The sequence below is a fragment of the uncultured Metabacillus sp. genome (assembly GCF_947503125.1).
In the GTDB taxonomy this organism is placed as follows: Bacteria; Bacillota; Bacilli; order Bacillales; family Bacillaceae; genus Metabacillus.
The window spans coordinates 1-57,671 of the sequence record NZ_CANNCR010000015.1 but is presented as its reverse complement, the minus strand read 5'-3'; the positions used below and the strand labels follow the sequence as shown (position 1 = coordinate 57,671).

Here is a 57,671-nt window from a genome sequence, read left to right as displayed (position 1 = left end):
TAAAAAATTCATTTCTTGACATTTCGTTTTCATAAACAAGATTCATATCCTGACGTAATTTTCTGTATACAAGGCGCATAAGTGCTTCCATTTCATACATTTTATCTTGACGACTTTTCAAGCTTATTTCCTCCGAACCTACAAAATATTCTTTTTTTTAGACTAAGGAATGATTTTAGATGTGTCAAGTTGTATTTACGTTTTACAAAGTTGATTTCCTTCATTTATACGGGTAGTTTTACGAACTCACCGTGAACATCTGATAAATCGCACTATAATCTAATCAAACAGTTTACTTCCATCCGTTTTATATCTTGCTATATAATAAGGACAATGAGTAAAAGAAGGGGGCATTTCACAATGATGAATAGTGATAAGCTTGAACTTGCAACATTTGCAGGGGGATGCTTTTGGTGTATGGTGCAGCCCTTTGATGAGCTGCCAGGGATTGTAAGTGTGATATCCGGTTATACAGGCGGTGATAAAGAAAATCCTACTTATGAGGAAGTTTGCTCTAATACAACTGGTCATCTTGAGGCTGTCCAAATTACCTTTCAGCCTGATCTCTTCCCATACGAAAAACTATTACAATTATTCTGGCAGCAAATTGACCCTACAGATGCGGGCGGTCAATTTTTTGATCGCGGAGAATCGTACAAAACAGCGATTTTTTATCATTCTCCAGAACAGAAAAAGTTGGCTGAGGAATCAAAACAGGAATTAGAAGCAAGCGGGCGTTTTTCAAAGCCGGTTGTAACGAAAATACTTAAAGCAAAGCCGTTTTATCCGGCAGAAGATTATCATCAAGATTTTTATAAAAAAAATACAATAAGGTATAAGCAATACCGAACAGGCTCTGGAAGAGACAAATTCATTGAGCAGCATTGGAAAGGCAAAGATCAGAAGAAATTAAGAGAATCTTTAACACCAATGCAATATGAGGTAACTCAAAATAATGGTACTGAGCCCCCTTTCCATAATGAGTTTTGGAATCATAAAGGGGAAGGGATCTATGTTGACATTGTCTCAGGAAAGCCGTTATTCAGCTCAAAGGATAAATATGACTCAGGCTGTGGGTGGCCAAGCTTTACAAAACCAATTCAAGAATTCGAAGTAGTTGAAAAACTTGATACCTCACATGGGATGGTTCGAACAGAAGTTAGAAGTAAAACAGCAGATTCTCATTTAGGACATGTGTTTAATGATGGACCAGGACCTAATGGGCTCCGTTACTGCATTAATTCAGCAGCATTAAAGTTTATACCGAAGGAAGATCTAGAAAAAGAGGGATATGGAAAATATGTTTCTTTATTTCAGGTAGAGAGGTAAGAAGGACTCTTTATTGATAGATAAAAAAAGAGCTTAAAATGATGGGAGATGATAAGATGGCGGTTTTGGGTTTTGAACATGTCGGTATTCAAGTTGCTAATATAGAAAAATCAATTCAATTTTATCAGGAAGTCGTTGGGCTTGAGTTAATCGATCGATTTATGCATACTGATGGCGATAAGGATCTTGCATTTTTAGGAGTAAATGGAGAAATTATTGTTGAATTTATTGAAGGGTATAATCCTGATCTTCCGGACGAAGGTAAGGTTCATCATGTCGCATTTAGAGTTGATCATATTGAGGATGAACAAAAAAGACTTGATAGTGCAGGGGTTGAATGGATTAATAAAGAAATTACCACTCTTCCAAACGGCGCAAAATACATCTTTTTTAGAGGACCTGATCAAGAATGGATCGAGTTTTTTGAGAAGTAAAAACGAAAAAGTTGTCTTAATAGGGTTGTTTCTATACTTACAGAAGCAGCCCTTTTTAATTTACTTAAAATGGGCGAATGCACATACCATACAACCCACCCATGACATAAAGTAATGTGAATTCTAATTTAGGTATATGAGGAGTGAAAGAAATGCATTGCTACTATGATCATGGATATCCTTACGGACAATATGGGTATGGAAATAGCTTTGTTTTAATCGTAGTTCTTTTCATCTTATTAATTATCGTTGGTGCGGCATACGTATAAAAAGTCAAAAGTTGAAGAGCTCCATATGTGAGCTCTTTATTTGTCATAAATGTTAACCGAAATAATAAATAAGTTGACAAAGGATCTTTTCTTCCATTACCATAATTTTAATACAATAATGGGGGAATGTAGATGAATTGGGAAAAATTAGCTGAAGAAGTCATTGAAGGAAAAAGAATAAATGAAATGGAGGCAATGGCAATCCTGCAATGTTCTGACGATGATTTATTACTGCTGTTAAACGGAGCTTTTAAAATTAGAAAATACTTTTATGGAAAAAAAGTTAAGCTAAACATGATCATGAATACAAAATCAGGGTTATGTCCAGAAAATTGCGGATATTGCTCACAATCTGTTGTGTCAACAGCGCCAATTGAAAAATATAGAATGCTAGATAAAGAGACAATATTAAAAGGTGCCCAACAGGCCCACCACCTAAATGTGGGAACATATTGTATTGTTGCAAGCGGAAGAGGTCCGTCAAATAAGGAAGTGGATCATGTGGCAGATGCAGTAAAGGAAATTAAAGCAAAATATGGGCTAAAAGTATGTGCTTGCTTAGGAATCTTACAACCCGACCAAGCAAACAGGCTAAAGGAGGCAGGGGTTGACAGATATAATCATAATATAAACACCTCACGAAGCCATCATTCTGCAATTACAACAAGCCATACATATGATGATCGAATAAATACGATTGAAACAGTCAAAATGAGCGGGATATCCCCATGTTCTGGTGTTATTATCGGAATGCGTGAATCTCTAAATGATGTCGTGAATATGGCATATCTTTTAAGAGAATTAGATGCAGACTCTATACCAGTAAACTTTTTGCATGCCATTGATGGGACCCCTTTAGAGGGTACAAATGAATTAAACCCAAGATATTGTTTAAAAGTTTTGGCCTTATTCCGCTATGTCAATCCAACAAAAGAAATTAGAATTTCAGGTGGTCGAGAGGTGAATCTAAGGTCATTACAGCCCCTCGGATTATATGCGGCTAATTCAATATTTGTAGGTGATTACTTAACAACAAAAGGACAGGAAAGTACCGATGACCATAAAATGCTTGAAGATTTAGGGTTTGAAATAGATTTTCTCGTACATAGTAAGTAAAATGACAGGCTTTAAGGTTTCATTCCATTCCTTAACAAGCTATAATAGAAAAATCTTATTGCTGGGGGAATGAGTAATGAAATCTTTTTATCATTATTTAATGAAATATCGACATCCTAAGCCAAAGGACGAGCTTTCAAAATTTGCGAATGAAGCATATCAAGACCACAGTTTTCCAAAAAATTCTGAAAGCTATGATGAGGTAAGTTCATACTTAGAAATGAATGGACACTATCTAACAAGTATGTCGATATTTGATGAAGCGTGGGAGCGTTATCAAAATGAGATTCTAAAACAACTTTAGTACATAAAATAATTTGGTCTAAAGCAATTATATAGCCCTTTGTATACTCAAAGCTGGTTCATCTAGTCAATAATGACATCTAGATAAACCAGCGTTTTTTAGGGGAATAAATGACACTCCCTTACTGAGTGGAAGCTGTTTCATTCTAAATGCAGCCCATGACGAAATATGAAAAACAGCATATACTATCATATCTTTCATAATCACGACAAAGGAGAGATGGATAGTGAAAAATACAAACAGGCCAAAATTTAATATTGGGGATATTGTCGTGATTATTATGTATGGAACGGTTGGGACAATTACAAAGCTTCATAAGGTTGACCAGCATTTTGTTTATGAAGTAAATCACAGTGACATCTTATTCTTTGAAAATGCTCTGCAATTATTTTCGGACTATGATGGGACAGTGATTGAAACGGAGCAGATTAGAATAGAAATTCTCTATCAAATTGGGGATATTGTCATTGTAAAAGGTTATGGAAGTACATTATTCCGAATCGTTGGCATTCGAACAGAGGTATGGAGATATGCCGACGATGGATGGGAAGAATTAACATATGAATTAACTAGAATCTCAGATGGTGCATGGCTGGAAGCAACAGAAGATGAGATGAGCTTAATGGTAGGTAACCAAGAAGCAGAATCATTCATTCAGCAACTTCATCTTAATAATACAATTGGAGAGAAAGGCCCTTTTTCCGTTATGATGATAAATCAACATAAAAAAGGTGAAAAGGAAGCTTCAAAAGAGCTGCAGAAACGAAACAAACTGATTGATGAATTATTGGATATTTACAATGATTATAAGGCTTTATATGAACTGTTCAATGATCCAGAATATAAAGAAATGATGGATTATATCTTGAAAAGGCTACGTAACTATTGAAAAAAAGGAGATGGAGTTTAAAACAAAGATATTAATAAAAGATAAAAAAAGTAAGGTATACAGAAAAATAGAATCCCTGAAAATAATCCTTTAATCATTAATTGCAATAGCTTTTCATATCCCGGTCCATCTATAAATTGAAGGATTTTATTAGCAGATTTTTCTTCTTTCCTGATTATTTCTTTTTGATTCATTGCGTTTAACATTTCGTCACCCCACGTAAAGTAATGTAAGAGCTTGTCCATCTAAAACTATTTATATGTTCAAGTTATTTCTTTATTCCTCTATTTAACACTTGAGGTTCTCATTTTTGTTCAGGTAATGTAAAACTTTCCTATTGATTCAGTCGCAGGCATTTGTTTAGTAAACAGTTAGTTTGAAAACGACTTTAACCCTTAAGGATGACTGGTCTAACATGACCCTTTAGGTGAAAATTTTTATTTTAAAGACATATGTCCTTTTCAGTGGACATAAACAATAAGAGGGGGGCGATATTGTGAAGGAAATTGAAGTGGTAATTGATACAGAGGAGATTGCTGAGTTCTTTTACAATGAGCTCACAAAAAGAGGGTATGTTCCAGGAGAAGATGAACTGGAAGAATTAGCAGATATTACATTCGATTACCTTCTAAAAAAATGCATTATTGATGAGGATTTAGATTTTGAGATGGAAGATTAATAATTGCTGACATTTGGGGCTGAACATTAAAAAAAGATTGCAACCGTCAGCCACAACCAGAAGTAATTTTTACTATTTACTTGAGATACTAGTTATCTCTTTTTTTTTTTCGGGGAATTGAATGGGTGTCAGTTTTCCTAATGCTGCTAACATGTGAAGATCATGTTTTACTTCTTTTGTAAGATCTCCATTCTCAACAATCATGCCTCTTTCAAAACCTTTAATCAGAGTGATGTCAGTAAACCAATCAAGATGATGAGAAAAATGATGTGAGACATTATCCCATGCGTCAACTAGTGAGGGACTATAAATTATCCGATTATCCTGGAGTTGTTTCGAAAAAAAATGCGGCCAATAGTCGCTTCTAGAAGCAGTATGGCTAACATGGTTCGCAAAATGCACGATGGAATCAAAACAAAGTTTTGAGAACAAAATGGAATAGAGTTGTTTCCCAATCTTAATTCGTTCTTGTACTGAAGAAAAATCACGGACCTCAATGCCGGCTAATGAATAATTTCTTAAAAAGGGATAACGTTTATATGGAAAAATAACATGGGTTAATCCCAGTTTTTCTTGCATAACATATGTGAATGTCTTAAAAATTTCTTTTGTTATTGTAAAATTGATCAAATGTTTTTCTACATATTGCTGTTCATTTGTGATTAACGCTAAAGTTAATAATTGTGAATTAGATGATAAAAGGAAATGTTCCCATACTGGAATCATAAATTTTGTTATACGTAACGCTGGCAGCAAGTGAAAGAGAGAGGTGTTCTCCCTTTTACTTATTTCATAAAGTAGCAGCTGAGGATAAGCATCTTGAAAAATTAAGGCATTTGCCCGTTCTAAAAAATGGAATAATTTTTCCTTTTCTTTATCAGCTAATAAGCGACCAATTAATGAGCTCTTTAAGTCAGTCATATTATATCCTCCATTACGGGAAACCATATGTGCAAGCAAGGCCCAATGAATTTCTTTATGTCTGTTAAAGAATTGGAGATATGCTTTTGTACGAGTTATATTATTAACATTATGTTTCTTCGTCTCTCTTTGAATGTACCATATTAATTTCCGCTCGTTTTGGTTTGTTATGATTGGTGAAGGATGTGTTAAAGTTTCATACAGATCATTGTAAAGCTTATGACGTACATCCTCTGAAATAGAGGAGGCTTCATTCGTTTTTTTTTTGTTGCAAGTTAAATAGTTTTGCCATTCCATACATATGATTCATCCTTTTGTAAAGAGGAATTAATAATTTTATCATCACTTTAGGTTATAATGGATGTATTATTGTATGAAAAAGTGAAACCTTTGTTCTTTTATGTCGTATATATTTTTATAAAATATGAAAAGAGGGATTATGTATGTTAAAAAAAATCATTAAATCAATTGTCTCCTCCAATAAGCATTCTCATCACCGCCATTATAGTTCAAGCGATTTTAAACGTCGTAAGAGCGGTTACCATCCATCAAAATATGGTCATCAGTATTATAAGAAAAAGCATAAATCAAGTGGTTTCTTTAGCTCATATAGCAGTTAATGAAGAAAATTTATTCAAAATTAATTGAATTATGTGAAACTCCTTTTAAGGCAGCTGACAGGATTGGCGGTAAATACACAATTATCGATATGTTAGGGAAAGGCAGTTATGGGTTTACGTATCTAGTTAAAGATGATCTTGGTTCAACCTATGTCTTAAAACAATTACGTAGATATAAAACGCTCGAGGCAGCAGGCCGTGAAGCATTTAGACGTGAGGCAAATATATTAATGAACCTAAACCACTCTGCTTTTCCGGCCTTTTCCGAACAATTTGAGGAAAATCAAAAACAATTTATCGTGATGGAATATAAAAAAGGAAAAACGTTCGAGGAACTTATTTTTCAAGAAAATCGATTTTATTCAGAATCAGCTGCTTTAAAAGAGCTGTACGAAATATTAAAATTAGTCAAATATATCCATGAGAACGGCTATGTTCATCGGGATTTAAGAATCCCAAACATATTAAAAAATGAAGAAGAGTACTATATCATCGATTTTGGTCTTGCCAGAAAAATTGATGAGAAAACTAATGACAATAAAGAAAATTTAAACCATCTAGAAAAGCGATTATTTCGAGAAGTTGCCTTTAAAAGTGACTTCTATGCTTTAGGACATTTTTTATTGTTTTTGCTTTACTCCTCTTATGTACCAACATCTAAGAAACAGCAAAGCTGGGAAGAAGAATTGCAAATTTCATATTCAACAAAAAAAATATTGCGGAAAATGCTGCAATTAGATGAACCATATCAAGATATTTCATCGCTTTTAAAAGATGTTACACCATGTATTTAATGGGAGGAAAAGAGATATGTCACTTTTTAACAAAATTTTAGCCAGTGTAGGTATAGGGTCGGCAAAAGTCGATACTAAACTTGCTCAATCATCTATTAAAGCTGGTGAAGAGGTTGATGGCATTGTTGAAATTAAAGGAGGAAACATTGAGCAAAAGGTTGATGAAGTCTATTTAACAATAAATACGACTTATGAAAAAGAAGATGATGACAAAGTTGTTCATAAACAGGCTGTCATCTCAACTATTAAGCTTAACGAGCCTTTTGTCATCATGCCTGGTGAAACCAAAACGATTCCGTTTAAATTAGAAGTTCCGCTTGATACTCCGATTAGTGCCGGTGCTTCAAAAGTATGGGTGCAAACCGGGGTGGATATAAAAGGTTCAGTCGATCCAAGTGACCGTGATATGTTAGAAATTTTGCCGCATGACATGATGGATGAAGCATTAAAGGTGTTTTCAGAGCTTGGATTTACATTAAGGAAAGTAAAAAATGAGGAAGCTTCTTATAAAATTCGTAAAAGGCTGCCCTTTATCCAAGAATTTGAGTTCATTCCTAACTCAGGTCAATATTATGAGAAATTTGATGAAGTTGAGTTGATCTTCTTTCCACTTAACGAAGAAAAACTTGAAATTATTATCGAGGTTGATCGCCGTTCAAAAGGTTTGGCAGGTTTATTCTCAGAAGCATTAGACATGGATGAATCGATCATTCGTTTTTCACTAAATAAACATGAAATGCCGACACTAAAAGCTACATTTATAGATATTTTAAAGAAGCATGGTTAATAGTAAAAGAGAAAATACAATTTATTTTAAAGGGAGCGGGATGAAAGATGTTTAAAAAAATTGCTGCTGATGCATTAGGATTATCAGATATAGGTACGATCATACACCCATCTGATTATGATAAAACAGATGCTGATGATTATGTGATGCACGAAGATAATGAAAAGATTTATTTTTTAATCAAAACGAAATCTGATGAATATTGTTTTACAAACCTTGCCATCATTCACGTAGATGGAACCAGTGCAGCTTCATCAAAGAGAACACTTAAGCGTTATCCTTATTCTCAACACAAGATTTCTGGAGTCCTCCTTGAAACAGCTGGAAAAATTGACATGGATGTAGAAATAAAATTCTTAATAGGCAACGAAAGAATGGACATTGATGTGCGTAAAGATCAAATTGAGCAATTGAAGGATCTTTACAAAGCATTACTGCGTATTTCAGAAATCTCCTATGAAAATGAGATTATGCTGACAATGGCATCACAAAGCTTAGACAAAGCAGTAGCTGTTCTGCAAAACTCAAGAACGGACGATAACAGTCTTGCTGATACATATAAGGGATTAACAGAATTTGGCTTTAATTGGCTTTCGACAGCCCGCGAACAATACCATGAGAAGGATTTTGGGGAAGTATTTGAAAAATATATTAATAACTAAAATTGAATAATAATAGTAAGAACTGGAGGGGTATGATCCTTCAGTTTTTTTGTGTAAAAATAATTTAAAAATACCTATTTACCTTGACGTTACGTAAAGGTGTATAGTGAAGTTGTCAGGAGGTGAAAGGATGGAATACACAGTGCAAAAACTAGCAAGATTAGCAGGCTGCAGTACAAGGACACTCCGTTATTATGATGAAATTGGGATTCTTAAGCCGGCAAGAATCAACTCATCAGGGTATCGCTTGTACGGAAGATCAGAGGTTGATCAATTGCAGCAGATTCTTTTTTATCGAGAATTAGGGGTAAGCTTAGACACAATTAAACAAATAGTATCTTCTCCTTCCTTTGATCGGTCAAAAGCACTAAAAGAACATCGCCAACAGCTTCTGGCAAAACAGGAACAAATCGAAAGGCTGATTGCTAATGTTGATAAAACATTAGCTGAAGCAGAAGGGAGAATTATGATGTCTGATAATGAAAAATTTGAGGGATTTAAACAAAAACTGATAGAAGAAAATGAAGAAAAATACGGAGAAGAAATTCGTGCCAAATATGGGGATGAACAGGTTGATAAAAGTAACCAGAAATTTAAAAACATGACAAAAGAGCAGTATGCCGAGGCTGAGCAGCTTGGTGAAGAGGTGCTTAAAATCCTAAACGAAGCTTTCCACACAGGTGATCCTGCAGGCGAGCTTGCGCAAAAGGCGGCAGACCTCCATCGAAAATGGTTAACTTTCTATTGGGGGGAGTACTCAAAAGAAGCTCATGCAGGTCTTGCACAAATGTATGTAGATGATGAGAGATTTACCGCATACTATGATAAAAAACAACCTGGCTCAGCTGAATTCTTAAGAGATGCTATCTTGATCTACAAAGGGATGAAAAACTAAATTTACTCGAGCAAAAAACGATTGGTTTTTATAAAGCCAGTCGTTTTTTTAAATTTTTAGAAAGATGACTGACGACTATAAATGATATACAATGATTTGTAAGTGCTAGTCCTAACTTGGACACGTCAGTTCTTGCTACTTTTATGATGAAGGGGGAACGAACATGAGAAAATGGTTCCTTTTAACACTTCTGTTGTTTATAGCGTGTGCTGCTGCTTATCCCCTCAAAATGATAACGGGTTTAGATGAAAATGTAACACTGATCTTTGAAAAAATACGGCTTCCCTTTATGACCGATTTCTTTTTAATTATTTCAGAAATTGGCTCGATAAAATTTTATTTGCCCGTATCTGCAGCTTTAGCGGCTTTTTTTATTCTGAAGCGAAAGGTATTAGATGCCCTTTTTCTATTAGCTTTGTTGTTTAGTGTTAGATTTTTAAATTACCATTTAAAGGAAATTTTCAGCAGGGAGCGACCAAACTTCAATGCTGTTTATGAAGCATCACATTTTAGCTTTCCGAGCGGACATTCTATGAATTCTGCGGCTATATACAGCTTTATTTGTTATTTACTGATCACACGTTTCATTCACAAAAAAAATCAAAAGCAAGCGATAATAATCTCCACCATGCTCTTAATTGCTTTAATCGGTATTAGCAGAATTTACTTAGGTGTTCATTTTCTGACAGATGTTATTGCAGGATTTAGTGCTGGAATTGCTTGGTTTATTTTCGTTACAACAGTATTTGATAAAATAAGTAAGAAGTTCGAAAATAATAGAAGCATTTAGAAGCAGTATTATTAGCTTTATCCAAAAGGTTGAAAACAACTAAATAGAATCCAATGAGTATGAGCAGCCGTTTTAAAAAAAAGGGTCTAACACTACCTTTGTAGGGGTCAGACCCTTTTGAGACATTGGTCTTGTTTGTTTATAAATGATGACCAGGTCCATTTTTTCTCTTTGCAGAGGTATGCTCCTTTGCGTGTGCATTCTCTTCTGCTGCTGTAACTTCAGGAGGGATATGATTATTCTTTTTAGGCGTATTTCGATTCCGATGTTTTTTCCCCATCACTGTTACCTCATTTCATTTGTTTTATTTGTATTGTGAGTTCTTTGTTTTTGTCCTTTTTTTGATTCATGAGGGTGGCCCCCATTACGTGACCCAGGGTTTGTTTCATTTGCATATTCAACAGCTTGTGCTAATTTCTTTTTCAAAATGATCCCTCCATAAAATGATTTGCATTTTTATGTTAACCGTTTATTTTTCTTATAAAGCTGACAAATAATGCTTAGAATAATAAATAGTTAATAAGTTGAATGAGAAAAAATGTTATTCGTTTATAACTTATGGTATAGTAAGGTGACTTTTACTGTTACCTTAATAGGAGGGAATCTATAGTGAGTGTTCATATTGGTGCAAAAGAAAATGAAATTGCTGAAAAAGTTTTGCTCCCTGGAGATCCACTACGTGCTAAATATATCGCAGAAACATTTTTAGAGAATGTGACTTGTTATAATGAAGTAAGGGGAATGCTGGGTTTTACTGGCACATATAAAGGGGAGCGTATTTCTGTCCAAGGAACAGGTATGGGCGTGCCATCGATTTCAATTTACATAAATGAATTAATGAACAGTTACGGCGTCCAAGAGCTGATCCGTGTAGGAACATGTGGTGCAATTCAAAAAGACGTAAAGGTTCGGGATGTCATCTTGGCGATGAGTGCTTCAACAGACTCACAAATGAATCGATTAACTTTTGGCGGGGTTGATTATGCACCAACGGCTAATTTTCAGCTTCTTAAGAAGGCATATGAAACTGGGATTGAGAAAGGTCTAAACTTAAAGGTTGGAAATGTGTTTACTGCAGATATGTTTTATAATGATAACGCAGAATTAGAAAAATGGGCTCGATATGGGATCTTAGCCATTGAAATGGAAACAGCAGCTTTATACACATTAGCAGCAAAATTTAATCGAAAAGCACTTTCTGTTTTAACAGTTAGTGATCATATTTTAACTGGCGAGGAAACAACTTCAGAAGAACGGCAAACAACCTTTAATGACATGATTCTAGTTGCTCTCGATGCTACTAAAAAATAAAGTATTTTAAAAAATGTTTGATTAAAAAACGTGTGCGCTAAGCACTCGTTTTTTTGTACTATCGGAAAGTATAAGATTTTATAGATGACTAAGGCTTTCGCCATTAGGACTTTGCGATAAGCAAAGTTTTTCAAATATGCTAGGTACGCACATATTTAAGCCTTGCATAAATGCGAAATTTGTCTATATAATTTTACTAACTGGAGCAAAAAGTACGTTTGTATCTCTGGGTATAAAGGGAAGGATGAGAGTAGGAGCTTATAATCATTTATTTCGGGTGACAATTAATGATAAAATATGAATGTTATTGATCGTAGATAGGGTGATAAAATGTATGTTTATGTAAAAATAGCCATTATTTTGCTGCTTAGTGTAACATTAACTGCGTGTATGAGTTTTTCATTACCTAAAGGAATTTCTTTTAGCGGAGAACATGAGGGGCAGGATATTAAACAATCTGGACAAAAAAACAATATTGAGCAAAATATTGAACAAATTGAAGAGCAAATAAATGAAGATTTCTTATTAGAGTCACAATATTTTAATGTTGTAAAACAAGCAAATGGGAATAAAATTATTGAAAATCCAACAAACATTCTCGTCATGGTAAATAAAGAGTTCAGTTTACTTGAATCATATGAGCCAGCTGACTTAGTTGTTCCTAATGTAGAATTTTCCTTTGGTGACGCAGATGTACCTCAGCGTTATTTGAGAGAAGAAGCGGCAAAGGCATTAGAAGAATTATTCGTTCTTGCTGAACAAGATGGAATTGAATTGCTTGCTGTATCTGGATTTAGATCTTATTCAAGACAGCAGGGGATCTTTAATGTTGAAAAAGAAAATAAAGGTGAAGAAAAGGCGTTGCAGGCTGTGGCTTTACCCGGTCAGAGTGAGCATCAAACCGGGTTGGCAATGGATGTATCAAGCAGAAGTGTTAACTTCGAAATAACAGAAGAATTTGGTGAAACTAAAGAGGGAAAATGGGTGAAAGAAAATGCTCACAAAGCAGGCTTTATTATCCGTTATCCTAAAGGGAAAGAGTCAATTACCGGTTATCAATATGAACCATGGCATATACGTTATGTTGGAAAGGAAAAGGCGTCAGTCATCTATGAGAATGATCTTACGTTAGAAGAATATTTCGAAAAGGTGAAAAAGATTTGATTTGGTGATGATTATGGACAACAAAATGGATATCCTTAAAAAGGATTTAGATATTCTTTTCATCGGCTTTAATCCGAGTCTTGTTTCTGGTGAAACAGGTCATCATTACGCTAATAAGAACAATCGTTTTTGGAAAATCCTTTTTATGGCAGAGATCACAGACCGTCAGTTTAAACCAGAAGAAGATGCCTCGTTAATAAAACAAGGAATTGGGTTTACGAATATTGTAGCGCGGCCAACGAAAGCAGCAGATGAAATTACACGTGAAGAGTATCAAATAGGGAGAGATATTTTAAGAAGAAAAATCTCTAAATATCGCCCTAAAGTTGCCTTTTTTGTAGGAAAAGGTGTCTATCTACAATACAGTCAACAAAAAAAGGCTGAATGGGGAAAACAAGAACAAAGTGTGATAGATGGTGTGATTGATTTTGTCGCACCATCGTCAAGCGGCTTAGTTAGAATGGATCTAGAAACGATTATTTCAATCTATCGTCAAGTTCATAAAATTTTCCATCATCCATGGTAAAATGGGCTTTAGTCATCAAACAAACGGTTTACTATCATTTGTTTGGGGGCTAGCCCTTTTGTTTTGAGCCAGCCCCAATGTTCATAAAATAAGTGATTATTACCAAAAAAATAAGCCTGCTAAAGCAATACCAGTTATAAAACCTAAGCCAATTCCATATGGGTAACCATAGCCATACCCTCCGTAAAAACCGAGTCCATATCCGCCTCTTTGTCTAATCGGCTCGATAAAAACTTTATTCTGAGTAACACGACAAATTCTTCCGACATGAACACGACCATTTCTTTCATGAATACGAACAACTTTTCCATTATATCGACAGCATAAATGATAATAATGTTGTGACATGACTTTTCCCTCCTTCCGTTCATTTATCATATACTATGAGAAATGACGGGGAAGGACTGTACGGAAATACTAGCTCCATTCATTTTATTTTAGCTAAGATGTCATTTTAGGATTGTCTTGCGGGCAAAGAAAACAGAAAAGGTTAGTTTATTTCCATACTTATTTGAAATTTTTTCATGTTCAGAAAGAAGCGTAAAGGCATCGTCTGGTAATGCCTCAACAGGAGAAAATTCTGTTGAGGGTTCACCCATATCTTGAAGGATCAAATCTTCCTCATTTAACACTTTATAAATAGTAAATCCATTTTGGGTGAATTGTTTTTCCCATTCACTAACAGAAAAGATTCCGTTACAACCATAGAATGCTTTCAGTTCGTCTTCTTCATCTGATGATAGCGGTGCCTTGCGGATCATTTCAATGGCAATAACTAGACCATTTTGCTTCAAAATCCTTGAAATTTCAGACAAAGTGTCAGGAAGTGATGTGAAATTTAAGACGGATTCAGATAAAATAAGATCAAACGTATTAGCAGGCAGAGATGTATGTGAAAGGTCTTCATTTAAGTAAGGAATCTCAATGTTTAATTGTTGATTTCTCTTTTTTGCATGTTGAATCATTTGGGGATCAAAGTCTAATCCTGTAATAGGGTAACCTAATTGATAAAGGTAGCTTGCGGTTTGTCCTGTACCGCAGCCGGCATCAAGAATAATTCTATTTAAAGGGATTTGTTCACTTTCAAAGATTTTTTTAGTTAATGAAAGACCGCCAGGATGTGCACCGCCAATGCCTAACAAAGACAGCATTTTTAAATAATTCACCTATTCTTCCTCCAATCAGTTCTCTAAGCTAAGCTATGCGAGAACTGATTGCCAGGTGTTAGACACAGCTTAAAAGGGGATGTCTTTCAAAAATGTTCTTTAGTTTAGGCGTTATCATTTGCTGAATCTCAGCCCTGTAAATCCTTTGTAATGAACATCTGACATGTAATCGGCTAATAAAATGATCGACATGCTCATTTATATAATGAATCACCTGATTTTTATAAAAAAATGTTTTGTTCTTAATTTTATAATCAATGTCTTTAATTAATGAAAAGACAAAATGAATGATTTCTAAATCAGATTTTCCAATGTAATCAGCAAGTTGCATCCTATCTACCTCCTAAATTTACATTCGTGTAATAAACTTTACAATTAACTAATAAAAAAGTATCGTACAATTTGTCGAATATAAAAAACAATATTATTACTATTCAATAGAATTCAAAATGTTCTAGTTAAAAAGTAGGGAATCTCCATTTTTGTAAATTAGAATTCACTAACTTAAAAAAACTGTGTTAAAGCCTTTCTAAAATTCGTAACAATTAATCTTTTCCATATTAGTTGACGTATGAAATTTGCTTAGACATAATAGGTACATACATAAAGGTGGTGTGAGTGGTACGTGAAAAAAAGCAGATTTATTATTTGGATAATCGTTACAGCCATCTTTGCATCAGCAATTACATACAGTGCTGTACAGCTAAGAGTAATTGCAGGTGGCGATAATGGTGATCCTTTCCAAAAATTACGAGCAACATATGACATTTTACAAGAAGGTTATTACAAGGACGTCGATACTGATAAGCTTGTAGAAGGAGCTATCAAGGGGATGGTTGAATCCCTTGAAGACCCATATACTGTTTATATGGATGTTGAAGAAGCAAAAAGCTTTAACGAAAATATATCCTCTTCTTTTGAAGGAATCGGTGCCGAAGTGCAAGAAAGTAATGGAAGCATCATGATTGTTTCACCAATTAAAGGATCCCCAGCCGAAAAAGCTGGAATTAAGCCCAAAGACATTATCTTAAAAGTGAATGATGAATCAATGGAAGGTCTTTCAGTTAATGAAGCAGTCATGAAAATCAGAGGTAAAAAGGGAACAAAGGTTAACCTGGTTGTGCAACGAGCTGGCGTTGGTGAACTTAACTTTACAATAACTCGTGATACGATTCCGTTAGAAACAGTTTACTCCGAGGTCATAGAAGGAAATATCGGTAAAATTCAAATTACGAAATTCTCTGAGTCAACAGGGGAAGAATTAGCCAATGCTCTATCAGACCTTCAGAATAAAAATGTTGAAGGACTAATCATTGACTTACGGCAAAATCCTGGTGGATTAATGGATCAAGCATTAGCAATGTCAGATCTCTTCCTGCCAAAAGGCAAAAATATTTTACAAGTAGAAAATAGTGATGGATCTAGAGAAGTATATAAAGCGGAAGACGATACCTTTATAGATCTTCCTACAACTGTCATAATAGACGGGGGAACGGCTAGTGCAGGAGAAATCATGGCAGCGGCCTTGCATCAATCAGCAGGTATTCCTTTAGTTGGAGAAAAGACGTTTGGAAAAGGTACAATTCAAACAGCACAGTCATTTAAGGATTCATCTTCTGTGAAATTTACAACAGCAAAATGGCTGACACCTGATGGGACATGGATACATGAAAAAGGAATCGAACCACAGGTAAAAGCAGAGCTGCCGGCATATGCAAATCTTCCGTATATAAATCCGGAAACTGTCCTGAAAAAGGGAGATTCCAAAGCAGAAGTAAAGGCAGCACAACAAATGCTACAAGCTTTAGGATTTAGCAACAGTGTGGAAGGTTATTTTGATGAAACTACTGTGCAGGCTGTTAAAGAATTCCAGACACAAAATAAATTAAAGGTTGATGGAAACATAACCGGTGAAACTACCATAAAAATAATGGAACAAATTCAAAATAAATTAAAAGAAAATGATACACAGTTAGAAAAAGCTATATCTATGTTAAAAGAAGAATTGAAATAATGAATGAATTAGAGAGGGTGTCTCAAAGTGTGGTCATACACTTTAAGACACCCTCTTTTTGTCTTATTTTATAACCATGTTGAAACGCTATCTAATTCTAATCTGCTACTTTGATGAGCTGGTTTTACAGCTTTTCCAATTGAAATCAGCATGATTGGGACATACCTTTCTGTAATATTGAATTCCTTCATGAATAAATCTTTATTAAAGCCGCCTATAGCACAAGAGTCAAACCCTTTCGTTTTTGCAACAAGCATTAACTGCATTGCAGCTAAAGAAGCATTTGATAAAGCTGCATCTCTTGCAAAGCCTTTATCTTTATAAGCACGGTCAATTTGCCCTGCTAGTGTTTCTTTTATTTCTGAAGTCATATAGCCTGCTTTTACTAATGGATCATATACTTGATCAGTATTTTTGTTTGCTTCAAGGTCACCTAAAATCGCAATAACTGCTGATGATTCAACAATTTGACTTTGATTATAAGCAATAGGAAGTAATCTTTCCTTTGACTCCTTACTCTTAAATACAGTAAAATGCCAATGCTGGAGATTCCAAGCCGAAGGTGCTTTTGTTGTATAAGTTAAAATCTCAGTTAATTCTTCTTTAGAAATTTCAGCACTTGAATCATAGTTGCGTACAGATGCACGTTCTTTAAATACAGATAATAAATCAGCTTTATATGTTGTATTCATTGTATTTTCCTCCTTAGTTGAATTTATGGTAGCTTTCTTTTATACTAAAAGTAATAAACTTACTTTTCGTAAGTGTTTAGTATCTCTCATATCATAATGGATGTGATAAAATGAGTCAAGAAATTAAAACAAGGAGCGATAAAAATGTCAATCAATCTTTGTCCAAAGATGGAATCAGCTTTTCGTCTTTTAGGTAAACGCTGGATTGGAATTATCATTCATGTTTTATTAGATGGACCTAAAAGATTTAAGGATTTGACAGACATTATCCCTAGTATTAGTCAAAAGATGTTATCTGAACGTCTAAAGGAATTGGAAAATGAAGGGCTTTTAGAAAGAATTGTTATCGATGAAACCCCAATAAAAGTAATTTACCAATTAACTAAAAAGGGAAAATGCCTGGAAGGTGTTGTGCGAGAAGTTGGTATCTGGGCTAACAGATATTGTGTTCCTGAGGAGGATTAAATAAATGACAGAAACCGTAATCGTTACAGGAGGGTCAAAAGGGATAGGCAAAGAGATTGTGTTACAATATGCAATAAAGGGATACAACGTTGTTATTGCAGATGTTGATAAAGAGGCTGGTAGAAAGCTTGAAGACGAATGTCATGCCCAAAATTTGCAAGTTTACTTTATAAAAACCGATGTTTCTAAACTCACAGAAATCGAATACCTCATGAAGGAAACAAAAAAACGATACCATTCAATTGATATTTTAATTAATAATGCAGGGATTTCAAAATGGGTATCTCCATATAAAATAACTGTTGAAGAGTGGGACAAAGTCATTGCAACGAATTTAACAAGTGTCATGTTTGCATCTCGGGAAGCGGCAAAAGAAATGAAACGTAATCCTAAGGGTGGAAAAATTATTAATATTGCCTCGACAAGGGCAATCATGTCGGAAAAAAACTCTGAGGCTTATGCGGCAGCAAAGGGTGGTATCGTGGCTTTAACCCACGCCCTAGCAGCCTCTTTAGGAGAAGATCACATCCAAGTGAATGTAATTTCACCTGGTTGGATTGAAACGGGTGATTATGAATCTTTGCGTGATATTGATCATTTGCAGCATTTTTCTAAACGAGTCGGAAAACCGTCAGATATTGCAAGAGCCTGCTTATATTTAACAATGGAGGACAATGATTTTATAACAGGTACTAATCTTGTCATAGACGGCGGAATGACTAAAAAGATGATTTATGAAGAGTAAGCTGCAAGTCTATTTGAGAAAATTAAGCAAATTACCTAAAAGGTAGTTATTAGCCCACTCCAATGTTTACTTCTTTGAATACTTTTTAGTGTAGGTAAATATTCGAGGAGGTAAATAATGTCACCTTATATGATGCGCAATAGACCTTACCCAGACGGTCGTTTCTTTTTTGGAGGACCGTTTATAGGCGGATTTCTTGGTGGATTAGTCGGAAGTGCCATTTTTAGACCAAGACCACCATTTTACCCATATTTTCCATATGGAGGCTCACCATATGGAAAATATGGATATGGATATGGATATGGCTACCCTCCTTATGGTGGGGGTTTTCCATATTAAAAAAAAGAGGGTCTGTCCTCTCAGACAAACACATCGAGAAATTGTGTTTAACTGGGGTCAGACCCTGTTTTTTATACGACACCCTCTTTACCTCATTCATACGAAATGGCAACCTCAGAGATACTTTCTTCCTGAAGTTTAATAAATTGGATTTCAAGAAAGCCATCGGTATACCTTGCTTTTGTCCCTTTCCGTTTAACAGGAGCAGGCAGCATATGCTTCGTTTCTTCAGATTGGTGTTGGACAATAAACTGGTGACGGGTGTGCTGTAGTTTTAATTTCCCAATTTCCTCCTCTGAGACGGGGAGTTTAACATAAATATAATCATTCGTTTCAAATATTTCGGGAGAATCTTGCTTTGATGACCTTTCATTCTTATTTTTTTGCAAAAGTTCTCCTTGAAAAGGAAATTGTTGTGAGAAATCTCCCCCAAATACGTTTTTCATAACTGACTGTATATAATTTTCAACTTCCTTTGGATTCATTTTATTAAAATGCTGGGTAAAACCTGTTTGGTCAAATGGAAATTGTTTATTCCAAGGAAACATCCTTCCACATCCTTACCTAGAAATAGTCAGTATCATGATATGCATTAGTTTATAAATAGGTTAGTAAGGCGTATATGTTGTAGGACATGAAGCTTAATGTTTATAATGGTCATTAGGTGAATAAGGAGTGAGGTTTTAAGATGGATACGTCAGCAGTGAATACATACAAATTAGGTCTTATTTATACCGCAGGCTCTTATTTTCTTTGGGGTATTTTGCCTTTATATTGGAAAATGATCGAACATGTTTCAGCAGAAGAAATTTTAGCACATCGAATTTTCTGGTCGTTTATGTTTATGGTCGTAGTGCTTTCCTTTAATAAAGAGTGGAAAAATGTAATGGATGCAAGCAAAAGAATTATAAAACAGCCACTGTTATTTATTTCCTTATTATTGTCATCATTGCTAATAAGCATTAATTGGTTTGTTTATATATGGTCTGTTAATCATGACAATATGATCGAGGCAAGCCTAGGATACTACATAAATCCTTTAATCAGTGTGCTATTAGGAATGATCTTTTTTAAGGAAAGGCTAAATCTTTTACAAAAGGTCTCTTTTCTTATTGCCGCCATCGGTGTCATGATCATGACTCTCCATTATGGTCAGGTTCCCTGGATTGCAATTACGTTAGCATTAAGCTTTGGTTTGTATGGATTGACAAAAAAGATGACAAAGCTTTGTCCTTCCATCGGGTTAACCTTCGAAACATTGGTTGTTACTCCGATTGCAGCCTATTATTTATGGTTGATCTTTAGTAGCGGGAAATCAGAGTTTTTTGCATTTGATATAACGACAAATGTGTTATTGGTTGGAGCTGGGATTGCAACAGCACTTCCTTTATTGCTATTTGCGAGTGGGGCGCAGCGCATTCCATTGTTCATGATCGGAGTTTTACAGTATATTTCACCAACGATAACCTTGATCATTGGGATCGTTTTATACAAGGAACCATTTTCTACAATTGAAATCATTACCTTTTCATTTATTTGGAGTGCATTAATTTTATTTACTTTTTCTAACTCAAAATACTTAAGTAAAGTCGAAATAAAACGAACGAGAAAAAATTCAATCGGTTTATAAAGGGAGAACAAAGAAATGGATGCTAAGGAATTATTAGATGCCTATCGACAATTATGGGTAAATCGTTCTATGTATGTAAAAAAGGATGATTTTGAAACACTATGGTCTTCCATTGTTATCGAGCTGAAGGATGAAATGACCCACCCGCGGTTAAGAAAAACTCCAGAAGAAAAATTTCATTCAGCTATTAAAAGAATTATTTCATCTTCATTACCTGATACTTATAAAGTTAAATTAATTGAATTACATAGCAAGGTATTTGAAGAAGTTAAGAAATAATGTGACAGCCGGAAAATTTAGGATCAATAGTTATAGGGAGGATTTTAAGATGTTGCCAATCAATAAGAAGGATGTACAAGCATATCTTGATCAATTTTTAAATAAACAAGTATATATTCATTTAGAAACAACAACAGGTGCATATTCAGCCCATAAAAATGAATCAAACATGACTGTGGTTGCGTTCATTCGCAATACAAAGGTAGCTTATAACCAAGCAAAAATTACAGGGAATGGTCCTTACCGTGTTGGGTTAAAGATGGATGAGGGCTGGGTCTATGCTGAAGGGCTGACCGATTTTCTTTACAATGATGAAAATCAGCTTTTAATGGCCGGACACAACTCGGAAGGACAATTAGCAATTGCATTGCAAATAAGTGAAAATCCTTTTCGATATTAAATTAATACATCGTTTAATAAATTCTTTTTTAAAAAAGGAGATTGAAGAATGAGAGAACATGTTCTAGTAATCTTACCACATCCTGATGACGAATCGTTCGGCGTTGCAGGACTAATTGCACAAAAAAGAAAGGCAGGAATTCCTGTAACCTATGCTTGTGGTACATTAGGCGAGATGGGAAGAAATATGGGGAATCCTTTATTTGCGAATCGTGAATCTCTGCCGCTAATCCGTAAGAAAGAGTTAGAAGCTGCTTGTGAAGCTATGGATATTCAGGATTTAAGGATGCTTGGTTTACGTGATAAAACCCTTGAGTTTGAAGATGATGAACAATTGGCAGATATGATGGAAAAGATTATTGATGAAATTGAGCCATCACTTGTTGTGACCTTTTATCCAGGTTTTGCCGTACATCCGGATCATGATGCTTGTGGGGCAGCTGTAATCCGTGCGTTGAAACGACGACCTGTTCAAAAGCGACCATTAACGTATTGTTTAGCCTTTTCTAATGATCGATTCGAGAAAATCGGGGAGCCTGATGTTACAATCAATATAACTGATGTAGCAGATATCAAATTGAAAGCTCTTAAAGCACATCGTTCACAAACAGAAGGAATGCTTAAGCAGATGGAGGAAAAGCTGTTGAATAAAGATCCTGAAGTTACGCATTGGTTTGAAACAGAAGTGTACTATACCTATAAGTGGGATGATTGTTAACCCTCATTTAATATAGAAGAAAAAAGCTAATTCTAAACGGAATTAGCTTTTTTGTATAACAAAAATTCATTTCGCTTTTGAATGATTCGAAGCCGTATTGAAAGTCTGATTGCCCCTGCTGCAAGTCCTGTAATTAACCCTATCCAGAGCCAGAAAGCATCTAGTTAATTATCTTCTTTACGTGATTCACCTTTAAACATTTGATAATAAAAATAACCTAATGAAAGTACTCCAAGGATACTAAAAGTATATTGAAAAATTTTCTGTGTAATCATTGGCAAAACCTCCCATTTTTAGTATGGGATAAAAAAGAAAAATGATACATGAGAACAAGTGAATGATGAGAAAAAATTAATTCATATTATTTTTAAAAATAATAAAACTAATACAAAGGAGGGTGGATCAGTTGGAAAAGAGCAAACCATTTACGGACATTAAAAATCACATTTCATTTCACCTGGAACAAATTATTGAAGAAGCAGAAATGATGAGGTCTTCAATTGGCGAAAAGGATTATTGCTTACTATGTGAGCTTGCTCATATTCGAGACCGGTTTAATGAAATCCAGTCCTCAGCATCTTTTTTTTACTTAAAGGCATATATCTCAGACTTCACAACAAATTACATAGAGATTGCAAAAGCGATCCAAAATTTGTCGGATCGTCGACATGGTGCATTACTTATTATTGAGCGTAATCAAGCAGTAGGCAGGTTCCTGCAGGGAGGAATCCAGCTAAATGCAAATTTATCGAGCAGATTGGTTGAAAGTATCTTTTTTCCCGGAAACCCGCTTCATGATGGAGCAGTACTTATAAAGGGGGATTATATCATTTCTGCTGCAAATGTTTTGCCTTTAACTGAGCAAAATTTTGGAAATAAAAAAGTGGGTACAAGACACCGTGCAGCAATCGGCCTTTCTGAAATATCAGATGCCCTTGTATTAGTTGTTTCTGAAGAAACAGGTAAAATGTCTTTTGCATTGGATGGTACTTTATATCCAATAAGTTCATCGGAAGCAGGATTTCAAAATGGTGATAAACTAAAAGATCATTAAGATAACATATAGGTGTTAGAGGAGAAAAATGGTTGGAATGAAGCGGGATAACAAAATTTGTATTTCTTAACAACGATTCGATATATTAACAGATAAAGAGGTTGGCTTTGAGAAAATTTGCAGCCTTGTAAAAAGAAATGATTGTCTATAACTGTAAGTTTATGTATGATAATATTGAGAAATTTTTATCAGTTTATTACATATTTTATGTCATTATGTAGTTTTTCGTCTATTTATCTATTAAACTATTATTGGATACATACCTAGGAGGTTACTAGTAGAAATGAAGCAAAAACTGATTGGATTAACAGCAACTGCTGTAGTAAGTTCAACGTTATTTACATCAATGGCAGCTGCCGAGAGTATTAAAGTGAAAAGCGGGGATACACTCTGGGAGCTTTCCCGAGATTATAACACATCTGTTAAAACACTTATGGATTTGAATGGTTTAAACTCAAGTTTTTTGAGAGTCGGTCAAGTTCTTGAAGTTCCAGGGCCAAAGAAAACTTCATCTGCAAGCTCTAGCTCAACGTCTGGAACAACACAAAAAAAACCATTAACATCCACATCAACCTATAAGGTGAAGGCGGGGGATTCGTTGTGGGTTATTTCAAGAAGGTATAATACATCTGTAAGTGAATTAAAAAGGCTTAATGGCTTAAAAGGTGATCTGATTTATGTAGGTCAAACTCTAGTCGTGAAAAAAACAGCTGGTCAAACAGCAGGAAATAGTCAATCTAGTAATCAAGCAGAGAAACCAACAAACTCAGGTTCATCTTCTTCTACATATACGGTAAAAGCTGGTGATTCATTATGGAAGATTGCCAATAAGTTTAATATAACAATTGCAGAGCTAAAGGTTACAAACAATTTAAAATCAGATTTTCTTATGATTGGACAAGTCTTAAAAGTAAATGGGGAAGTTAGTAAGCCTTCCACAAACAATTCAGGTTCTCAAGGTTCTCAGCAAAGCTCATCTGTTAGCAAAGTTGATAAGATGATAAGTGAAGCAAAAGCATTAATGGGAACACCATATCGTTGGGGCGGAAATACGCCATCAGGATTTGATTGCAGTGGATTCATTTATTATGTGCTAAATAAAGTTACATCTGTTTCCCGTTTAAGCACTGCGGGCTATTGGGATATGATGAAGTCGGTAAGTACGCCTTCTGTAGGTGATTTTGTTTATTTTACAACCTATAAAGCAGGTCCCTCACATATGGGAATTTATTTAGGAAATAATGAATTTATTCACGCAAGCAGTTCAGGAGTTACAATCTCTAATTTAAATAATACATATTGGAAGCAGCGCTATTTAGGTGCAAAGCGTTTCTAATCAAAAAATAAAAAAGAGCCTACTTTTTAGGTTCTTTTTTTGCGTCTTCTAAAAGGTTTGACGTCATTTATTTACTTAGAAAAAATCCTTCCCTTTGTATACCACGTAAGTTTCTAGTATACTCTTTTTTGGACTAAATTTTTTAAAAACGTAATAGATAAGCTAGAAAGAAGGATTATAGATGGATCAACTACTTACACTTCAGTTACCTCAAGAAATAAAAACAATGATACAGAATCGTTCATCACTTTCTTATAATGATGAAGAGACATTATTAATAGGAAAAGGAGGCTTTACACCAGCAGATGAATCGATTTTACATGATGCGATGATTGCTCTGGCATTGGGGAAAAATGTACTGTTAAAAGGGCCAACAGGATCTGGTAAGACAAAGCTGGCAGAAACACTTTCTTTTCTTTTTCAACAACCAATGCACAGTATTAATTGCTCTATAGATTTGGATGCAGAAGCGCTTTTAGGCTTTAAAACAATTGAAAATCATAATGGTTCTACCTCCATTGAATTTGTTTCAGGCCCTGTAGTAAAGGCAATGAAAAACGGACATTTATTATATATAGATGAAATAAATATGGCAAAACCTGAAACCCTGCCAATCTTAAATGGAGTCCTTGATTATCGAAGAATGATGACAAACCCATTTACAGGTGAGGTAATCAAGGCAAAAGAAAACTTTGGTGTAATTGCTGCAATCAATGAAGGTTATGTAGGGACAGTCCCGCTAAATGAAGCATTAAAAAACCGTTTTGTTGTAATCGATGTACCATATATTCAAGGAAATGATTTAAAAAATGTTTTGCAGAGTCAGTCAGCGCTTGCCGATGCCGCATTATTAACGACTTTCACTCGATTATCTGCAGATCTTCTTACCCTTGTACAAAACGGACAAGTATCAGAAGAAGCAGCTTCTATTCGTGCGTTAATTGATACCTGTGATTTAGCAAGATTTTTACCCCCGCTTCGCGCCATTGAAAGAGGGATTATTGATAAGCTGGAGGACGAAAGGGAAAAGGCTGCCATTCGCAATTTAGCGGAGACATTATTCGAGTAGTGAGGTTTTTACATTGAGATTTATTAAGTTCAACGATCAACAAGTCGATTCCTTATTATTTATGGAATTATCTGACCTCGCCAAAGCGCTTACGAAAGAAAATAAATTTGAGGTTGACTATAGTGTCCAATCCTATATAGATCCTTTTGAGGAAAAAATCTATGTTAGCCACTTTTGGGATCATCGTGAAAAAAACGAAAGGATTCTTGCAATGAAAAGTGACATTTATCTTAGATGCATCGGAAACTTTTACAACACAAATTATCGTGAACTTGGATTGTTTATTGGACAGGCGAAAACATTCAAGCTAGAAAGTTTTGCAAAGCAATTATGCATGCTTATAGAAGATGTACGTCTAGAGGAAATAAGTAAAAGAGAACGACCAGGAACAAAAAGGGCCTTTGAGATGAGAAGGAAGTTGTATCGTAAGCATTTTAGAAGTCAGCTTACCATTCATCAAGAACGAGGCATTTTAACGGATGCTTTATTTAATTTATTATACCTAAAACTAACGGCTCATTCACCTTTAGGACTGCTTCCAAGTTTATCGGAGGACTTGGATCGTGCTTTTCCTTTTATAGAATCTAAACTCTATCAAGCCTACGACGTGAAATCAACGAAAGAAGTCATTCGAATTGTTCTTGACCTAATGGAGGTATTGGAAGAAATACTTGAAAGTGATATGTTAAATACCTACTTCTATTTAGCTGATTTGCCATATGAATCGTTTAAAGCAGCAAGTCTTTTTGATGAGCTAAAACGAAAATCAAAGTTAAAAAATAAGGACAAGATAGCGGACGCCAAAAAAGGTGATGAAGACGTTCATGGTGATAAATTACCAACCTGGCATAGTGAGACGAGCAAGCCGACAAAGAGCTTTTTGCAATTCGATTTAGAGCAAGGAACAAACACAACCATCAGCGGAGACGGCATAGTCAGAGAAGGAGATGATGGTGATCAGGCGCTTGCGATGGTGCAAGGTACTTCCAAACAGGCAAAAAAGAACGATTATTCAAAGCTTGAAGCGTTGGAAAATACAGTTGAAGAACGTGCAATGACAGCTGATTATTCATATGGAAAAGAAAATAAATATGCGATACCAGTATTTATTGGAGCAAAACCACCACTTCCTAATGAAATTGAACAATATAAAACAGATCGTTCAAATATTCAATTGTTTCAAAAAAAGCTTAAGCTAATGATCCAGAAAACATTGGAACATAAACGAACCTTGCCTAGAACGGATCTCCATATCGGAAGATTAAATAAAAAGCTTTTGCGAATTTTAACAGATGATAACCCAAAGCTATTTTATAAAAAACAAGAAAAATCACCGCAAATCGATGCTGTTTTTACCCTATTAGTAGATTGTTCAGCATCAATGTTTGATAAAATGGAACAAACAAAACTAGGAATCACATTATTTCATGAAACGTTAAAGTCAGTTAGAGTACCGCATCAAATTGTCGGTTTTTGGGAAGATACAAATGAAGCATCTAAAACAAGACAGCCTAATCATTTTAATACCGTTATTTCTTTTAAGGATTCTCTGGAACCTCAGGCTGGACCTGAGATAATGCAGCTTTCTCCAGAGGAGGATAATCGTGATGGCTTTGCAATTAGACATATGACAAAACAATTAATGAAGAGAAACGAAAAACAAAAATTTCTCCTTGTTTTTTCCGATGGAGAACCCGCGGCAATGGGATATGAGAGAAATGGTGTCATCGATACTCATGAAGCTGTTTTAGAAGCAAGAAAAATGGGAATAGAAGTAATGAACGTATTTTTATCACGTGGTGAAATTAACGAAGCCACCAAAAAAACAATTCAGAACATCTATGGAAAGTATAGTATTTTTGTAGATAAATTAGATGAGCTCCCAGAACAGCTATTCCCATTATTAAAAAGACTACTATTAAAAACAATTTAATGTTAGGCCTCTAGCTCTTACCCGAGATACTAGGGGCTATTTTTATGAAACAGCCTTTCTCTTCTCAGCTAGCAAAATAACATGCTATGTTAAAGAATATTGTTGATTTTAACAGAGTCCTTAAACTGAAGTGTATCGGGTTAAAGGATAATCTGCAGGCGTATAGCCCGTGAGTATGACGAAATACATCATACAAGCTAAACAAAACAAAAAAATACTTTAAAAAAATAAAAATTGATCTTTTTTCCAATTAATTTGGTGTATGATAGAAGTAAGCAAATACAAGTGATTAGTATGATTATTCAAACAATTCAAACAAATCATCAATCTTATGAAAAAAGCGGGAAAAGATTGAATTTTTTTTAAAAATTTTACTGAACTATGCTTGGAATGTGAGGATAGCAATGGTAAAATAGTGTTTGGAAGCGTTTAAATATCATACTACTATACTAACAGCATTGGTTAATATTGTAGGATAATAATTTCTTTCCTACGTATCAGAAAAGTTTTTCTGAACACTTATGAATAGTTGGGGGTAATGTTAGATGTCAGAAGAAGGTTCACTGAAGAGAAAATTCCCTTGGGAAGATTTCCATGGTCCAAACCTCGGCTATGTCATGGAGCAATACGATCAATATAAAATTGATCCAAACTCTGTTGATATAGAATTAAAGGAAATTTTTGATACTTGGGGCTCTCCTTCTATAGAGACTAATCAAATGACAGTATCAGCCGATCATGACTATATTAGTGCTGATAAAATGACGAAAATCGCAGAAGCAGTCAATCTCGTGACAAATATTCGCAGACATGGACACTTAAATGCGTCTATTTATCCATTCGAGGATTGCAGTGAAAAGAATGAATTTCTTCAACTTGAAGAATATAATTTGACTGAAGAGGACTTAAAAGACATTCCTGCTCATCTTTTATGTAAGGATGCCCCAGAGCATGTAACAAACGGGCTCGAAGCGTATCAATATTTAAAAGATGTTTATAAAAGAACAATTGCATTTGAATTTAGCCATGTCCACAATTATGAAGAAAAAACATGGCTTGTGAAAATGGTAGAGTCCGGTGCTATATTTAAGGACCTAACAGATGAAAAACGCAAATCGATTTTAAAAAGACTAACAGAAGTTGAGGGCTTTGAGCAATTCCTTCACCGTACGTTTGTAGGACAAAAGCGTTTTTCTATTGAAGGCTTGGACATGCTTGTACCTATTCTTGATGAATTAATCTCTAGTGCTGTTCAGTCCGGTACAGATACCATCAATATCGGGATGGCACATCGCGGCCGCTTGAACGTCTTGGCACATGTACTTGGAAAACCATATGAAATTATTTTTTCCGAATTCCAGCATGCTCCAAATAAAGATTTAGTACCGTCTGAAGGCTCCATCGGTATTAACTACGGCTGGAGCGGTGATGTTAAATACCATTTAGGTGCAAATAAACAGATCAAAGATGAAAATACTGTTCGTGCAAAGGTTACATTAGCAAACAACCCTAGCCACTTGGAATTCATTGATCCAATCGTTGAGGGCTATACACGTGCTGCTCAAGAAAAACGTACTGAAAAGGGCTATCCGAAGCAAGATGAAAGCGCAGCTATGGCTATCTTAATTCATGGTGACGCTGCATTCCCTGGAGAAGGTATCGTTGCTGAAACCCTTAATTTAAATAAATTAACAGGTTATCAAACAGGTGGAACGATCCATATTATTGCCAATAATATGATTGGTTTTACAACAGAAAGCCGAGATTCGCGTTCAACAAAATATGCAAGTGATATAGCTAAAGGCTATGAAATTCCAATTGTTCACGTAAATGCAGATGACCCTGAAGCTTGTTTAGCTGCAGTGTATATCGCAATGGAATACCGAAATAAATTCAAGAGTGATTTCTTAATTGATCTAATCGGCTATCGACGATTTGGACATAACGAGATGGACGAACCTTCCATGACCCAGCCAAAGCTGTATGAAAAAGTTCGTAAGCATCCAACAGTCCGTGCATTATACGGCAATAAGCTAGTTAATGAAGGGATTATAAAGTCAGAAGAGCTTGATAAAATAAATCAGGAAGTCCAATCAACACTTGAAAAAGCTCATCAAAAAGTACCTGATAATAGAGTTGCACAAGTACATGAAATCAAACTTCCTGAATTTGTTAACAACGGACTTCCTAAACTGAAAACCTCCGTTGATAAAGAGCAATTGCTTCAATTAAATGAAGAGCTAGTTAACTGGCCGGAAAATTTTAAAGTTTTCCCTAAGCTGAAAAAGATATTAGAAAAAAGAGGGAAAGCATTATCTGAACATGGTAAGGTAGATTGGTCTTTAGGTGAAGCGTTAGCATTCGCATCGATTTTAGAAGATGGTACTCCAATCAGGCTAACTGGACAGGATTCACAGCGCGGTACTTTTGCTCATAGACATATTGTTCTTCATGATATTGAAAGCGGTGAAAATTACTCGCCTCTTCACAGATTATCAAATGCAAAAGCATCATTTGCTGTTCACAATAGCCCATTATCTGAAGGATCTGTCCTTGGTTTTGAATATGGATATAATGTGTTCGCTCCTGAAACATTGGTATTATGGGAAGCACAATTTGGTGATTTTGCAAATGCTGCTCAAGTATTTTTTGATCAGTTTATTGCTGCAGGACGTGCGAAGTGGGGACAAAAATCTGGGTTAGTCATGCTTTTACCACATGGATTTGAGGGACAAGGACCTGAGCATTCAAGTGCCCGTTTAGAGCGTTATCTGCAGCTCTCAGCAGAGGATAGCTGGCAAGTTGCCAATTTAACAACAGCAGCTCAATATTTCCATATATTACGCCGTCAAGCAGACTTGTTGAAACGTGAGGAAGTTCGTCCGTTAGTCATTATGACGCCAAAAAGCTTATTGCGTAATCTACATTCTGTTTCAGATATTACAGAGTTAACTGAGGGAGAATTCAAGCCTGTTATTGAACAGCCTGGATTAGGAAAAGCTCCTGAAAAAGTGAAACGACTCGTATTATGCAGTGGTAAAGTTTCAATTGATTTAGTCGATAAATTAAATACTCTTGAAGGTGATACAGATTGGGTGCACATCTTACGAGTAGAAGAGCTTTATCCGTTCCCTAAGCAAATTATTTCTTCTATTATTGAACGATTGACATCACTTGAGGAAATTGTTTGGGTACAAGAAGAACCGCAAAATATGGGAGCTTGGTTATTCATGGATCCTAGATTGCGTGAAATTGCACCTGAAGGCGTACCGGTACGATATATCGGAAGAAGAAGAAGACAAAGTCCTGCTGAAGGAGATCCTAATATTCATAAAAAGGATCAAGAACGAATTGTAACAGAAGCATTAACTCAAACTGTACGAGATAAATCATTTGTGAATTCAAAATAATATAGCATCACTTGCCTAATATACTAAAGATGGGGCTGACACAAAAATCAAGAGATCATATCCTTTTAAAGACAGCCTCATCTCTTAATTAAAACTCGCAGCAAGTGCTCAAGGGGGAACCGACATGGCTGAGATTAAAGTACCAGAATTAGCAGAATCTATTACTGAAGGAACAATTGCACAATGGCTGAAGCAACCTGGTGATTTAGTTGAAAAAGGTGAATATCTATTAGAGGTAGAAACTGATAAAGTAAATGTTGAACTTACAGCTGAATTTTCTGGAGTTTTAAAGGAAACTCACAAAGAGTCCGGAGATACTGTACAGGTTGGAGAAACGATTGGCATTATTGATGAGGGTGGAAATGTCTTAACTGCTGCACCAGAGCAACCAAAGACTGAAACTGAAGAGCCCGCTGCTCAACAAAATACAGCTGTTGAAAAAGCAGAGGATAAGAAGCACTTCACAATCGCTTCACCTGCTGCAAGAAAGCTTGCACGTGAACGGGGTATTGATCTGCAGCAGGTTCAAGCAGCTGATCCACTAGGACGTGTTCGTAAGCAAGACGTGGCGGCACATTCAAATCAAGGCACTGTAACACAAGCTGAACCAGTGAAGCAAGCTCCTAAAACTTCAGCTGTTGTCCAACAAGAGCAACCAGGCAAGCCAGTTGAACGTGTAAAAATGTCAAGACGCAGACAAACAATTGCAAATCGTTTAGTTGAGGTTCAACAAACAGCTGCAATGTTAACAACTTTTAATGAGGTTGATATGACAGCTGTTATGGAGGTTCGTAAACGCCGTAAAGATAAGTTCTTTGAGCAGCATGATGTTCGTTTAGGATTTATGTCATTCTTTACAAAAGCAGTTGTTGCTGCGTTGAAGCAATTCCCACTATTAAATGCAGAGATTCAAGGCAATGAACTGTTAATTAAAAAATACTATGATATCGGTATTGCCGTTTCAGCTCCAGAAGGTTTAGTAGTACCAGTCGTTCGTGATGCTGATCGTTTGAACTTTGCTGGTATCGAAGGCGAGATTTTAAGCCTAGCTAAAAAAGCTCGTGATAATAAATTGAGTTTAGGAGATTTACAAGGCGGAACATTTACAATCACAAATGGCGGTGTTTTCGGTTCATTGTTATCAACACCAATTTTGAATGGTCCACAAGTTGGTATTCTCGGAATGCACAAAATTCAACTTCGTCCAGTTGCTATTGATGAAGAAAGAATGGAAAACCGTCCGATGATGTACATTGCTTTATCCTATGACCACCGCATTGTTGATGGAAAAGAAGCAGTAAGCTTCCTGGCAACAGTGAAAGAGCTTCTAGAAGATCCGGAATCTCTATTATTAGAAGGATAATAAAATCATGAAGAGGCTGTCTCAAGGGGCAGCCTCTTTGTCTATATAATAAGTTATGCTAAAAGATCGTTATGGATTAATTACTATGTTGATTGGGACAAATACGTCTAGGATTCCTAGGGGGAAGGAGTCAGGAGAAAAACATCTGAACAACTGTTTTAAAAACGAGAGTATGTAGCAGAGAAAACAAAATTCATCCTAAAAACTCAAAGCAGATAACGTAATACTATTTTAAAATTTGCAATTTAAATTATATCAGTAAAATGTTAAAATAATACCTAAATAATGTTTGGGTAGGATTGGTTATCTTTGATTATTCAAAATCATTTCTAAACAAACGAAAGAACAACATGAAAATTTAGAGGTGATTTTGTGGGAAACAATGTGGAGCAATGGTCTTCGAAATTGGCATTTATCCTTGCGGCAGCAGGGTCGGCGATAGGCTTGGGTGCTATTTGGAAGTTTCCATATGTCGCAGGCACGAGTGGTGGGGGAGTATTTTTCCTTATTTTTATTATATTTACTTTATTGATTGGCTTACCGCTATTATTAGGTGAATTTATTATCGGGCGAAGCACGCAAAAGGATGCTATTCAGTCCTATAAGCAAATTGCACCCCATTCATCATGGCATGTAATCGGTCGTTTAGGAATTGTGACATGCTTTATTTTACTGTCTTTTTACAGCGTTGTCGGCGGTTGGATCTTAATTTATCTTTTTAAGGGACTAACAGGCGAATTAAGCGGACTTACTGAACAAGAGTATAGCGATCTATTCGGTCATAGTATTTCTGATCCCGCTATTACTGTTTTTGCTCAATTTTTATTTATGCTAATTACCATTTTTGTCGTATCTAAAGGTGTTTCGAATGGAATTGAAAAAGCAAGCAAATTTATGATGCCAGCACTTTTTATTATTTTCATGATCTTAATTATTCGATCACTAACATTAGATGGGGCGATGGAAGGCATTATCTTCTTCCTGAAGCCGGATTTTGCCAATGTAACATCTGAGACAATTTTATATGCTTTGGGACAATCATTTTTTGCGTTAAGTGTCGGCGTTTCTGTTATGGTGACATACAGCTCATATTTATCCAAAAGTGAGAACCTTCCGCAATCGGCTGTATCGATTGTTGTCCTCAATTTATTGGTTGCCCTTTTAGCTGGTTTAGCGATCTTTCCGGCTGTATTCTCATTCGGAATCGAGCCAGATGCAGGTCCTGTATTATTATTTAATGTTTTACCTACTGTCTTTAATCAAATGCCTTATGGAGTTCTCTTTTTAATTGCATTTTTACTTTTATTCTTATTCGCTACATTAACCTCAGCATTCTCAATGCTTGAGATTATTGTTGCTCCGCTTGCAAAAGGTAATGAATTGAAACGTAGAAGATTTTCTTGGATCTTTGGCCTTTGCATATTCATCGTCGGCGTGCCTTCAGCGCTTTCTTATGGCGTGCTAAGTAATGTGACAATATTTGATAAATCGATCTTTGATGCAGCCGACTTTTTAGTAAGTAATATTTTAATGCCATTAGGGGCATTGTTAATTGCCATTTTTGTTCCTTTTAAACTTTCTAAAAAAACTCTTTTTAACGAGCTTTCTCAAGGTTCATCAATAAGTAAAAAGGTATTTGTCATTTGGTTTTTTCTTATAAAATATGTTTCTCCAATTATGATCGTTTTAGTGTTTTTGGATGCTTTAGGCATCATTTAACCAATAAGGCGGATGACTGCTTTGTTCAGTTATCCGCCTTTTTAGTATTAATAGGGTTTCCATTTTAATTGCTGTGCCTCATGAAAACGTCTTTCTACTTCCCGCCAATTGACAATATTCCACCAATTTTCGATATATTTCTTTCGATTGTTTTTATATTGGAGATAGTAGGCATGCTCCCATACATCAAGAACTAGGATTGGGACAACATCCCATTGGCTTAGATTTTGATGTTTTTCAGCTTGGAGAATTTCTAAGCGTCTTGAACGTGGTGACCAAACTAAAATGGCCCAACCAACACCTTCAACTTGATTAGCTGCTTCTGAGAAGTGGGATTTGAAGTTTTGGAAATTTCCAAAGCTTTGATTAATTTCTCTGATTAACATACCTGAAGGCTGGCCACCGCCATTCGGGCTCATGATACTCCAGAAAATTGTATGAAGATAATGTCCAGCCCCATGAAAAGCAGCTTCTCTTTCCCAATGCTTTATCAGTTCGAAATTATTAGTCATCCTTGCTTTTTGCATTTCCTTTTCTGCTTTATTCAATCCATCAACATAACTTTTATGGTGCTTGTCATGATGTAATTTCATGATCTCCTGGTTGATATAAGGTTCTAAAGCATCATACGAATATGGTAACGGAGGAAGAGTATGCATACCGATTGGTACTGTTCCCGAACTCATTTGAATTCGCGATCCTTCTTCTTCGTCACGATTTTTGCTTCGTTCAAAGTATTGTTGCAGCTCTGAGTATAGTTCATTTGCCCGTTCAAAAAGATCTGTCGGAACCATATTTTCTTTGTCTGTAAGCTCGTCTTGAAATTGGATAACTTTCCGTTTCCATTCAACTAATGTATTTGACTCAATATGCTCTCTTAGCTCATCAAGCGAGCCATTGTAGCTTTCTAAAATGTCTTCACACCACTGTTTCATTAAAGCAATATATTCTTTAGACAATCAAAACCCTCCCTGCAATCATTCGTAGTCAATATATGCACGCTGGGGAAAGATTGACTCTTTTTTAACAACAACCTTTTATGTTTTCTTTGCATAATGTGCAAGGGCTAATAACGGGAAAATATAGTTATAACTATGATAGTTAATATAAAATTGTTCGGGTAGACCAATCCCGGTTGGATAAGTTAGCGACTCTTTACTATTTGATTCTTGTACTAAGTACTGGAGCCCTTTTTTAACGGACTGGCGTTTTCGGCAGCCTGCTTGAATAAGTGTATCCAATGCCCATGAAGCTTGTGAAGGTGTACTTATATGAAGTGGAACATATTGCTTTCGTACACTGCTTAAACATGACTCACCCCATCCGCCATCTTGATGCTGAATCGATTCCAACCAAGTTATGGCTTTTTTTATTGCAGGATGATCAGGGGAAACGCCAACAGCTGCGAGTCCGGTCACTGCTGCCCATGTACCGTAAATATAGCAAACTCCCCAACGGCCATACCATGAGCCATTTGGTTCTTGATTATTTAATAACCAACTAACCCCTGCATTTACACTGGGGTGATGATGGGTTAATCCAGCAAAATGACCGAGAAACTCTAATATCCTGCCGGTTAAATCAGCAGTGGATGAATCAATGGCTGCATCTTGTGCATGATCGAGCGGTAGGTAAGCTAGTAATTCAAAATTGGTATTTTTCTCGAAAGCTCCCCAGCCACCATCTGCATTTTGCATGGACAACAAATAGGTAACACCTTTATACCATGCTTCTTGATAATCTTTTGATGCAAGGGCTCGACGGGAGATCGCTCTTAATGCTGCTGAAGTATCATCATTATCCGGATTGATTGTATTATTATGGGAGAAACCCCATCCTCCTGGATCAATAAAGCGATTATGAAGCATCCAATCGCCTTTTTTGACATGTTGTTTGGAGAGAAGAAAATTCGTTGAGTTTTTTATAACTTGTGAGTCAATCCTTACATTCGCTTCTTGTAAAGCATAGCAAATTAATGCCGTATCCCATATAGTAGAGGTTGAATTTTCTAAATGGGTTCCATGACATCTGTCACTGACAAGTCCTTTTAGACCGTCTATCGCTTTTTGGATATGCAGGGAATTCTTTTTATAACCTAGTGCAAGCAGACTATAGACCATAAAGAATGTTGCACTTGCGTAGCTTAGCAAGGTTCCGTCATCTTCAATTCTTTTAAGCATATACCTTTCTGCCTTCTCGTATCCTAAACGATGAAGATAGCTAGGAACATTTAATAGCTTCTTCATTTCAATTGTAAGGTAATCTATTGATCGGCCAGTAGAGGTTAAATCCCATTCACCCAATTTAGTAGAAGAAGTACGAACTATAAGGTGATCAACATTTGGTGTGTATGGCGATTGAATCGAAAATTTTTTATTTGCAGCTACCATCATTGGAATGAAATGGATTCGCGCATAGGTACTTAATTGAAAAAAATTTAATGGAAACGTTGGGGGAATGAGAAGAAAGGTCATCGGTATATAAAAAAGCTTAGGCCAGCGATATAAACCATTAGCGGCCAGCATCCATTTTGTCATAAAATGAGTGTTTGATAATCCTCCTTTTTTCCGAATAAACAACTCTGCTTTCTTCAAGATGGGGTGTTCGCGTCTGTAGTGTCCAGAATATAGGAGAGCGATATAAGCTTGAACGGTTGCTGAGAGGTTACCATCGCGTTCATCAGGATATGCTTTCCATATTCCGTTACGAGATTGCTGATCAACAATTCGCCTTGTTAACTTTTTAATTAAATTTTCTTCATCCCCCATATTTAAAGAACGCAGCAGGATGATCATAAAGGCATCTGTCATGATTCCCCCTTCAAAACAAAAGGACCAAGAGCCATCCTTTTGCTGAAGCTTGGTTAATTCTTCAATTCTTGTCTTTATCTCATTCTTTATCATCCCATCTGTGATCATTTCCATATCACCTCACCTATATGAATATTCAGATAGGAAAAATGTTATGTTTGTACTTATTATCTATCTTTAATCTTTATGTAAATTTCCATATAAAAATAAGCTTGATGTTGAAAGGACAATTGGCATTTTGCTTCAAATAATAGTAAAATATGAAGAAAGAAGAAAGGATTGAAAACAACATGATACATAAAACATGGCAAAAAACTGCACCTCTTAAAAAGGTTACTTGTGTACATACAAATGCCGCAAAGTATATGGTAGATCGTGCTTTAACGGCAGGTAAGCAGTATGATGTTCAAAATGAAACAGAAGAATTTTACTTTGTCATTGATAATACTGGTAAAGTTGGTGGTTATTATAAAGATTATTTTGAAGAATAATCTTATGATAGGTTGAAAAAAAGGATGAATGAAGAATCATCCTTTTTTTATATAAAATAAAAGAATACACTTGTTTTTTATGATATTATTATCAAATGTGAAAATAATATCATTATGAAATTTATAAAAAGGAGACAGAACATGTATTCAAAAGCGAAGTTAATTCTTCATCCAGTAAGAATGAAAATTGTTCAAACCTTAATAGGCAGCAGAGAATTAAACGTACAACAAATTGCACAAAAATTAACAGATGTCCCACAGGCGACTCTTTATCGTCATTTAAATAAATTAGTAGAGGCTGAAGTGATTCGTGTTGTTAAAGAAAATCAAATTCGCGGGACCATTGAAAAAATCTACTCGTTAGCTGAAGAAGAGATTGGCGGCAAAGAGGAGTTGGAAAATGTAACTCGTGAAGAGCATTTAACCCTTTTTCTTACTTTTATGACACATTTACTTGGTAAATACGAGAGCTATCTAAACCAAGAACAAATTGATTTATATAAGGATGGCGTTGGATTTCGAGAAGCACTTGTTTATTTAACTGATGAAGAGTTTCAAGAATTTGCACAGGAGTTATCAACATTAATGAAAAAAGTCATTGAGAAGGAACCAACTAAAAATAGAAAAGCGAGACATATTGTCAGTATATTCATTCCTGAGCCGAGAAAGTAGGCTCTTAAGTGGTCGTTAACATAGTCATGAGGCATTATCCTAAAATTTTTTATAAAAGTAAATGAAGTTCAACTTGTATTTCCCTATGTTTTTTAGTATAACCAATACATAATCATTTAAAATTTTTGTAGAAAACTATTGAAAACTAGATATTACACGCATTCAAATCTAATGATTTAGTAAGTTTTCATCTAGAAAGGGAAGACGTATATGAGTGAGACTAATGTACAAATAAGGGATGCACAGCTTGAAGATCTTTCGAAAATTGTTGAAATATACAACTCATCGATACCAGGACAACTTGCCACAGCTGATCTGGAAGAAGTTACTGTTGAAAGTAGATTAACTTGGTTCTATGACCATAACTCCCATCATCGTCCCTTATGGGTTTTAGAAGAAGACGGGAATATAGTCGGCTGGTTAAGCTTTCAATCTTTTTACGGAAGACCTGCTTACAATGCAACAGCAGAGGTTAGCATTTATTTAGACCCAACCGTACATGGAAAAGGTTATGCGCGTGTATTAATGGAAAAGGCAATCTCTGCATGTCCTAAATTAGAAATTAAGACTTTGCTTGCCTTTGTTTTTGGTCATAATGATCCGAGCATTCGACTATTTCAAAAATACAATTTTGAAAAATGGGCCCACTTGCCAAGAATAGCTGACATGGCAGGGGTGGAAAGAGATTTATTAATCCTTGGAAAACGAATAATTCAATAAGAACATAAGGGGATACAGGCTTTTTGCTTTGTATCTTTTTTATTGTTTACCAGGAAATTATATAATGCTTGAACTGTAGATAAGCGCTTTGACATCCAGGCGCTTGCGCTTTTGTTCTTTTAATCGTTACCGGTACTAAAAATCAACTCATGTCATTTTAATGAATAGTTTCCTTTGCTTAAAACAAATAATTAATAAAGACTTTATCGAAAGACAATCATAAAAAGTTACTTTAGAAGGTGAGATTATGCAAAATTTATTGTTTACTCATAATGATTTAGATGGAGTAAGCTGCGGAATCCTGGCAAGGTATGCATTCCCTGATAATATAGAGGTACATTATCATTCGGTAAACAGTTTAAATTTTCATGTAGAGAAGTTTCTCGATGAAGCGGAAGAAAAGAAGACTACCTCACAACTTTACATAACAGACCTTTCAGTAAATAACGAAAATGAAAAGAGATTAAATGAATTTGCATTAAGTGGAGGAAAAATTCTATTAATTGACCATCATAAATCTGCCCTTCATTTAAATAAATATGATTGGTCAAATGTCCAAGTAGAAGAAACGAATGGAAAATTAGCTTCTGCCACAACATTATTTTATCAATTTTTAATAAAAGAAAAGATTATCAGTCCAAAACCTTCATTAGATGAATACGTTGAATTAGTCCGCCAATATGATACATGGGAATGGGAGAAACATGAAAATATCAATGCAAAAAGATTAAATGATCTTTTATATATGCAATCCATTGAAGAATTTGAAGGAAAAATGCTTGAAAGATTAACGCAAAATGAACATTTTTCATTTAATGTGTTTGAAGATAAAGTGTTAGATATCGAAGAGAATAAAACAGAACGCTATATTCATCGTAAAACAAAAGAATTGGTTCAAGCAATTATAGGAAAGCTTTGCATTGGAATTGTCCATGCAGAGTCCTATCATTCAGAACTAGGAAATGCTTTAGGAAAGGAATATCCACATCTGGATTGTATTGCCATTTTGAACATGGGGAGTAAGAAAATCGGGTTTCGTACGATTCATGACCATGTTGATGTATCAAAGCTTGCCACATCTTATGGTGGAGGAGGTCATGCAAAAGCAGCTGGATGCTCGATGACAAAAGAAGCTTTTAAAGATTTTGTTGAAAGAACATTCATTCTTAAACCTTTAATAGTGGATGCACCTTATAATAAATATAATATAAAGGATCGCTCTGCACATTATGAAAATAGAGAAGAAGAACAATTTCTAATTTATCAAAATGCAAATGGTAAATGGGTGATTGAAAAAAATCATGCTTTACTTTCAGAAGAGTACCAAACCTTTGAAATGGCAGAACGATTTTTAAAACGGTCCTATTCAGCAGGACTTACGAAGGATGAAAAACTTATAAGTTACTTAATCGAATCGTATAACCGAAAAAAATAAAGGAACAGAGGTTGTCTCAGAAAGGGTCATGTTCCGCCAATAAATAACAATGACAAACCTTCCAACGATGATCGGTCTTATATATAGTGTTTTGGAGCAGACCCTTTCATTTTATAATCAATGCTAATCAACAACAATCGTAGCAATCATAGGGACTCCATGCCCAGCATGGCTATGTGTGTCACAAACTAGTCTGTAAGTGCCCTCTTTTTTAAAATGCAAAGGAACAATTGTTTCTTCTCCTTTTTTAACAGTTCCTTTAATATCTGTTCCTTCAATGTAAAACGGGTGTTCTTCACCATTTACACCAAAAATACTTAGTGTAACATCTTTATCTTTTGGGATAACAATGGTTCCAGGGTCAAAGCGGTAGGCTTCAATTTTTTTGCCATCAGCTGTAGTTGAGGTAAATTCACCGGTTACCATGTTTATGACAAGTTCACTGCCTTGTTCCTGACTATCATTAAATGTAGGAATAGCGTCATTTGTATAATAATACAATCCACCAACTACAATTGCTGCAACAACTAGCAACAACCATTTTCTTTTAATGATGACAAACTTCATAACGTTCCCTCCTCATAATACATTTCTCCTTATCTATATGACATTTAGGAGGAGAACTTGTCTAAAAGTTTGTCAAAGGTATTATTTATTTAAATTTCATATAAAAAAGTCTGACTCAAAACGAAAGGGTCAGACCCTTAAACACTAAATATAGGAGAAAATAGTTAGAAATCCTATATAAGTGTTACATGAAAGGTCTGACCCTTTATAAAAAATTCGTTGTAAATCTATTTTATTCCTTTTTTGCTTTTACTGCTGAGAAATTTTCTACCACTGGTAAAGTACGTTCGTCTTCAACCATAGCATGTCCACAAAGCGGACAATCCGGGTTCTCATTGGATTTGAAATTATCTCTCATCCAACCATTGCATTCAGCTGATCCACAAGTCCATATCTTAAGGTTTACCTCTGGTGGCTTTTCGACTTGCTGTTGAAATCTCATTTAAACACATCCTTTGGTAAGGGGATTAACTACTACATACATTATACACATTTTTCCTTACAATATGTATAATACTTACTAATATCCTTCAGGTATTGTATCAACCCAAAAAAGGAATAAACATGTAAAATTATACTTCTTTTAATTCCGCAACAGGAACTTGGGTCCGTTCCTCAAGAGGTCCTCTTAAATGACAAGTAACCATTTCTTGATCTTCATGTAATTCATCAATCCAGACAGAGACACCATTGTATATGACTTTAATATCGGCTGATGAAGAAAGGATTTGTTTTACTCGATTTATATCCAATTTTATTCCTCCTCATGTCATTTTCCCTTGTAAAAATCTTCATTTTATTTTTTGCAAAATAAAGGATCTTTATCCACATATTATTTATTTGAAATATACTTGTTTGCAGGCCATCTTTTAAATGGTACAAGCTTTCCATAAGTGAAGCAGCGCCATATCCATTCAAATGGTCCATGATGAAAATAAATAAGCCAAAAATAGCTAAATAATAATTGAGAAGAGAATAAGATCATGCTAAAAAGGGTACCTTCTAGTAATCCAATCTGTCCATATAAATGAAAAAAACGATAAAAACCAATACATATAATCGATTGTAAGAGATAGTTGGTTAATGCCATCTTTCCAATAAAATGAAACGGAAATAAAGCATTTGACTTTTTTGTAAGAAAATAAAACGAGCTCATATAAAAAATGCTCATGATAATCCCACTAATGCTTGTTAGAAAATGGCTCAGCCTATTCACAGAAATACCAAAGGAATGGGTAGAGGTTAAGATTAGTATGTTTACAGCAAGGAAAGGCAAGCTTAACAAGAAACTCCATTTACATATATTTTTTATATGAAAATCATTATCTTCGTTATGTAAATATAATTGCTTCTTACCGGTATATAGACCAAGTAAAAACATCCCTAAAACAGGGATCATTGCAAAAGGAATTTGCAAAAGAATTGGGAGGATCTCAATCTTCAATCGGTATAAAAGCCATTCAGGATAAGAGGCTTCTGCATAGACGGATGTATATTCTGAAACAATGTTATTATATAAAGGTTCATTTAACTGTGTCCCAGCAGGAATATAAAAAACGGTTGCACTTAGCACAATATGATAAAGAGAAATGAAAAAAAATGCCCAATACAAAATATAACGGTTTGATAGCTTACGAAAAAATATCAGCAAAAGCCCTGCTAATGCATATAGATGTAAGATATCTCCGTACCAAATAAAAACTAAATGAAAAAGACCGAACATTAGAAGAACTAGTAATCTCTTAATAAAAAGGTTCATTCCATTGGTCTTTTTGAGAAAAAAATAAAAGCCAAGACCAAATAAAAATGAAAAAATAGGATAAAATTTCATATGGATAAAAAGCTGAAAAAATAGTGAGAAAAAATATTCTAAACCTTGGTAGGTGACAGGTTTTCCATAATACATCTCAATAAATTCCGGTGAATAAAAGCTTCGCATGTTTACTAACAAAATACCTAACAAGGAGAACCCGCGAATAATATCGATTAATATGATCCTGTTTTGCTGATCTTTCATTTTATTTCCCTCTTTTACCGTTGTATCAATTCTTGTTCATTTTATCACAATAAATGAAAAGGGAATCACCATTTACTGCATATGCCTTTAGTAAACAATAAAAAGAAGAAAGGAGCAAATCAAAGGGACAGGTTAGTCCTTTTGAGAAACCCCCGTCATTTATTATTTCAATGTGTTATTTTCTTCAAATACATCTCTGCCAATTGCCCCAACAGACATATCTGTATTAGACCTAGTATTCACACTACTTGTAAACGTATTTTTTTTATGTGCATTTTTTTGATTTGAACCAAGATATTCAGATTTATGCTTAGCTTCTGTTTTAATAAATTGGTTAAAGTTTTCATTTACCATAAAAGTTCATCTCCTAAGGATATAGTTATTCCCGACTATCATAACCATTTTTCTATTGATTCATTAAACGTCTTTCGAAATATGAAAAAGGTACCAATGAGGTACCTTATAGCCACTAATATAAGGATTGATTATCGCACTCCACCGCTCATTTGTTGTTGAGCAAAAGATACCAAACGTTTTGTGATTTCTCCACCAACAGATCCATTTGCACGAGATGTTGTTTCTGCACCAAGGTTTACCCCAAATTCAGAAGCAATTTCAAATTTCATTTGGTCGATCGCTTGAGCAGCACCAGGTACTAAAAGTTGGTTTGAGCTATTACTGTTGCTTGCCATATTGATCCATCTCCTTTATGAATGATTAATTGGTGGGTTAAGTTGGATTTGCACCAAGCTTTTAACCTACTAGGCTAACCCATTATAAAATCTAGTGATGATTCCTTTAATAATTTGTTGATAATAATATTTCACAATACATTCGCAATATTCTTTTTACCGTTTGGTAAGTATTTCTATTAACAGCAAAAGAACTAACTTGATGGATTTGTGGAATAATACTAGCAATAATCGATTAGGGGTTGATCTTATGCCGACGGTAATAATAGAGGATAATAAAAAAATAACATATGATGACCTTGGAGAAGGGATACCGATACTCTTTATTCATCCACCTGGAATGGGAAGGCATGTCTTCTATTATCAACGAAAGTTAAGTGATAAGATGAGGGTGATCATTCCGGATTTAACAGGTCATGGAGATAGTTCAGAGGCAAATGTAAACGATCTTTCTATCATGTATTATAGTAAAGAAATCTTAGCTTTACTTGATGAATTAAAGATTAAGTCCGCTGTACTTTGCGGCTATTCCGCTGGGGGCGGAATTGCGCAAATAATTAGCTCCCATTATCAGGAGCGTGTTTCTGGCCTAATTTTAATTGGAGGATTTCCAGCAGTTTTGAATGCTTCACTTAAAGTGGAACATAAACTAGGAATGTATATGGTGAAACATCATAGAAACTTGCTAACGAACATTTTAGCTAACAGTCATACGAAAAATAAAGATTTAAAAGAACTCTTGATATCCCATATGAACAAAGCTCAACTAGGTGCATGGTATAAATTTTATCAAGAGGTTCTCGATATGAAGTAACAAACGATTTTAAAGAGATTCGTGTTCCTTTACTTTGGATGGATGGAACGAGGTCTGATGCAATAAATCTATACCAAAATTTTTATAGGAAACACTCAGCAAATTATCGCATTGTCCTGTTTAAACATGTAAACCATCAAATACCTACTAAGAAATGGAAGTCAGTGAATGAAGAAATCGTTCAATATATTTGTAAATTAGAAAAAAATTTAAACTGATAGCAGGAAATACAGGATAAATAGCTAATATTTTATAGATTGATGTTTTATTTAGAAGATAAAAAATTCTGACATACTAAGGAATCGAGCAGAAGGAGAGAGAAGCATGAAGGTTGTTAAAGAGCAATTTGGTGAATACAATGGTGAAGCAGTTTATTCCTATTCACTTCAAAATAAACACGGAATGAAGGTAACCTGTATCAATCTTGGCTGTATTATTACCGAAATCCTTACCCACAATAAAGAGGGACAATTAGAAAATGTGGTTCTTGGATTTGATGATGTTGAGAATTACCTTGAAAATTCTCCTTATTTCGGTGCGGTAGTGGGGCGTGTTGCTGGAAGAATTAAAAACGGCAGCTTTGAGTTAGATGGAGAAACCTATGAATTACCACAAAATGAAAACGCTAATCATTTGCATGGCGGTCTGGAAGGCTTCGACCGAAAACTTTGGGAAGCCAAACCAATTGAGACAAACAATGAGACAGGCGTAGAGTTTAGCTATGTTAGTAAAGATGGAGAAGAGGGATACCCAGGTACGTTAACTGTAAAAGTAACGTATTTATTAACAGATCAAAATGAATTGATCATGACGTACGCTGCGACAACAGATAAGAAAACATTAGTGAATTTAACGAACCATACATACTTTAATTTAAGTGGAAATATAAAAAATGATATTTTATCACATAAATTAAAGATAAATAGCAAAAAATTCCTTGAACTTAATGATCAATTAATACCAACTGGAAAGTTCCTTGATGTTGAAAATACTCCATTTGATTTTCAAAAAGAAAAAGAACTGCGTGAAGCGATCTTAGCTGATCACAAGCAGGTTCAATTAGTTGGACAAGGAATTGACCATCCATTCTTATTAGATGAAGATCAAAAGAAAGAAATCGTCTTACTTGATGAGGAAAGCGGAAGAAAGCTAATTGTTGAAACAGAAGAACAAAGCGTTGTTGTCTACACATCAAATATGTTAGGTGACTTTAGAATAAGAGATGTGCAAGCAAGAAAGTATTTAGGAATTTGTTTAGAAACACAAGGGCTTCCAGACTCTATCCATCATCCACAGTTTTCTCCTTGTATTCTTGATGTTGGTGATGAATACAAAACGACGACAAAATTTACCTTTACGATCAACCAATAACTTACTAGAGGATGTCTCATTCGATAAATGATCTGAGCATCCTCTAAATTTTTATGACTATTCTTTATAAGGATATGACACATGAATACTGTCTACCGTACCTGGTTCATCCTGAATATTACAAAGCGAATCGAGAAAATGTTTAAACTCACGCTTTAACTCCTCAGGAGCACCTGGTTTTAAATGCCAATTTCCTGGTTCATCAACAAAATATACACTCTTTACGAATTCAGGCAGTTTTTCTGGCATCTACTCTCCTCCTATCCTATTTCTTGCTATTTTAGTTTTTACCTAAAAGTCGTTGTAAAAACATGTTTGCTTTATTATAAGGATGTTTTTACGACGAATAATAGAATGCCTGCAGCGGAAAGAGCGATATGTTTAACTCCCAACAGTAAAATAAAAGAGCTGATCTAATAAAGGCAATAGATTGCCGATTAGGTCAGCTTTATGAAGGAAGACTCAATTTATTTTTGTTAATTCTTTTTCCTTCTTTTCCTTATTAACCGTTATTCGATGAAAAATTCCATATTTGCTTAATAATTGTGTGACAAATCCTGTAATTTGCTGATAATTTTCTTCAATCTTTTCAACTACATAGTTAATCCTTTCAAACAGAGTTGCTTTTAGGCTATCTAAGTCTCTTGACACCTTCTGATTTATGGCTTCTTGATGATCTAATCGTTCTAAAATCGTTAAATGAAAAGATTCTTGTAGTTCAAGTGTTTTTAAGATATCTTCGTTTATGATTTTTTGTTCTGTTAGCTGATCACTGAAATGATCGTGAAGTCCGCCAAAAAGTTCAATCTTTTTCGCCAACTGCTTAATGGCAGTATCCTGTATGGTAAGCTGATCAACGATTGCTTGGTTGACGACCCCTTCATTATCTTGTCTTTTCATAAGTTCTTGATTAAATTCGTCAATGGCTTCAAATCGTTTAATCAATGCTTTATATGCTTCATCCTGTTTCAGGATATTTTCAACTAATGGTGCTGTATGTTGTTCCTGATGTTCGAGTTTTGTCAAGACATGATGAAATTGCTGCTGCTGCTCATTCTTTGCTTCATTTACTAAGCAATTAATGTTATCTGAGGTTTGTTTTAATGAAGAATTGATTTGATTCTGCTGGATGATAAATTCCTGCAAATAATTTTTACGAAACGTAGCTTGGTTTGATGAAATATTGATTTTCGCAGGGTTTTTATAAATAAAAGGTTCTGCTTCCTTTTTTATATAAACCACATTTTCTCCTCCTCTCTTGACTGTCGGAAGTGATGTTAATATCATATGTGCTTACCAAAAGAATTGATAACCGTTTTTCTTAGTCAAAAATTTTGCACGTTTTCTTAATGGCTAGGACATACTAGAGAGGATGAAAAAGGAAAGGTGGATGAAGGATGAGTATAGAATGGTTTGACCGTGTATGTGGTGAATTGCAGGATCAGCTTGAATCGATTTGTGAAAAATATGATCAAATTGGTCATATGTCAATTGACCGTGGTGCAAAGCATCCGAGAATTGAATTTTATGTAGAAACAGAAGATGATGAACGCGATTATTTTTGTACATTGTTTTTCGATCCTCATAATGAAGATTTCTATATTGAAACGTTTGATTTTGAATACGAGCAAACCACTAGAACGATTCTTTCCGATATTGAAGACATTGTTGATGCTATACATGATAGCTTTCATTATTATCTTAATGATGACATTGAGGATGATGTCGAAAATGATTATGAGTATGTAGAGGAAGAAAATACTGAGTTTCTTGAAGAAATTGATGTCGAATGGGAGACTCCAGAAGTAACAGCGTTTATTTATAAAGATGAAGTTGAAGTTACTTATCAGTTTGGTGTAGTACAGGAGACAGGAGATGGCGTACTTCGTCGAATAAACCGGATTCGAACTAATGAAGATGACATAATTAAAGATGAGACAAATTTCATTTTTAGTAAAGAAGAGGCTAGTACTATTATTGCTATGATTGCAAGTCATATGGATTCTTTATCTGAATTTGATTTACAATAGATCGTATAATGTTTTTCAAATAAAAATTGAAAATGCAAAGGGTCTGACCACAGCGACAAGGGTCTGACCCTATTTTTATTCCTTTCAAACGATGGAAAACTAAAAAATATTATTGGCATTAATTTGTTTTTTTATATAGTTAATGTTGAATGTAGGAAAATTCGTTTATGATCGCGAAGATAAAAGAATGAAAAGTTTTATCAGACTTTTATGATAGAGAAACAAAAAAGGCTGGATTAATGAACACTTTGAGAAGGAACGAAATGCTGAACAACAAGAATAAATTGGGTTGTAAGGAAAATAAAAGTGGATGATATTGATAAAATGACAACATTTACTAACAAGTAATCTTTAAAATGAAGAAACGCAACTTGCATGAGGAGGAACAAAGTGCCAATATTAGCAAATCTGCCATACAGCAAAGTAACGAGATGGATTGAAGAAAATCGTCGATTTCATAAGGAATTAGAGTATGAAATAGTCCTTACAACTGAAAGATTATGCACATCCTTTGATACATTTTTATTAAAGGAAGTATTAGGCATTTCATACCGATTTTTTTCAGAGAATACTGGCTTTCTTTACTTGCATACAACAAAAGGAATGTACTCTTATACTGTGAAAACCAATCCGGAACATTTTATTAACCAATTTAAACAGATTAAACATTCCCAGAAACAAACGAAATAAAAAGGGGCTTAAATGTCATTGGTTTTATCATAAAGAAGTAAAACAAGTAGGGCGGGAGAGGAAAATAATGAACTCCTTTTTAAAAAAAATATTGCAAATAAATCAATATAGTAAAAATCACAAGATACAAATTATTGCCCATCGAGGGGCAGCTGGTTATGCACCTGAGAATACGATGATTTCGTTTAGAAAAGCGCTCGATTTAAAAGCTGATTATATTGAATTAGATATCCAAATGACAAAAGACGGTGAGATTGTCGTTATTCATGATGCAACTGTTGACAGAACTACTAATGGTACGGGTAATGTAAGAGATTTTACATATGAAGAGATAAGAAAGCTGGATGCAGGGCAATGGTTTCATAAAAAATTTTCAGGTCAGCAGATTCCTACTTTTCAAGAGGTAATAACTGAATTTCATGGAAAAGTTGGGTTTTTAATTGAAATTAAAAACGCTAATTTATATCCTTCCATTGCAGTAAGGCTTGCAGCTGAACTAAAAAAGAATTCTCTTGATCACCCTAATCATAACGAAATTATCGTACAGTCGTTCGATTTTGAGTTTTTAGAGGAATTTAATAAATTAGCACCAACTATTCCATTAGGACTACTGGTGAAATATCGTGTCCAAGGTATATCAAATGTACAATTAAAAGAATGGTCAAAACTTGTTCAATACATTAATCCGAATAAAGCGCTTGTCACAAGGAGACTTGTTAAAAAAATCCATGACTATCATATGCAGGTTATGCCATATACAGCTAGAGACATGAAGGCAGTAAAAGCCTTAAAGCATGCAAAGGTAGATGGGATTATTACAGATTTTCCGGATTATATATAGGTAAAAAACAATTTATTAATAAGGGTGTCCCTTCTTGGCAAATACCAAAGTAGGATCACCCTTCATTTGTGCTCCTTAATTGTTTTCCTGCTGCTGACCGAATTCTTTTTCAGCTATTAAAGAATTGGCTACTTCTTGATGTTTATGTTCGTTTACAGAATCTCCATCAATATTTTTTAAATTTGGATAGCTTCCGTCTGTTTGTAATGTTATTTGTTCTTTTTTAGGAGCGTTTGTAAGATAGTTTTCTTTTTTCACAGGTTTCAAGCCTCCAAGAAAATAATCAGTGATAAACCACTTTTTCAGAAAACTTAATGGACAGATATTCTCCCTTGATGGAATTCCTATTATCCATTAGTAAGAAAACGACCATAGAAGGATGTCTCACTCAATTGTAGTTTGAGCAAATGTAAGGATTTTCATTCCCATTTTTGTTAATAATAAAAATGTATATATAATAGTAGAAACTAGGCTTGCTTTACCATTTATTACTTACATAAGGAATTAAAAAAATTTGTTATGATGGTAACACGGGCGGGCAAAATGAAAATGCCGCCCCTATTGAGGCAGCCCGTAGTTGATATTATTGATATTGCTCTAGCATTGAAAAGAACTCTTTAACGAATTTAAAAAAGACTTTTTCAGAAGGGGCGAGGTCTCTTTTTTTAGAAATAATGATTCCGACTGTTCTTCTGACAATAGGAAGCTCAATTGGGATTTTTACCGTGAATCTTGGGATTGTTTCATAAAAGGTGCTATCGGGTAATAAAGTAACACCCATCCCTGCAGACACTAGCCCTTTGATCGCATCTAAATCTTCACCTTCTGAAGAGATGCTTGGAACAAAACCAGCCTGTTTGCATGCTTCAATAACAATTTCCTGAAGAATATAGCCTCTAGGAAATAAGACAAATTGGTCATTCCTAAGTTCATTTAGGAGAATGCTTTTTTTAGACGCCAGTGGGTGTGTAGATGGCAGCAGAGCAGAAATATTTTCAGAAAATAAAATGGTGCCTTCGATTTCTGGAATGTTTTGCGGAACAGGTCCTAAAAAAGCTAAGTCTATTTCGCGGTTGATGACGGAATCAATTAAAAACTTATAAGAGCCTTGTCTTAAATGGAAACCAACATTCGGGTATTTTTCTTTAAATGCTGAAATGACAGTTGGTAATAAATGACTTGCAAGGCTTGTAGGAAATCCGATCTTTATTGAACCTCTTTCAGGATCAAGATACTCATCGATTTGTTTTTTGGCATGATCGATCGCTTTGATTGCGGTTTTAGTATGTTCAAGAAATACCTTTCCAATTGGAGTTAGCTTTACATTTCGACCTTCTCTTTCAAACAAAGTCACACCTAACTCCGCTTCTAAATTAGCAATTTGTCTGCTGATAGCAGATTGGGCAACATGTAAATATTGTGCAGCTTCAGAAACATGTTCCCGTTCAGCAACTTCCATAAAATAGTGTAATTGGCGTAATTCCATCGCGGCCTCCTATCGATTTATATCAATATTAGATAGATCTTATCTAAATTATATATTGTTAATATCAATTTGCAAAGATATAATGTAATTATCTGAAAATTATCGGGTGTAAGATTATCTAACGGGGGGAGATATACATGACTTACAATCAAATTCCTAAAGCACAAGGTCTCTACCGTCCTGAGTTTGAACATGACGCATGCGGTATCGGTTTATACGCTCATATTAAAGGCCACGCTACACATGATATTGTAAAAAAAGGACTGAACATGCTTTGTCAATTAGACCACAGGGGTGGACAAGGCAGCGACCCGCTTACAGGTGATGGCGCTGGTTTAATGGTGCAAATCCCTGATGCATTCTTCAAAAAAACTTGTCAGGAAATGACTCTTCCTGAAAGTGGTCGTTACGGTGTTGGAATGATGTTCTTTTCAACAGACGACAATGAGAGAAAACAAATTGAGGAACAACTTAACAACTTTATTGAAGCAGAAGGTCAAATATTATTAGGCTGGAGAACTGTACCAGTAAACGTAGAAGCCATTGGACCTGTTGCTAAATTAAGCTGCCCTGTCGTTCGTCAAGTATTCATTGGTGCAAATGAAAACATTACTGATAATATTACGTTTGAACGTAAATTATATGTGATCCGTAAACAAGCAGAGAAATGGGCTGCAGAACGTGAATTGCGCTTTTATTTTACTAGTCTTTCAAGCAGCACCATTGTTTATAAAGGTCTTCTTACTCCAGAACAGGTGGATGCTTTTTATTTAGATTTACAAGATGAAGACTTTGTTTCTGCTTTTTCTTTAGTTCATTCACGCTTTAGTACAAATACTTTCCCTAGCTGGGAGAGAGCACATCCTAACCGCTATTTAATTCACAATGGTGAAATAAATACACTTCGTGGAAACATGAACTGGATGAAAGCGAGAGAACAGCAATTCGTATCTGAAGCATTTGGTGAAGATCTTGAAAAGGTTCTGCCAATATTAGATGCAGAAGGTAGTGACTCATCTATTTTAGATAATGCCTTTGAATTCTTTGTTTTAGCAGGTCGCAAGCCAGCACATGCAGCCATGATGATGATTCCGGAACCTTGGACAGAGAACCCTCATATGAGCCCTGAGAAAAGAGCTTTTTATGAATATCACAGCTGCTTAATGGAGCCTTGGGACGGACCGACTGCGATTTCCTTTACAAACGGTAAACAAATCGGAGCGATTTTAGATCGTAACGGCTTACGTCCAGCACGTTACTATGTAACCAAGGACGATTACATTATCTTCTCTTCTGAAGTAGGGGTTATCGAGGTTGAAGAGGAGAACGTTCTTTACAAGGATCGATTAAGTCCTGGGAAAATGCTTCTTATTGACTTAGAAGAAGGACGCATTATTTCGGACGAAGAAATTAAAGAAGAAATGTCGAAAGAAGAGCCATATCAAGAATGGTTAAATGAGCAGCTTATTAAGCTAAATGATACAGAAATGCTAGTAGAGGAAGTTGTAACAGATCTTTCTGACCGTCAACGTGCATTTGGTTACACGTATGAAGATATCAAAAAGTACTTGCTTCCTATTATTACAGAAGGTAAAGATCCTCTTGGATCAATGGGGAATGACACACCTTTAGCGGTTCTGTCAGATCGCCCGCAATCACTTTTCAATTACTTTAAACAACTTTTTGCGCAAGTTACAAATCCGCCAATTGATGCGATTAGAGAGCAAATTGTAACATCAACGATGACGTTGCTTGGGACTGAAGGAAACATTCTTCATCCAACTAAAGAAAATGCTCGCAGAATTCAGCTTGACACACCAGTGCTTTCTAATGATCAGTTATCACAATTACGCCTAAATCTATATGACGGATTTAAAAGCAAAACAATTGACACATTATTTACAGAAGATTTAGAAAATTCTTTACAAGAACTATTTACAAAAGCTGAAAAAGCTATTGCTGAAGATGTTAATATCATTATCTTATCTGATCGTGAAATGAATGCAGAAAAAGCAGCGATCCCTGTATTGTTAGCAGTTAGTGCATTGCACCAACACTTGGTTCGTCAAGGTACTCGTACAAAAGCAAGCATCATTGTTGAATCAGGAGAGGTAAGAGAAGTACACCATTTTGCAGCTTTAATTGGCTATGGTGCTGATGCGATTAATCCTTATCTAACTTATGCCACTTATAAGGAAGCAGTATTAGATGGAAGCTTGGCAGTTAGCTATGAAGAAGCTGTTGCGAAATACATTAAAGGCATTACAGAAGGTGTTGTAAAAGTAATGTCTAAAATGGGGATTTCCACTGTACAAAGTTATCGCGGCGCTCAAATTTTTGAAGCTGTCGGTATTGGTGCAGATGTTATTGACCGCTTCTTTACTGGAACTGCGTCACAACTTGGCGGAATCGGCTTAGACACCATTGCGAAGGAAGCTCTTTTACGCCATAAAGATGCATTTGCTGATAAAGTGGATAAAACATTGGATTCTGGCAGTGATTTTCAATGGAGAAAGAATGGAGAGCATCATGCTTTTAACCCGACAACCATCCACACATTACAATGGGCTTGTCGCAAAAATGATTATGAACTCTTCAAGAAATTTTCACATGCTGCAAATGAGGAAAGACTTGGCTTCTTACGTAATTTGTTTGCATTTAACAGCAACAGAACTGCGATTTCAATCGATGAGGTAGAATCGGTTGAATCGATTGTGAAACGATTTAAAACAGGTGCGATGTCTTTTGGGTCATTAAGTAAAGAAGCTCACGAAACATTGGCAATTGCGATGAACCGTTTAGGCGGTAAAAGCAATAGCGGTGAGGGTGGAGAAGATTCAAATCGTTATACACCTGATGAAAATGGTGACTTCCGCCGCAGTGCGATTAAACAAATTGCCTCAGGTCGTTTCGGTGTAAAAAGCCATTATTTAGTAAACGCGGATGAGCTGCAAATTAAAATGGCTCAAGGTGCTAAGCCTGGTGAAGGTGGTCAATTACCAGGAAATAAGGTATACCCATGGGTAGCAGATGTGCGTGGTTCAACACCAGGTGTTGGTTTAATTTCACCTCCACCACATCATGATATTTACTCAATTGAAGATTTAGCACAGCTGATTCATGATTTGAAAAATTCAAATCGCGATGCGCGTATTAGTGTTAAATTAGTTGCTAAAGCTGGAGTTGGTACAATTGCTGCTGGTGTTGCTAAGGGAGCAGCAGATGTTATTGTTATCAGTGGTTATGATGGCGGTACTGGAGCATCTCCAAAAACAAGTATTAAGCATACTGGTCTTCCTTGGGAGCTTGGTTTAGCGGAAGCACATCAAACATTGATGCTTAATGGCCTGCGTGACCGTGTTGTACTAGAAACAGATGGTAAATTAATGACAGGTCGTGACGTTGTCATGGCAGCGATCTTAGGTGCAGAAGAATACGGATTTGCAACTGCTCCGCTTGTTGTTATGGGTTGTATCATGATGCGTGTATGTCATTTAGATACTTGTCCTGTCGGTGTTGCAACGCAAAATCCAGAACTTCGCGATAAATTTACTGGTGACCCAGATCACATTGTTAACTATATGCGTTTTGTTGCTCAAGAAGTTCGTGAAATCATGGCTGAGCTTGGCTTCAAGAACATGGACGAAATGATTGGTAGTACGGATGTATTGCAAGTAAGCGAGCGTGCAAAAGCACATTGGAAAGCAAAAGATTTAGATTTAACTACTCTTTTATTCCAACCTGAAGGAGCTCGTACTGCAAAGTTCAAGCAAAATCATAAAATTGATCAATCACTTGATATGGTAGAAATTTTACCTGCAGTTGCGAAGGCAATTGAAACAGGTACACCGATTGATGCCTCATTCTCGATAAAAAATATTAATCGTGTTGCTGGTACAATCGTTGGTAGTGAAATTTCTAAACGCTATGGCGAGGAAGGCCTGCCAGAAGATACAATTACACTGCGTTTCTCCGGTTCTGCAGGACAAAGCTTTGGTGCTTTTGTACCGCGTGGTGTAACGATGCACTTAACTGGTGATGCAAATGACTATTTAGGTAAGGGACTTTCAGGTGGAAAAATTATTGTTGCTCCACCAGCTGAATCAAGTATTGTTGCATCTGATAATGTCATTATTGGTAACGTACCATTCTATGGTGCGACAAGTGGTGAAGCCTATATTAATGGACGTGCGGGTGAGCGCTTTGGCGTACGAAACTCTGGTGTTAATGTAGTTGTAGAAGGTGTAGGAGATCATGGCTGTGAATATATGACTGGCGGCCGCGTTGTAATCCTAGGTGAAGTTGGTAAAAACTTTGGTGCAGGTATGTCAGGTGGTATTGCCTATGTACTTGCTGATAATAAAGAAGAATTTAAAAATCTTTGTAATACTGAGATGATTGAATTTGAAAGCTTAACTGACGATAAGGAAATCAGAGATCTTGAAGATATGATCCAAGCTCATTTCCGCTATACAAACAGTTCAAAGGCTGAGTTTGTATTGGAGCATTGGAATGAAGTTTTACCGAAGTTTGTTAAGGTTATTCCTAAAGATTACAAACGAATGATGGAAAAAATTGCAGAACAAATGCAAGCTGGTTTAACGAATGAAGAAGCGATCATGAGTGCGTTTGAAGCAAATGCAAAATCTGAAAAAAAGGGAACGGCAATTTCATCACGTTCCAAAGCAGTAGTACAGTAGAAAGGGGAGAGGAAGATGGGGAAAGCAACAGGATTTTTAGAATTTAAGCGTGAAGAGGCGGCAGAACGTGAGCCGCTTGCACGTTTAAATGACTGGAAAGAGTATTCAGCTCCTTTCTCTGAGGAAAAGTTAAGCAGACAAGGAGCGCGCTGTATGGATTGCGCTACTCCTTTCTGTCATATTGGTACTGAAATCAATGGTTTCACTTCAGGATGCCCAATTCATAACTTAATTCCTGAGTGGAATGACCTAGTTTATCGTGGAAGATGGAAGGAAGCATTAGACCGTTTAGTAAAAACAAATAATTTCCCTGAATTTACAGGAAGAGTTTGTCCTGCTCCTTGTGAGGGCTCATGTAATGTCGCGATTTCTGATCCGGCTGTTACAATTAAAAACATTGAAAAAGCAATCATTGATAAAGGCTTTGAAAATGGTTGGATTACACCTCGTATTCCTGAAAAGCGCACAGGCAAAAAGATTGCTATTGTGGGATCAGGTCCAGCTGGTTTAGCAAGTGCTGACCAATTAAACCAAGCGGGACACTATGTAACAGTTTACGAGCGTGCAGACCGTCCGGGCGGATTGTTAACATACGGGATTCCAAACATGAAGCTTGATAAAGGAATTGTTGAACGCCGTATCAATTTATTAAGCCAGGAAGGAATTACCTTTGTTACAAATACTGAGGTTGGTAAAGATATTACCGCTGAAGAACTTCGTGCGGAATATGATGCCGTAATCCTTTGTGTAGGTGCCCAAAAGCAGCGTGATTTAGTAATCGAAGGCCGTGAAGCAAACGGTGTTCACTTTGCAATGGATTATTTAACTACTTCAACAAAGAGCTATCTGGATTCAAACTTTGAAGACGGGCAGTTCATCAATGCAGAAGGTAAAGATGTAATTGTTATTGGCGGTGGAGATACAGGTGCTGACTGTGTCGCAACTGCTCTTCGTCAAAACTGTAAAAGTGTTGTTCAATTTGGTAAACACCCAAAATTACCAATGTCACGTACAAAAGAAAATATGTGGCCTGAAGCTCCGCATGTGTTTACGATGGAGTATGCTTATGAGGAAGCAGAAGCCAAATTCGGCAACGATCCTCGTGAATATTCTATCCAAACAAAGAAGCTTGTTGCTGATGAAAATGGGAACTTAAAAGAGCTTCATACTGTTCAAATGGAAAAGCTTAAAGATGAAAATGGTTTATACTACTTTAAGGAAATCCCTGGAACAGAAAAAGTATGGCCAGCTCAACTAGTATTCATTGCAATTGGTTTCGAGGGTGCGGAACAACCAGTATTAAAACAATTTAATGTAGAAACAACAGCTAGAAATGTTGTTGCTGCAAAATATGGCGATTTCAAAACAAACGTTGAAGGTGTGTTTGCAGCAGGTGATGCAAGACGCGGCCAAAGCTTAATCGTTTGGGCAATCAATGAAGGCCGTGAAGCAGCACGTGAAGTGGATCGTTATTTAATGGGCAGTACAGTTTTATCTTAATATAAGATTTTAATTGTTAAATGCACAAAGTGTTTTTTACTAAACACTTTGTGCATTTTTTATTTATCGCTTCATTGGCAACGAGCAATAAAATAGTAAACTCGCAAAAAAGTATAAATGAAGAAATCAGGCATGATCAAAATTGTACGATAGTCGTGCCAAGCTTTTTTTGCTTACTATATAAGAGAGTATAACAGTTTATCAAATGAAAGGAAGAAGGTTTATGCGTAAAAATAGAAGGAGAATTTTTCTTGCAGGAGATTCAACTGTCCAGGCTTATCAGAAAGACAGTAATCAAGGTGGATGGGGAGAATTTTTAACTCATTTTCTTCCAGAAGAAATTCAAGTGCTGAATCATGCGATAGGAGGAAGAAGCTCTAAAACCTTTGTAGAGGAAGGAAGGCTTCAAATGTTGCTTGAGGAAATGAATGAAAATGATTATTTATTAATCCAAATGGGCCACAATGATTCAACAAAATCCAAACCGGAGCGATACACTGAACCATATACAACATATAAGACATACTTAAGTAAGTATATCGAAGGTGCACAAGAGGTAAATGCCATACCAATTCTCATTACGCCTGTTGCAAGGCTTCATATAGAAAATGGGCAATTTTTAAATGACTTTCCCGATTATTGTCTGGCAATGAAACAACTCGCAGAGGAAAAAAAGGTAAAGTTAATCGATTTAATGGATAAAAGTTTGAGTTATTATCGATCAATAGGGTATGAACAATCCTTTCAACTATTTATGGCATCTATTAATGAGACTGATTATACTCATTTCACTAAAAAGGGTGCGAAAGAAATGGCTAAATTAGTAGCAGAAGCGTTAGAAGAGCTAGAATTAGAAGTTTTTGAAGTAATGAAGTAATAACTAAAAAAAGAAGATAGATACGTAAACAGTAAAAATAAAATCGCATTCAATGATAAAGGTAGTGTCAAAAGTTCTATGAAAAAACAACGTTTTAGTTTTAATTAACACCGAAGTGAACTTGTTGACCGCCGCAA

Annotated in this window: 64 protein-coding genes (1 of these 64 running past the window's edge); 42 read left to right on the top strand and 22 right to left on the bottom strand. The window is 35.5% G+C overall.

Annotated elements, in window-relative coordinates; all coding sequences use genetic code 11:
* Positions 1–121 carry the 5' end (the start) of a MarR family transcriptional regulator gene (locus Q1B07_RS12435; protein WP_299093134.1) on the bottom strand. The gene continues 302 nt to the left of window position 1, outside the view, so the window shows 121 of its 423 coding nt (coding positions 1–121); it begins with the start codon at positions 119–121; the stop codon falls past the left edge of the window.
* A 239-nt stretch (positions 122–360) separates the two neighbouring features.
* Here Q1B07_RS12435 and msrB point away from each other — a divergent pair, with 239 nt between their 5' ends.
* From msrB to Q1B07_RS12405, 6 genes are all read left to right on the top strand, one after another.
* On the top strand, positions 361–1,329 hold the full coding sequence (msrB, locus tag Q1B07_RS12430) for a peptide-methionine (R)-S-oxide reductase MsrB (protein WP_299093133.1): 969 nt from the start codon (positions 361–363) through the stop codon (positions 1,327–1,329).
* Between the two features lie 56 nt (positions 1,330–1,385).
* Positions 1,386–1,763, top strand: a complete 378-nt coding sequence (locus Q1B07_RS12425) for a VOC family protein (RefSeq protein WP_299093132.1) — start codon at positions 1,386–1,388, stop codon at positions 1,761–1,763.
* Positions 1,764–1,915: 152 nt separating this feature from the next.
* A complete protein-coding gene (locus tag Q1B07_RS12420) occupies positions 1,916–2,032 on the top strand; it encodes a YjcZ family sporulation protein (protein ID WP_299093131.1) in 117 nt (38 codons plus the stop codon).
* Positions 2,033–2,164: 132 nt separating this feature from the next.
* On the top strand, positions 2,165–3,148 hold the full coding sequence (gene bioB / locus Q1B07_RS12415; protein ID WP_299093130.1) for a biotin synthase BioB: 984 nt from the start codon (positions 2,165–2,167) through the stop codon (positions 3,146–3,148).
* Between the two features lie 76 nt (positions 3,149–3,224).
* A complete protein-coding gene (locus Q1B07_RS12410; protein ID WP_299093129.1) occupies positions 3,225–3,452 on the top strand; it encodes a YozE family protein in 228 nt (75 codons plus the stop codon).
* A gap of 226 nt (positions 3,453–3,678) precedes the next feature.
* Entirely contained in the window at positions 3,679–4,341 is a 663-nt protein-coding gene (locus Q1B07_RS12405; RefSeq protein ID WP_299093128.1) for a hypothetical protein, read from the top strand.
* Between the two features lie 17 nt (positions 4,342–4,358).
* On the opposite strand, the gene Q1B07_RS12400 is transcribed toward Q1B07_RS12405, so the two are convergent.
* The gene (locus Q1B07_RS12400) at positions 4,359–4,547 is read right to left on the bottom strand and encodes a hypothetical protein (RefSeq protein WP_299093126.1); all 189 of its coding nucleotides are present in this window, start codon (positions 4,545–4,547) and stop codon (positions 4,359–4,361) included.
* A gap of 290 nt (positions 4,548–4,837) precedes the next feature.
* Here Q1B07_RS12400 and Q1B07_RS12395 point away from each other — a divergent pair, with 290 nt between their 5' ends.
* Complete coding sequence (locus Q1B07_RS12395; protein ID WP_299093124.1) at positions 4,838–5,020, top strand: YozD family protein; 183 nt, start codon at positions 4,838–4,840, stop codon at positions 5,018–5,020.
* Between the two features lie 72 nt (positions 5,021–5,092).
* Here Q1B07_RS12395 and Q1B07_RS12390 read toward each other — a convergent pair whose 3' ends face one another.
* Positions 5,093–6,238 carry a DUF2515 family protein gene (locus tag Q1B07_RS12390; RefSeq protein WP_299093122.1) on the bottom strand — a complete coding sequence of 382 codons (1,146 nt, stop codon included), beginning with the start codon at positions 6,236–6,238 and terminating at the stop codon, positions 5,093–5,095.
* Between the two features lie 322 nt (positions 6,239–6,560).
* On the opposite strand from Q1B07_RS12390, the gene Q1B07_RS12385 reads away from it, so the two are divergent.
* From Q1B07_RS12385 to Q1B07_RS12365, 5 genes are all read left to right on the top strand, one after another.
* Positions 6,561–7,355, top strand: a complete 795-nt coding sequence (locus Q1B07_RS12385) for a protein kinase (protein WP_299832845.1) — start codon at positions 6,561–6,563, stop codon at positions 7,353–7,355.
* Positions 7,356–7,371: 16 nt separating this feature from the next.
* Entirely contained in the window at positions 7,372–8,142 is a 771-nt protein-coding gene (locus Q1B07_RS12380) for a sporulation protein (protein ID WP_299093454.1), read from the top strand.
* 47 nt (positions 8,143–8,189) lie between these two features.
* Positions 8,190–8,804 (top strand): PH domain-containing protein, encoded by a 615-nt coding sequence (locus tag Q1B07_RS12375; RefSeq protein ID WP_299093456.1) that lies wholly within the window; start codon positions 8,190–8,192, stop codon positions 8,802–8,804.
* Between the two features lie 130 nt (positions 8,805–8,934).
* Positions 8,935–9,699: a MerR family transcriptional regulator gene (locus Q1B07_RS12370; RefSeq protein WP_299093458.1), complete on the top strand. Its 765-nt coding sequence runs from the start codon at positions 8,935–8,937 to the stop codon at positions 9,697–9,699.
* A gap of 163 nt (positions 9,700–9,862) precedes the next feature.
* Entirely contained in the window at positions 9,863–10,489 is a 627-nt protein-coding gene (locus Q1B07_RS12365; protein ID WP_299093460.1) for a phosphatase PAP2 family protein, read from the top strand.
* Between the two features lie 139 nt (positions 10,490–10,628).
* Here Q1B07_RS12365 and Q1B07_RS12360 read toward each other — a convergent pair whose 3' ends face one another.
* Together Q1B07_RS12360 and Q1B07_RS12355 are read right to left on the bottom strand one after the other, a co-directional pair.
* On the bottom strand, positions 10,629–10,769 hold the full coding sequence (locus Q1B07_RS12360) for a hypothetical protein (protein ID WP_299093462.1): 141 nt from the start codon (positions 10,767–10,769) through the stop codon (positions 10,629–10,631).
* 5 nt (positions 10,770–10,774) lie between these two features.
* Positions 10,775–10,915: a hypothetical protein gene (locus tag Q1B07_RS12355; protein ID WP_299093464.1), complete on the bottom strand. Its 141-nt coding sequence runs from the start codon at positions 10,913–10,915 to the stop codon at positions 10,775–10,777.
* A gap of 183 nt (positions 10,916–11,098) precedes the next feature.
* On the opposite strand from Q1B07_RS12355, the gene deoD reads away from it, so the two are divergent.
* The 3 genes from deoD (at position 11,099) to mug (ending at position 13,490) form a co-directional block, all read left to right on the top strand.
* Entirely contained in the window at positions 11,099–11,800 is a 702-nt protein-coding gene (deoD, locus tag Q1B07_RS12350) for a purine-nucleoside phosphorylase (protein ID WP_299093465.1), read from the top strand.
* Positions 11,801–12,130: 330 nt separating this feature from the next.
* Positions 12,131–12,964: a D-alanyl-D-alanine carboxypeptidase family protein gene (locus Q1B07_RS12345; protein ID WP_299093467.1), complete on the top strand. Its 834-nt coding sequence runs from the start codon at positions 12,131–12,133 to the stop codon at positions 12,962–12,964.
* Between the two features lie 13 nt (positions 12,965–12,977).
* Positions 12,978–13,490, top strand: a complete 513-nt coding sequence (gene mug, locus Q1B07_RS12340) for a G/U mismatch-specific DNA glycosylase (RefSeq protein ID WP_299093469.1) — start codon at positions 12,978–12,980, stop codon at positions 13,488–13,490.
* A gap of 99 nt (positions 13,491–13,589) precedes the next feature.
* Here mug and Q1B07_RS12335 read toward each other — a convergent pair whose 3' ends face one another.
* The 3 genes from Q1B07_RS12335 to Q1B07_RS12325 form a co-directional block, all read right to left on the bottom strand.
* Entirely contained in the window at positions 13,590–13,838 is a 249-nt protein-coding gene (locus tag Q1B07_RS12335; protein ID WP_299093471.1) for a hypothetical protein, read from the bottom strand.
* A gap of 101 nt (positions 13,839–13,939) precedes the next feature.
* On the bottom strand, positions 13,940–14,656 hold the full coding sequence (locus tag Q1B07_RS12330) for a class I SAM-dependent methyltransferase (protein WP_299093473.1): 717 nt from the start codon (positions 14,654–14,656) through the stop codon (positions 13,940–13,942).
* A 58-nt stretch (positions 14,657–14,714) separates the two neighbouring features.
* Positions 14,715–14,987, bottom strand: coding sequence for a hypothetical protein (locus Q1B07_RS12325; RefSeq protein ID WP_299093474.1), 273 nt, complete (start codon positions 14,985–14,987; stop codon positions 14,715–14,717).
* Positions 14,988–15,281: 294 nt separating this feature from the next.
* Here Q1B07_RS12325 and Q1B07_RS12320 point away from each other — a divergent pair, with 294 nt between their 5' ends.
* Entirely contained in the window at positions 15,282–16,670 is a 1,389-nt protein-coding gene (locus Q1B07_RS12320) for a S41 family peptidase (RefSeq protein ID WP_299093475.1), read from the top strand.
* Between the two features lie 68 nt (positions 16,671–16,738).
* On the opposite strand, the gene Q1B07_RS12315 is transcribed toward Q1B07_RS12320, so the two are convergent.
* Positions 16,739–17,362, bottom strand: a complete 624-nt coding sequence (locus tag Q1B07_RS12315) for a nitroreductase family protein (protein ID WP_299093476.1) — start codon at positions 17,360–17,362, stop codon at positions 16,739–16,741.
* 144 nt (positions 17,363–17,506) lie between these two features.
* On the opposite strand from Q1B07_RS12315, the gene Q1B07_RS12310 reads away from it, so the two are divergent.
* The 3 genes from Q1B07_RS12310 (at position 17,507) to Q1B07_RS12300 (ending at position 18,911) form a co-directional block, all read left to right on the top strand.
* Positions 17,507–17,827: a winged helix-turn-helix transcriptional regulator gene (locus Q1B07_RS12310; RefSeq protein WP_299093477.1), complete on the top strand. Its 321-nt coding sequence runs from the start codon at positions 17,507–17,509 to the stop codon at positions 17,825–17,827.
* Positions 17,828–17,831: 4 nt separating this feature from the next.
* Positions 17,832–18,572, top strand: coding sequence for an SDR family oxidoreductase (locus Q1B07_RS12305; RefSeq protein WP_299093479.1), 741 nt, complete (start codon positions 17,832–17,834; stop codon positions 18,570–18,572).
* A 117-nt stretch (positions 18,573–18,689) separates the two neighbouring features.
* On the top strand, positions 18,690–18,911 hold the full coding sequence (locus tag Q1B07_RS12300; protein WP_299093480.1) for a hypothetical protein: 222 nt from the start codon (positions 18,690–18,692) through the stop codon (positions 18,909–18,911).
* Between the two features lie 92 nt (positions 18,912–19,003).
* Here Q1B07_RS12300 and Q1B07_RS12295 read toward each other — a convergent pair whose 3' ends face one another.
* A complete protein-coding gene (locus Q1B07_RS12295; protein WP_299093482.1) occupies positions 19,004–19,459 on the bottom strand; it encodes an Hsp20/alpha crystallin family protein in 456 nt (151 codons plus the stop codon).
* A gap of 140 nt (positions 19,460–19,599) precedes the next feature.
* Here Q1B07_RS12295 and rarD point away from each other — a divergent pair, with 140 nt between their 5' ends.
* The 11 genes from rarD (at position 19,600) to Q1B07_RS12240 (ending at position 33,821) form a co-directional block, all read left to right on the top strand.
* Entirely contained in the window at positions 19,600–20,541 is a 942-nt protein-coding gene (gene rarD / locus Q1B07_RS12290) for an EamA family transporter RarD (protein ID WP_299093484.1), read from the top strand.
* A 15-nt stretch (positions 20,542–20,556) separates the two neighbouring features.
* Positions 20,557–20,820 (top strand): hypothetical protein, encoded by a 264-nt coding sequence (locus Q1B07_RS12285; RefSeq protein WP_299093486.1) that lies wholly within the window; start codon positions 20,557–20,559, stop codon positions 20,818–20,820.
* Between the two features lie 49 nt (positions 20,821–20,869).
* The gene (locus Q1B07_RS12280) at positions 20,870–21,220 is read left to right on the top strand and encodes a YojF family protein (RefSeq protein WP_299093488.1); all 351 of its coding nucleotides are present in this window, start codon (positions 20,870–20,872) and stop codon (positions 21,218–21,220) included.
* Positions 21,221–21,268: 48 nt separating this feature from the next.
* Complete coding sequence (gene bshB2, locus Q1B07_RS12275; protein ID WP_299093490.1) at positions 21,269–21,937, top strand: bacillithiol biosynthesis deacetylase BshB2; 669 nt, start codon at positions 21,269–21,271, stop codon at positions 21,935–21,937.
* A gap of 406 nt (positions 21,938–22,343) precedes the next feature.
* A complete protein-coding gene (cdaS, locus tag Q1B07_RS12270; RefSeq protein ID WP_299093491.1) occupies positions 22,344–22,991 on the top strand; it encodes a sporulation-specific diadenylate cyclase CdaS in 648 nt (215 codons plus the stop codon).
* A gap of 283 nt (positions 22,992–23,274) precedes the next feature.
* Positions 23,275–24,327 carry a LysM peptidoglycan-binding domain-containing protein gene (locus Q1B07_RS12265; protein ID WP_299093493.1) on the top strand — a complete coding sequence of 351 codons (1,053 nt, stop codon included), beginning with the start codon at positions 23,275–23,277 and terminating at the stop codon, positions 24,325–24,327.
* Positions 24,328–24,508: 181 nt separating this feature from the next.
* On the top strand, positions 24,509–25,396 hold the full coding sequence (locus tag Q1B07_RS12260; RefSeq protein ID WP_299093494.1) for a MoxR family ATPase: 888 nt from the start codon (positions 24,509–24,511) through the stop codon (positions 25,394–25,396).
* A 13-nt stretch (positions 25,397–25,409) separates the two neighbouring features.
* A complete protein-coding gene (locus Q1B07_RS12255) occupies positions 25,410–27,329 on the top strand; it encodes a VWA domain-containing protein (protein ID WP_299093497.1) in 1,920 nt (639 codons plus the stop codon).
* A gap of 545 nt (positions 27,330–27,874) precedes the next feature.
* Entirely contained in the window at positions 27,875–30,739 is a 2,865-nt protein-coding gene (sucA, locus tag Q1B07_RS12250; RefSeq protein ID WP_299093499.1) for a 2-oxoglutarate dehydrogenase E1 component, read from the top strand.
* Positions 30,740–30,863: 124 nt separating this feature from the next.
* On the top strand, positions 30,864–32,102 hold the full coding sequence (gene odhB, locus Q1B07_RS12245; RefSeq protein WP_299093501.1) for a 2-oxoglutarate dehydrogenase complex dihydrolipoyllysine-residue succinyltransferase: 1,239 nt from the start codon (positions 30,864–30,866) through the stop codon (positions 32,100–32,102).
* A 372-nt stretch (positions 32,103–32,474) separates the two neighbouring features.
* On the top strand, positions 32,475–33,821 hold the full coding sequence (locus Q1B07_RS12240; protein WP_299093503.1) for a sodium-dependent transporter: 1,347 nt from the start codon (positions 32,475–32,477) through the stop codon (positions 33,819–33,821).
* 47 nt (positions 33,822–33,868) lie between these two features.
* On the opposite strand, the gene Q1B07_RS12235 is transcribed toward Q1B07_RS12240, so the two are convergent.
* Together Q1B07_RS12235 and shc are read right to left on the bottom strand one after the other, a co-directional pair.
* A complete protein-coding gene (locus Q1B07_RS12235; protein ID WP_299093505.1) occupies positions 33,869–34,780 on the bottom strand; it encodes a superoxide dismutase in 912 nt (303 codons plus the stop codon).
* A 78-nt stretch (positions 34,781–34,858) separates the two neighbouring features.
* Complete coding sequence (gene shc, locus Q1B07_RS12230) at positions 34,859–36,745, bottom strand: squalene--hopene cyclase (protein ID WP_299093506.1); 1,887 nt, start codon at positions 36,743–36,745, stop codon at positions 34,859–34,861.
* 176 nt (positions 36,746–36,921) lie between these two features.
* Between shc and Q1B07_RS12225 the strand changes: the two genes are divergently transcribed.
* The 4 genes from Q1B07_RS12225 to Q1B07_RS12210 all read left to right on the top strand — a co-directional run bounded on the left by Q1B07_RS12225 (position 36,922) and on the right by Q1B07_RS12210 (position 39,949).
* Positions 36,922–37,122 carry a DUF6501 family protein gene (locus tag Q1B07_RS12225; RefSeq protein ID WP_299093507.1) on the top strand — a complete coding sequence of 67 codons (201 nt, stop codon included), beginning with the start codon at positions 36,922–36,924 and terminating at the stop codon, positions 37,120–37,122.
* 141 nt (positions 37,123–37,263) lie between these two features.
* Positions 37,264–37,794: a helix-turn-helix domain-containing protein gene (locus Q1B07_RS12220; protein ID WP_299093508.1), complete on the top strand. Its 531-nt coding sequence runs from the start codon at positions 37,264–37,266 to the stop codon at positions 37,792–37,794.
* A 210-nt stretch (positions 37,795–38,004) separates the two neighbouring features.
* Entirely contained in the window at positions 38,005–38,514 is a 510-nt protein-coding gene (locus tag Q1B07_RS12215; RefSeq protein WP_299093509.1) for a GNAT family N-acetyltransferase, read from the top strand.
* Positions 38,515–38,761: 247 nt separating this feature from the next.
* The gene (locus tag Q1B07_RS12210) at positions 38,762–39,949 is read left to right on the top strand and encodes an oligoribonuclease (protein ID WP_299093510.1); all 1,188 of its coding nucleotides are present in this window, start codon (positions 38,762–38,764) and stop codon (positions 39,947–39,949) included.
* A 123-nt stretch (positions 39,950–40,072) separates the two neighbouring features.
* Here Q1B07_RS12210 and Q1B07_RS12205 read toward each other — a convergent pair whose 3' ends face one another.
* From Q1B07_RS12205 to Q1B07_RS12180, 6 genes are all read right to left on the bottom strand, one after another.
* The gene (locus Q1B07_RS12205) at positions 40,073–40,516 is read right to left on the bottom strand and encodes a cupredoxin domain-containing protein (protein WP_299093511.1); all 444 of its coding nucleotides are present in this window, start codon (positions 40,514–40,516) and stop codon (positions 40,073–40,075) included.
* Between the two features lie 232 nt (positions 40,517–40,748).
* On the bottom strand, positions 40,749–40,958 hold the full coding sequence (locus Q1B07_RS12200; RefSeq protein WP_299093513.1) for a cold-inducible protein YdjO-related protein: 210 nt from the start codon (positions 40,956–40,958) through the stop codon (positions 40,749–40,751).
* A 130-nt stretch (positions 40,959–41,088) separates the two neighbouring features.
* Entirely contained in the window at positions 41,089–41,268 is a 180-nt protein-coding gene (locus Q1B07_RS12195) for an H-type small acid-soluble spore protein (protein WP_299093514.1), read from the bottom strand.
* An 80-nt stretch (positions 41,269–41,348) separates the two neighbouring features.
* Positions 41,349–42,533, bottom strand: coding sequence for a DUF418 domain-containing protein (locus tag Q1B07_RS12190; RefSeq protein WP_299093516.1), 1,185 nt, complete (start codon positions 42,531–42,533; stop codon positions 41,349–41,351).
* Between the two features lie 162 nt (positions 42,534–42,695).
* Complete coding sequence (locus Q1B07_RS12185; RefSeq protein ID WP_299093518.1) at positions 42,696–42,887, bottom strand: hypothetical protein; 192 nt, start codon at positions 42,885–42,887, stop codon at positions 42,696–42,698.
* A 131-nt stretch (positions 42,888–43,018) separates the two neighbouring features.
* Complete coding sequence (locus tag Q1B07_RS12180) at positions 43,019–43,225, bottom strand: alpha/beta-type small acid-soluble spore protein (RefSeq protein WP_299832829.1); 207 nt, start codon at positions 43,223–43,225, stop codon at positions 43,019–43,021.
* A gap of 250 nt (positions 43,226–43,475) precedes the next feature.
* Between Q1B07_RS12180 and Q1B07_RS12175 the strand changes: the two genes are divergently transcribed.
* Both Q1B07_RS12175 and Q1B07_RS12170 read left to right on the top strand, forming a co-directional pair.
* Positions 43,476–44,039, top strand: a complete 564-nt coding sequence (locus Q1B07_RS12175; protein ID WP_299088560.1) for an alpha/beta hydrolase — start codon at positions 43,476–43,478, stop codon at positions 44,037–44,039.
* A gap of 324 nt (positions 44,040–44,363) precedes the next feature.
* Positions 44,364–45,410, top strand: coding sequence for an aldose epimerase family protein (locus Q1B07_RS12170; protein ID WP_299088559.1), 1,047 nt, complete (start codon positions 44,364–44,366; stop codon positions 45,408–45,410).
* A 57-nt stretch (positions 45,411–45,467) separates the two neighbouring features.
* On the opposite strand, the gene Q1B07_RS12165 is transcribed toward Q1B07_RS12170, so the two are convergent.
* Entirely contained in the window at positions 45,468–45,659 is a 192-nt protein-coding gene (locus Q1B07_RS12165; RefSeq protein WP_299088557.1) for a hypothetical protein, read from the bottom strand.
* Positions 45,660–45,872: 213 nt separating this feature from the next.
* Positions 45,873–46,652 carry a hypothetical protein gene (locus Q1B07_RS12160; protein WP_299088556.1) on the bottom strand — a complete coding sequence of 260 codons (780 nt, stop codon included), beginning with the start codon at positions 46,650–46,652 and terminating at the stop codon, positions 45,873–45,875.
* 155 nt (positions 46,653–46,807) lie between these two features.
* Between Q1B07_RS12160 and Q1B07_RS12155 the strand changes: the two genes are divergently transcribed.
* The 3 genes from Q1B07_RS12155 (at position 46,808) to Q1B07_RS12145 (ending at position 48,971) form a co-directional block, all read left to right on the top strand.
* The gene (locus Q1B07_RS12155; RefSeq protein ID WP_299088554.1) at positions 46,808–47,440 is read left to right on the top strand and encodes a hypothetical protein; all 633 of its coding nucleotides are present in this window, start codon (positions 46,808–46,810) and stop codon (positions 47,438–47,440) included.
* A gap of 390 nt (positions 47,441–47,830) precedes the next feature.
* A complete protein-coding gene (locus Q1B07_RS12150) occupies positions 47,831–48,130 on the top strand; it encodes a hypothetical protein (RefSeq protein WP_299088553.1) in 300 nt (99 codons plus the stop codon).
* A gap of 67 nt (positions 48,131–48,197) precedes the next feature.
* Entirely contained in the window at positions 48,198–48,971 is a 774-nt protein-coding gene (locus Q1B07_RS12145; RefSeq protein ID WP_299088552.1) for a glycerophosphodiester phosphodiesterase family protein, read from the top strand.
* A gap of 75 nt (positions 48,972–49,046) precedes the next feature.
* Here Q1B07_RS12145 and Q1B07_RS12140 read toward each other — a convergent pair whose 3' ends face one another.
* Positions 49,047–49,229, bottom strand: coding sequence for a hypothetical protein (locus Q1B07_RS12140; protein WP_299088551.1), 183 nt, complete (start codon positions 49,227–49,229; stop codon positions 49,047–49,049).
* 325 nt (positions 49,230–49,554) lie between these two features.
* The gene (locus Q1B07_RS12135) at positions 49,555–50,457 is read right to left on the bottom strand and encodes a LysR family transcriptional regulator (RefSeq protein WP_299088550.1); all 903 of its coding nucleotides are present in this window, start codon (positions 50,455–50,457) and stop codon (positions 49,555–49,557) included.
* Between the two features lie 137 nt (positions 50,458–50,594).
* Here Q1B07_RS12135 and gltB point away from each other — a divergent pair, with 137 nt between their 5' ends.
* From gltB to Q1B07_RS12120, 3 genes are all read left to right on the top strand, one after another.
* On the top strand, positions 50,595–55,157 hold the full coding sequence (gltB, locus tag Q1B07_RS12130; protein WP_299088549.1) for a glutamate synthase large subunit: 4,563 nt from the start codon (positions 50,595–50,597) through the stop codon (positions 55,155–55,157).
* Positions 55,158–55,172: 15 nt separating this feature from the next.
* Positions 55,173–56,657 (top strand): glutamate synthase small subunit, encoded by a 1,485-nt coding sequence (gene gltD / locus Q1B07_RS12125; protein ID WP_299088548.1) that lies wholly within the window; start codon positions 55,173–55,175, stop codon positions 56,655–56,657.
* A 223-nt stretch (positions 56,658–56,880) separates the two neighbouring features.
* Positions 56,881–57,534: a rhamnogalacturonan acetylesterase gene (locus Q1B07_RS12120; RefSeq protein ID WP_299088546.1), complete on the top strand. Its 654-nt coding sequence runs from the start codon at positions 56,881–56,883 to the stop codon at positions 57,532–57,534.
* Positions 57,535–57,671 lie beyond the last annotated feature (137 nt).

What these genes read in the sequence shown, in the direction of transcription:
- msrB (WP_299093133.1), top strand. Translation starts at nt 361, where the DNA reads ATGATGAATAGTGATAAGCTTGAACTTGCAACATTTGCAGGGGGATGC.
- Q1B07_RS12425 (WP_299093132.1), top strand. Translation starts at nt 1,386, where the DNA reads ATGGCGGTTTTGGGTTTTGAACATGTCGGTATTCAAGTTGCTAATATA.
- Q1B07_RS12420 (WP_299093131.1), top strand. Translation starts at nt 1,916, where the DNA reads ATGCATTGCTACTATGATCATGGATATCCTTACGGACAATATGGGTAT.
- bioB (WP_299093130.1), top strand. Translation starts at nt 2,165, where the DNA reads ATGAATTGGGAAAAATTAGCTGAAGAAGTCATTGAAGGAAAAAGAATA.
- Q1B07_RS12410 (WP_299093129.1), top strand. Translation starts at nt 3,225, where the DNA reads ATGAAATCTTTTTATCATTATTTAATGAAATATCGACATCCTAAGCCA.
- Q1B07_RS12400 (WP_299093126.1), bottom strand. Translation starts at nt 4,547, where the DNA reads ATGTTAAACGCAATGAATCAAAAAGAAATAATCAGGAAAGAAGAAAAA.
- Q1B07_RS12390 (WP_299093122.1), bottom strand. Translation starts at nt 6,238, where the DNA reads ATGGAATGGCAAAACTATTTAACTTGCAACAAAAAAAAAACGAATGAA.
- Q1B07_RS12385 (WP_299832845.1), top strand. Translation starts at nt 6,561, where the DNA reads ATGAAGAAAATTTATTCAAAATTAATTGAATTATGTGAAACTCCTTTT.
- Q1B07_RS12380 (WP_299093454.1), top strand. Translation starts at nt 7,372, where the DNA reads ATGTCACTTTTTAACAAAATTTTAGCCAGTGTAGGTATAGGGTCGGCA.
- Q1B07_RS12375 (WP_299093456.1), top strand. Translation starts at nt 8,190, where the DNA reads ATGTTTAAAAAAATTGCTGCTGATGCATTAGGATTATCAGATATAGGT.
- Q1B07_RS12370 (WP_299093458.1), top strand. Translation starts at nt 8,935, where the DNA reads ATGGAATACACAGTGCAAAAACTAGCAAGATTAGCAGGCTGCAGTACA.
- Q1B07_RS12365 (WP_299093460.1), top strand. Translation starts at nt 9,863, where the DNA reads ATGAGAAAATGGTTCCTTTTAACACTTCTGTTGTTTATAGCGTGTGCT.
- Q1B07_RS12360 (WP_299093462.1), bottom strand. Translation starts at nt 10,769, where the DNA reads ATGGGGAAAAAACATCGGAATCGAAATACGCCTAAAAAGAATAATCAT.
- Q1B07_RS12345 (WP_299093467.1), top strand. Translation starts at nt 12,131, where the DNA reads ATGTATGTTTATGTAAAAATAGCCATTATTTTGCTGCTTAGTGTAACA.
- mug (WP_299093469.1), top strand. Translation starts at nt 12,978, where the DNA reads ATGGACAACAAAATGGATATCCTTAAAAAGGATTTAGATATTCTTTTC.
- Q1B07_RS12335 (WP_299093471.1), bottom strand. Translation starts at nt 13,838, where the DNA reads ATGTCACAACATTATTATCATTTATGCTGTCGATATAATGGAAAAGTT.
- Q1B07_RS12325 (WP_299093474.1), bottom strand. Translation starts at nt 14,987, where the DNA reads ATGCAACTTGCTGATTACATTGGAAAATCTGATTTAGAAATCATTCAT.
- Q1B07_RS12315 (WP_299093476.1), bottom strand. Translation starts at nt 17,362, where the DNA reads ATGAATACAACATATAAAGCTGATTTATTATCTGTATTTAAAGAACGT.
- Q1B07_RS12310 (WP_299093477.1), top strand. Translation starts at nt 17,507, where the DNA reads ATGTCAATCAATCTTTGTCCAAAGATGGAATCAGCTTTTCGTCTTTTA.
- Q1B07_RS12305 (WP_299093479.1), top strand. Translation starts at nt 17,832, where the DNA reads ATGACAGAAACCGTAATCGTTACAGGAGGGTCAAAAGGGATAGGCAAA.
- Q1B07_RS12300 (WP_299093480.1), top strand. Translation starts at nt 18,690, where the DNA reads ATGTCACCTTATATGATGCGCAATAGACCTTACCCAGACGGTCGTTTC.
- Q1B07_RS12295 (WP_299093482.1), bottom strand. Translation starts at nt 19,459, where the DNA reads ATGTTTCCTTGGAATAAACAATTTCCATTTGACCAAACAGGTTTTACC.
- rarD (WP_299093484.1), top strand. Translation starts at nt 19,600, where the DNA reads ATGGATACGTCAGCAGTGAATACATACAAATTAGGTCTTATTTATACC.
- Q1B07_RS12285 (WP_299093486.1), top strand. Translation starts at nt 20,557, where the DNA reads ATGGATGCTAAGGAATTATTAGATGCCTATCGACAATTATGGGTAAAT.
- Q1B07_RS12280 (WP_299093488.1), top strand. Translation starts at nt 20,870, where the DNA reads ATGTTGCCAATCAATAAGAAGGATGTACAAGCATATCTTGATCAATTT.
- bshB2 (WP_299093490.1), top strand. Translation starts at nt 21,269, where the DNA reads ATGAGAGAACATGTTCTAGTAATCTTACCACATCCTGATGACGAATCG.
- Q1B07_RS12265 (WP_299093493.1), top strand. Translation starts at nt 23,275, where the DNA reads ATGAAGCAAAAACTGATTGGATTAACAGCAACTGCTGTAGTAAGTTCA.
- Q1B07_RS12260 (WP_299093494.1), top strand. Translation starts at nt 24,509, where the DNA reads ATGGATCAACTACTTACACTTCAGTTACCTCAAGAAATAAAAACAATG.
- sucA (WP_299093499.1), top strand. Translation starts at nt 27,875, where the DNA reads ATGTCAGAAGAAGGTTCACTGAAGAGAAAATTCCCTTGGGAAGATTTC.
- odhB (WP_299093501.1), top strand. Translation starts at nt 30,864, where the DNA reads ATGGCTGAGATTAAAGTACCAGAATTAGCAGAATCTATTACTGAAGGA.
- shc (WP_299093506.1), bottom strand. Translation starts at nt 36,745, where the DNA reads ATGGAAATGATCACAGATGGGATGATAAAGAATGAGATAAAGACAAGA.
- Q1B07_RS12225 (WP_299093507.1), top strand. Translation starts at nt 36,922, where the DNA reads ATGATACATAAAACATGGCAAAAAACTGCACCTCTTAAAAAGGTTACT.
- Q1B07_RS12220 (WP_299093508.1), top strand. Translation starts at nt 37,264, where the DNA reads ATGTATTCAAAAGCGAAGTTAATTCTTCATCCAGTAAGAATGAAAATT.
- Q1B07_RS12215 (WP_299093509.1), top strand. Translation starts at nt 38,005, where the DNA reads ATGAGTGAGACTAATGTACAAATAAGGGATGCACAGCTTGAAGATCTT.
- Q1B07_RS12210 (WP_299093510.1), top strand. Translation starts at nt 38,762, where the DNA reads ATGCAAAATTTATTGTTTACTCATAATGATTTAGATGGAGTAAGCTGC.
- Q1B07_RS12205 (WP_299093511.1), bottom strand. Translation starts at nt 40,516, where the DNA reads ATGAAGTTTGTCATCATTAAAAGAAAATGGTTGTTGCTAGTTGTTGCA.
- Q1B07_RS12200 (WP_299093513.1), bottom strand. Translation starts at nt 40,958, where the DNA reads ATGAGATTTCAACAGCAAGTCGAAAAGCCACCAGAGGTAAACCTTAAG.
- Q1B07_RS12190 (WP_299093516.1), bottom strand. Translation starts at nt 42,533, where the DNA reads ATGAAAGATCAGCAAAACAGGATCATATTAATCGATATTATTCGCGGG.
- Q1B07_RS12185 (WP_299093518.1), bottom strand. Translation starts at nt 42,887, where the DNA reads ATGGTAAATGAAAACTTTAACCAATTTATTAAAACAGAAGCTAAGCAT.
- Q1B07_RS12180 (WP_299832829.1), bottom strand. Translation starts at nt 43,225, where the DNA reads ATGGCAAGCAACAGTAATAGCTCAAACCAACTTTTAGTACCTGGTGCT.
- Q1B07_RS12175 (WP_299088560.1), top strand. Translation starts at nt 43,476, where the DNA reads ATGCCGACGGTAATAATAGAGGATAATAAAAAAATAACATATGATGAC.
- Q1B07_RS12170 (WP_299088559.1), top strand. Translation starts at nt 44,364, where the DNA reads ATGAAGGTTGTTAAAGAGCAATTTGGTGAATACAATGGTGAAGCAGTT.
- Q1B07_RS12165 (WP_299088557.1), bottom strand. Translation starts at nt 45,659, where the DNA reads ATGCCAGAAAAACTGCCTGAATTCGTAAAGAGTGTATATTTTGTTGAT.
- Q1B07_RS12155 (WP_299088554.1), top strand. Translation starts at nt 46,808, where the DNA reads ATGAGTATAGAATGGTTTGACCGTGTATGTGGTGAATTGCAGGATCAG.
- Q1B07_RS12145 (WP_299088552.1), top strand. Translation starts at nt 48,198, where the DNA reads ATGAACTCCTTTTTAAAAAAAATATTGCAAATAAATCAATATAGTAAA.
- Q1B07_RS12135 (WP_299088550.1), bottom strand. Translation starts at nt 50,457, where the DNA reads ATGGAATTACGCCAATTACACTATTTTATGGAAGTTGCTGAACGGGAA.
- gltB (WP_299088549.1), top strand. Translation starts at nt 50,595, where the DNA reads ATGACTTACAATCAAATTCCTAAAGCACAAGGTCTCTACCGTCCTGAG.
- gltD (WP_299088548.1), top strand. Translation starts at nt 55,173, where the DNA reads ATGGGGAAAGCAACAGGATTTTTAGAATTTAAGCGTGAAGAGGCGGCA.
- Q1B07_RS12120 (WP_299088546.1), top strand. Translation starts at nt 56,881, where the DNA reads ATGCGTAAAAATAGAAGGAGAATTTTTCTTGCAGGAGATTCAACTGTC.